We start from the raw sequence: 57671 nt of genomic DNA on the forward strand, positions 1-57671 counted from the left end.
GAGGTCGACCAGCAGCGGTCTCCCGGCGAAATGGTGACTCCTTCCTCTCCGCACCCACCGGTCGAAGAGAGCCTCATCGGCGAGGCAGGCGGCGCGCTTCTCCTCGGTCTCCTGGAACCCGAGGGCGTTGCCGTGATCGAACGAGGGCGAGAGGGTCCGATGACCGCGTCCGGCGATGACGGCCCAGTTCTCGTCGTGTCGATCCCGTCCAGCTACCCAGGCATCGAACAGCAGGTAGCCCGCCCACACGTCGAAACCGCTCAGAACGGCGACGGCGTCGAAGCCTGCAGGAGCGTCGACGCCGTCGAGAGCACGTCTCACCGCATCGACGGTGTAGCGGTCGTTGGGCCGCCTCCGAGCGTGGTCGTAGTGGCGATCGGAGTGGCGCAGCAGGCTGTTCCCGATCTCGAGGCTCTGGATCTGCTCGCGCTCGATGACGTTCCTCGACATGATTCCGCGCCGACCGCCCACCGTCGCAGGTCGGACCTCCGCGCACGGGACGTCGAGCATCCGCGCGAGATGGAACGACACCCACTCCGCCCAGTCCTCACCGCGGGTCTCGTCTCCTCGCTGGCGGGCGAACTTGAAGAGCCACAGATCGCCGTCGGCGACGAGCCAGAACTTCTCCTTCGTCCCCATCGGCTCGTCCGACCACCCCTCGTCGAAGGCGCGCTCGATGGTCGTCGACTCCCACTTCGGCTGCATCCGGTCACGGTAGCCCGCGTGCTGCCGGCCGCGGCGGTCCTGTCGCGTCTCGCGGCCGCGACCCCCTCCGCCCCGCGCACTGTTACGCCCGGCGACGAAGGGTTACGCCGGGCGACGCGGGCCGGGACGGGCGGGCCCGCGGTGCTCCATCATCGTGTCCGGGACGACGCGGAAAGGCCGCGGCCGCCCGACCCGTCCGAAGGAACGCGATGATCCGGCTCGAGCAGCTCAGCAAGTCGTACGGTCCGGCGACCGTGCTCGACCGCCTCGACTTCTCGGTCGCGACCGGCGAGATCTTCGCCGTCGTCGGCCCGAGCGGCGCGGGCAAGAGCACGCTCGCCGCCTGCGTGAACCTCCTCGAGCGGCCCACCTCGGGCACGGTCGTCGTCAACGGGGAGGCGCTCTCGCAGCTCTCGGAGGAGCGGCTGCGCGTCGCCCGCCGTCGCATCGGCACGGTCTTCCAGTCCGACGGACTCTTCAGCCGCCGCACGGCCGAGCAGAACGTGGCCCTGCCGTTGGAGTACCTCGGCGTCACCGCCGCCGAGACGAAGCGCCGCGTTGCGGAGCTCCTCGAGCGCGTCGGCCTCTCGGACCGCGCGCGCTACTACCCGCACCAGCTCTCCGGTGGTCAGCGCCAGCGCGTCGGCATCGCCCGCGCGCTCGCCCTCCGCCCCTCGGTGCTGCTCTCGGACGAGGCGACCTCGGGCCTCGACCCCGCCTCGACCACCGCGATCACCACGCTCCTGAAGGAGCTGCGCGACGACCTGGGCCTCTCGATCCTCTTCATCACCCACGAGATGGAGACGGTGCGCCAGGTGGCCGACTCCGTCGCCCGCCTCGACCACGGCCGCATCGTGGAGTCGGGGCGCCTCGTCGACCTGCTGCGCGACCCCGCGTCCCCGCTCGGCCTCGCCCTCAACCCGGTGCGCCCCGCCGTCGCGCCCGGCCCGGGTCTGGGCGAATGGGTGGTGGGCTACTCCCGCTCCGGAGTGCCGACCGACTGGGTCACCCGGCTCGCGGAGGCGGTCGGCCCCGTCTCGCTGCTCGGCGCGGCGATCGAGACGGTGGACGGGCAGGCGGTCGGCCACGCGACGATCGGGCTCGGCCCGGTCGACGAGGCGCGGCTCACCCGTGCGGCGGCCGAGCTCGGCCTGTCGGTCCGGCCCGCCGGCGTGCGCGTCCTCGCCGAGGAGGTGGCGGCATGATCCTCCACCTCGACAACAAGGTCCCGCTCGAGCAGATCCCCGCGCTGGTGCTGCCGGCGCTCGGCGAGACGCTGATCATGGTCGGCATCGTCATGGCGATCGTGGTGCTGGTCGGCGTGCCGCTGGGCGCTCTCGTGCACAACCTCGCTCCGGGCGGGCTGGCCGAGAACCGGGCCGCCCACCAGGTGCTCAGCGCCGTCATCAGCGTCGGCCGCTCGCTGCCGTTCCTCATCCTGATGGCGTCGATCATGCCGTTCACGCGCCTGATCACCGGCACCAACATCGGGATCGCGGCGGCCGTCGTGCCGATGTCGATCGCGGGGATCGCCTTCTTCACCCGCATCGTCGAGAACGCGCTGCGCAGCGTGCCGCTCTCGCTCACCCGCGTCGCCCGCGCCTCCGGAGCGTCGCGGCTGCAGGTGGTGCGGACCGCCCAGCTGAGCGAGGCGGTTCCGCAGATCATCGGCGGCCTGACGATCAACACGATCGCGATGATCGAGTACTCGGCGATCGCCGGCACGATCGGCGCCGGGGGCATCGGCTACGTCGCGGTGACCTACGGCTACCAGCGCTTCGACACCACCGTCATGCTCGCCACCATCGTGATCCTGGTCGCCACCGTCGCGACCGTGCAGCTCACCGGCGACGCCCTCGTCCGCGCGACCACGCCTGGCGCCTCCCGCTCGCGGCGAGCGCCCCGGGTCGCGGCCGCCGTCTAGAACCACCACTCCTCCTCCTGCGCCCTCGGGCGTCCCTCCCGCGCGCCCGCGCGCCCCCTCTTCGAAAGGCACCGCCATGTCCACTCCCGACGACCTCGGATTCGATCTCAAGAAGAAGCGCCGCTGGCCCTGGATCGCCGGAGCGGCCGTCGTCGTCGTCGGCGTCGCCTCCGCGATCGCCGTCCCGCTCCTCTCCCCCGCCGTCTCGGCCAACGAGCAGGAGGGCGCGACGCTCTACGTCGCGACCGCCGAGGGCAATGCCTCCGAGCAGGCCCTGGTCGACTTCGTCGCGAAGGAGGTGGCGCCGCGCTACGGCATCACCGTCGCCTTCAAGGGGCTCTCGGACAGCAACACCATCAACCGCGCGGTGAGCGAGGGCGAGGTCGCGGCCACGGTCTACCAGCACAAGCTCTGGCTGGGACAGGTGCTCGAGGCCAACCCCGACTTCGAGGAGGAGGCGGCCACCCCCGTCTTCCGCTGGGGCTTCGGGCTCTGGAGCGACAAGTACTCCGACGTCTCCCAGATCCCCGACGGCGGCACGGTCTCGCTCTACTCCGATCCCGCCAACGAGGCGCAGGGCCTCTGGCTGCTGCAGAACGCCGGCCTGATCACGCTGAAGCCGGGCACGGAGCCGGGCACCGCGACCCAGGACGACATCGCCGAGAACCCGAAGAACCTGCAGTTCACCCTGCTCGACTTCGCCGCCCAGTCGCGCGCGCTGCCGGACCTCGACGCGGCCGTCGGCTACACCGAGTACTACCTCGCCGCCGGCATCCCGATCGAGCAGCAGATCTTCGCCCCGCAGGCCCCCGACGACTTCGCCGGGCAGCTCACCATCGGCTCGAAGTACCGCGACACCGAGAACGTGAAGAAGCTCGTCCAGGCCTTTCAGGACCCGGCCGTGCAGGAGTTCCTCGCCACGGACGAGACGGTGAAGGGGATCCTGCTGCCGATCGACGGCTGAACAGGGCCGAAGCGACGGGGTCGCCTGAGGAGTCGCGCGCGGCTTCTCGGGCGACTCGGCGTCTGCGGACGTAGCGTGGGCTCATGAACACGTTCACTCTCCACAACGGTGTCGAGATCCCCGCCCTCGGACTCGGCGTCTTCCAGACTCCGCCCGACGAGACCCGCGCCGCCGTCGCCGCCGCGCTCGACGCGGGGTACCGGCACATCGACACGGCGGCGGCCTACGGCAACGAGCGCGAGGTGGGCGAGGCGATCGCCGGCCGCGACGACGTCTTCCTCGAGACGAAGGTGTGGATCAGCGACTACGGCTACGACGAGACGCTGCACGCCTTCGACAAGAGCGCGGGCAAGCTCGGCGTCGAGCGGATCGACCTGCTGATCCTGCACCAGGCCCTGCCCGAGGCCTTCGACCGCACCCTCGACGCCTACCGGGCGCTCGAGCGGCTGCTCGCCGACGGGAGGGTGCGGGCGATCGGCGTGAGCAACTTCATGGTCGAGCACCTCACCCGCCTGCTCGCCGAGACCGACGTCGTCCCCGCGGTGAACCAGCTCGAGGTGCACCCGTACTTCCAGCAGCGGCGGGTCGAGCGCTTCGGCTGCGAGAACGACATCCTCACCCAGGCCTGGTCGCCGATCGGCGGCATCACCGCCTACCGCGACTCCCCGCGCCGCAGCTTCGACGACCCGGTGCTCCTCGAGCTCGGCGCCAAGTACGGGAAGACGGCCGCGCAGGTGATGCTCCGCTGGCACCTGCAGGAGGGCCGCCAGGTCATCCCGAAGTCGACCCGCCCCGAGCGCATCGCCGAGAACATCGACGTGTTCGACTTCGCGCTCTCCGGCTCGGAGCTCGCCCGGATCGACGCCCTCGAGGCCGGCGTGCGCGGCGGACCGGAGCCCGAGGCCGTGACGCTGGAGGCGTACGGCCGCGACATCCCCGAGGCGTGAGGAAGGCGCCCGCGACGGGAACACCGGAGCCGTCGCGGGCGTTGCCCTCACCATGAGCGTTCCCCTCTCCATCCTCGACCTCGCCCCCATCGCCCCCGGTGAGACCGCTCGCGACAGCTTCGCCGCCTCCGTCGCCCTGGCCCAGGAGGCCGAGCGCAACGGCTACCGCCGCGTCTGGTACGCCGAGCACCACAACATGGCGAGCATCGCCTCCAGCGCGACCTCGGTGCTCATCGCGCACGTCGCCTCGCAGACCTCCACGATCCGCCTCGGCTCCGGCGGCGTCATGCTGCCGAACCACTCCCCGCTCACCATCGCCGAGCAGTTCGGCACCCTCGAGACGCTGCACCCGGGCCGGATCGACCTCGGACTCGGCCGCGCCCCCGGCAGCGACCAGGCGACCTTCCGCGCGCTCCGCCGCGACCCCGACTCCTCCGAGCGCTTCCCGCAGGACGTGCTGGAGCTGCAGGCGTTCCTCGCCGGCGAGTCCCGCATCCCCGGAGTGAGCGCGACGCCCGGTGCCGGCACCCGCGTCCCCCTCTACATCCTCGGCTCCTCGCTCTTCGGCGCGCAGCTGGCCGCCGCGCTGGGCCTGCCGTACGCGTTCGCCTCGCACTTCGCTCCGGACGCGCTGCACCAGGCCGTCGCGGAGTACCGCCGCGGCTTTCGCCCCTCCGAGCAGCTCGACGCGCCCTACGTGATCGCCGGGATGAACGCCATCGCCGCCGACACCGAGGAGGACGCGCAGGAGCAGTTCGCGCAGATGAAGCGCGCCCGCCTGATGATGCTGCTGCGCCAGAGCGGGCAGATCCCCGTCGGCCAGACCTTCGACGACGAGGAACTCGACGCCCTGCTCAGCGCGCCGATCGGCGCCCACGTCGCGAGCATGACCACCTACACCGGTGTCGGCACCGGCCACCAGGTGGCCGACTACACCGCCGACTTCGCCCGCTCCGCCGACGCCGACGAGGTCATCGTCGCCCACGCGTCGCTGCAGACGGAGGCGCGCCTGCGCTCGGTCGCGCTCCTCGCGCAGTCGAACGCGCGCGTCGCCGCCTGACGGGCGGCCCAGTCCGTCGACGCCGCCGCACGGGCCCCGTGCGCGACCGGGGCCGCGCATCGGCGGGCGTGCGGCGCGCATCGGCGGACTCCTGTGAAAGTGAGCCTCTAACGGGGGCCACCTCTCAGGGCACGACCCCGGGAGGAGCGCGTCCGCGGTGCCAGGCTGAGCCCTGTGTCGACGATGACGGGCAAGCGGCGTGAGCCCGGGGACAGCCCTGCGCGGTCAGCGGCCCTGCTGCTGCGGGTCTGCGCGGGCGACCGGACCGCCTTCCGGCAGCTCTACTCGCTCACCGCGGGCCGGGTCGTCTCCGTCGCGGACGCCGTGCTCGACGACCGCGCCGCAGCCGAGGAGGTCGCGCAGGAGGTCTACCTCGAGCTCTGGCGCACCGCGCGCTCGCTCGACCCGGGCCGTCCCGTGCTCGCCTTTCTGGCCCAGGTCGCGCACCGCCGTGCCGTGGACCGCGCCCGGGCGGACCGGTCGGCGCGGCGCCGGGAGCTGCAGTACACGGTCCTCGACCGGCCGCGCGATCACGAGTGGGAGCGCTCGGACGTCCGGCTGGCCCTGGCGCCCGCGGCCGGCGCGATCCGGCAGCTCGCCGCCATCCACCACGACGTCCTCTACCTCGCCTACGTCCGCGGGTACAGCCACTCCGAGATCGCGGAGGAGCTGTCGATCCCGCTCGGCACCGTCAAGACCCGGCTGCGCGACACCCTCATCCGCCTGCACACCCACCTGCAGTCCGCCGGCCCGGCGGACCCGGACGGCGGACCGGGACGGCGCATCCGGCACTGACGGGTGGCGCGGACGCCTCTGCGCCACCGGGGTCGCACGCCTCAGGACCGAGTCCGGCCCGCTCAGCCCGCCTGCGTCGCGCCCGAGACCGCGAGCCCGACGATCACCGTCAGCACCGTCGTCCACAGCGCGATCGCGACGCCCTGCCAGAGCAGGATCCGCCCTCGGCCGACTCCGGCGCCCGCCAGCATCACCGCGGTGAAGTGCGTCGGGAGCAGCAGCGGCCCCAGCAGGCTCACGCCCGGGACGCCGTAGCGGGTGAAGGCCCGCTGGAACTTCTCGCGCCGCGGAGTCGTCCGCTTCGCCTCCGAGCGGCCCGTGATCGCCGAGCGGACGCCGGTGCCCAGCAGCACGAGCAGCGCCACGCAGACGAAGTTGCCGATCGCCCCGGCGAGCCCGGCGACGACCGGGTGGATGCCGCCGATGATCCCGATGCTCGCCGCTCCCTCGCCCTCGATGAAGGGGACGGCCCCGGCCGCGGCGACGACGAGGGGCTGCACGAGCTCGGGAACGCGGCCGATCAGGTCCTGGAATCCGAGGATCGCGTCGCTGATGATCGTCATGGTCGTGCCTTCCGGTTCGTGGCCCCGGCTCTCGGGACTCCTCCATCCGACCGTGTCCGCGCCCGCTGCGGCAGTGCCGCCGGGTCACCGCGTCCCGGGAGGATCGACGGCCCGAGGGGTGACAAGTGTCATGGTCGTAGCCTGGGCCGCATGGTGAACTCGACCGAGGCGGATCCGCCCGTGCGCGCGGGCCGCGGCGTCGCCGTGACCTGGTGGTACACCCTCGCGTCAGCCGCCTCCTTCGTGGTGATCGTCCTGGCCGTCTGGTCCGTGGCGGTGCTGAGCGCCGAGGCCGAGGAGTGGCGGAAGGGGGCCTACTTCCTGGGTGCGGCCGCCTGGGTCGCGGTGTTCTCGCCGACCGCGCTCGCGTACCGGCGCGCCGACCGCGAGGGCCCGGTGCGCCTCCGGGCTGTGCCGACCCTGGTCTTCTGCCTCGGAGTGGCGGCCGCGGCGCTCACCGGCACGGCCGCCGGGAGCCTCGCGCTCGGGCTCTCGCTCGCCGCGACCCTGGTCGCCGTGCTGCCCTGGCAGAGCGGGGTGCGGCTCCGGGTGATGGTGCTCTGCACGATCGTCCTCGCGGTCGCGGCGGTGCTCGAGCAGACGCGCGCGGCGCCGGACGCGTCGGCCGCGCTCTCGACCCTCCTGCTGTTCGCGACGCTGCTGCCCCTGACGGTCGTCAGCGCGCTGTGGTGGTGGGACATCGTCCGCGAGCTCGACCGGGCGCGCGCCGCCGAGGGCCGACTCGCCGCCGCGCAGGAGCGCCTGCTGCTCGCCGGCGACGTGCACGACCTCCAGGGCCACCACCTCCAGGTGATCGCGCTGCAGCTCGAGCTCGCCGAGCGCCTCCTCGGCAGCGACCCGGAGGCCGCTCTCGAGCAGCTGCGCGCCGCCCAGCGCTCGGTCGACGGCGCCCGCACCGGCACCCGCGAGCTCGCCACGCGCTTCCGCAGCGTCCCGCTCGCCGACGAGCTGGCCAACGCCGCCGACCTGCTCCGCTCGGCCGGGCTCCGCGTCGAGCTCGAGGTCGACCCGGCGGCGGCTCACGCGCCGGCCGAGACGCTCGGGCCGGTGGTCCGCGAGACGACGACGAACATCCTCAAGCACGGCGGCGGCTCCAGCGCGCGGCTGCGGCTCGCGCGGGAGCAGGACGAGTGGCGGTTCGAGGCGGTGAACGACCTGGCACCGGACGCGGAAGAGGCGGACGGGACCGGCTCGGGCGTCCTCGGCATGGCGGAGCGGGTCGAGCGCGCGGGCGGGACGCTGCGCGCCGGGGCGGTCCGCCGCTCCTTCGAGCTGGACGCGCGCCTGCCGGTGGGGAGCGACTCGTGATCCGGGTGCTGATCGCCGACGACGAGGACATGATCCGCACGGCGCTGGCCGCGCTCCTCCGCCTCGAGGAGGACCTCGAGATCGTGGGCGAGTGCCGCGACGGCGAGCAGGCGGTCGCGGAGGCGCTGCGCCTGCAGCCCGACGTGTGCCTGTTCGACGTCGAGATGCCCGGGCTCGACGGGATCGAGGCGGCGGAGCGGCTGCGCCGGGTCTCCGCGACGCGGGTCGTGGTCGTCACCCGGCACGCGCGGCCGGGGGTCCTGCGGCGAGCGCTCGGAGCGGGTGTCAGCGGCTTCCTGCCGAAGTCGCGCCGGGTCGAGGACGTCGCCGAGGTGATCCGTCAGGTCGCGAGCGGACGCCGCTACGTCGATCCGGAGATCGCCGCCGACGCCCTGGCGAGCACGCGCAGCCCGCTGACCGACCGCGAGCTCGACGTGCTCAGCGCCGGCTCCCGCGGCGAGACGATCGGCGAGATCGGCGCGGCGCTGCACCTCTCCTCCGGCACCGTCCGCAACCACGTCTCGTCGATCCTGCGCAAGCTCGACGTCGACACCCGCCAGCGCGCGGTCATCGAGGCCCGCGAGCGCGGCTGGATCTGAGCGCACGGCGCCGCAACGGCAGCCACTCCGCAGGCGTCGTCGCACTCGCGCTCGAGTGCGACGACTTCCGCGTTCTCGCGAGCGGTGCCAGTCAGGCCGTCGGCGTCCAGATCCGCATCGTCGACGGCCCGCGGTTCGCCCAGCGGTGGTACGGCCGGAACTCCGCCTCGAAGCGGCGCCCCTCCTCCACCGGCACGGAACCGTAGGGCCAGCCGGGAGCCGCCTCCCGCGCCACGAGGGACACGCGCGCTCCCTCCGCCGTCACGACGGGCGGCACCGAGGCGTCGACCGCGATGTGCTCGGTGTCCAGGCCCTCGGGCAGGTCGAGCGACTCGATCGCCAGCACGAACGGCCCGCGCTCGAGGGCGACCTGGCCGCGCACCGCGTCGATCCGGGGATGCGGGGCGACGAAGCGGGCCGTCATCGGCAGCGAGAGCCGCACGGTGTCGCCAGCGGAGAACGCCCGGCGGACGGTGACGGTCGGCGTCGAGACCGGCTCGCCGTCGAGCAGCGCCGAGCCCCGCGCGAACGGAGGGACCCGCAGCGTCAGCGCGAACTCCGCGTCCTCGAGGATCCGCACGACGATCTCGCCGTCGGCCGGGTACTCCGTCTCGACGCGCAGCGCGACGCCTCCGGTGCGCACCTCGTACGCGCCGTACTGGTGGAGCTGCACCCCGTCGTCGGTGGCGGTCGCGAAGCCGAGCTCCACGCTCGCCAGGGTGCGGGCGGTGTTGGTCGGGCAGCACGAGACCCAGAACCAGGGCGCGCGGAGGCTGGACTGCGCGCGGTCGGTCTCGCGCGACTCGTCCGGTGCCACTCCGTCGACGCGCTGCTGCAGCGTGTTCGTGTAGAAGAAGGCGCGGCCGTCGTCGCGGGTCGCGGGGAGCACCGCGTTCAGCAGCGTCCGCTCCATCAGGTCCGCGTAGCGGTGCTCGTTCGAGCCGAGCAGGAGCCGCCAGCTGAGCATCGTGGAGCCGATCGCCGCGCAGGTCTCGGCGTAGGCGCGGTCCGGCGGCAGCTCGTAGTCGGCGCCGAACGCCTCGTCCTGGTGGTGCGAGCCCATCCCGCCCGTGACGTAGGTCCGCCGCTCGACGGTCGCCTCCCACTGGCGCCTGACCGCCTCCTCCAGCTCGGCGTCGCCGGTCTCGACCGCGACATCGAGAGCCCCGGAGGCGAGGTAGAGGGCCCGCACCGCGTGGCCGCGCAGCACCTCCGCGTCGCGCACGGGCACGTCGTCCTGGAAGTACTCGGCGCCGAAGGCGATCGGCTTCAGCGTCCCCGTCCCGCGGCGCTCCACGAAGAGGCGGGCCAGCTCGAGGTAGCGCTCCTCCCCCGTCGCCCGCGCCAGCTCGGCGAGCGCCGGCTCGATCTCGGGGTGGCCGCACACGGCGACCCTCCCCTCGGGCCCGAACTCGCGGTGCACGTGGTCGGCGAGGCGCCGGGCGACCTGCGGCAGGAGGTCGTCGTGCCCGGTGCGGAGCCGCGCCACGGCGGCCTGGATCAGGTGCCCGAAGCTGTACAGCTCGTGGCCCCACTCCAGGTCGGAGTAGCGCGCACGCTGGCCGGGCCGGCCGAAGCTCGTGTGCAGGTAGCCGTCCGGGTCCTGGGCGGAGGCGACCCGCGCGACGAGGTCGTCGTACCGCTCCTGCAGCCCGGCGTCGTCGCTCCGGCCGAGCTCCCAGGCCATGGCCTCGAGGAGCTTGTAGACCTCGGAGTCCACGAACTCGATGCCCGCGTGCGCGTCGCCGCCCTCGGCGGACGAGATCGAGCCGTCGGCCGCGCGGTCGAAGTTGCCGGCCCAGCCGACGCGCTCGATCCACGAGCGGCAGTGCTCGATGACGGCGGAGGAGTTGAGGTCCTGGTAGTGCTTCCAGAAGCCGCCGGTGAGACGGATCTCGTCCTGGCGCAGCGGCCGGAGCACGCTCCGCGAGGGGGCGACCGGGCCGCCGAGGGCGGTGGCGGTGGGGGCGGTGAGGGTCACGGTGTCTCCTTGGAGGGACGGGTCAGTCCTTGACGGCGCCGGCGGTGACTCCCGCCGAGACGTACCGCTGGGCGACGACGAGGAGGACGGCGGCCGGGAGCGAGGCGACCACGGCGGTCGCCATGATCGAGTTCCACTCCTGGTTGTTGTTGCCGATGTACTTGTAGATGCCGAGGGTGATCGGCTGGAGCTTCCCGCCGCTGTCGAGCGTCGAGGCGAAGATGAAGTCCGACCAGGCCCAGAGGAACGCGAACAGCGAGACGGTGACCACGGAGTTGCGGCTGATCGGCATGATCACCGAGGTGAAGGTGCGCCAGGCGCTCGCTCCGTCCATCCGCGCCGCCTGGGTGAGCTCGTCGGGGATCCCCGACATGAAGGCCGTGAAGATCAGCACGCCGAACGGCACCGCGATGGTGGAGTCGGCCACGATCAGGCCCGGGATCGAGTTGAGCAGTCCCAGGTTGAGGTAGATGGCGTAGAAGCCCATCGCCATGATGATCGCCGGGATCATCTGCGCGATCAGCAGCACGAACGAGAGCGCCTGCCCGCCGCGGGGCCGCAGCTTCGCCAGCGAGTAGGCGGCGGGAGCGGCGATCGCCACGGTCAGCAGCACCGTGCCGAGGCCGACGACGAGGCTGGTGCCCAGGTAGGGCAGCTGCTCGCTCAGCACCGCCTGGTAGCCGGTGAACGTGGGCGCGAACGGGAACCAGTCCGGCGGATCCTTCCGCATCGAGCCGGTCGGAGTGAGGGAGACGTTGATCATCCAGTAGACGGGGAACAGCATGACCGCCGTGAGGGCGATCCCGACCACCGTCAGGTACCAGGGGCGGCGCGCGGTCACGAGTCGGCCTGCTTCCGCTGGACCCGGATGTACACGAGGCCGAAGACGAGGGCCAGGATGATCAGCAGGTTGCCGACGGCCGCGGCCGGTCCGAAATCGGGCAGCATCGAGCCGAAGCCGAGCTGGTACGTCCAGGTGGCGAGCGTGGTCGAGGAGTCGGCGGGGCCGCCCTTCGTCATGATCCAGATGATGTCGAACACCTTCAGCGTGTAGACGAGGCCGAGCAGGATCGTGATCGCCGACACCGGCCGCAGCAGCGGCAGCGTGATCCGCCAGAACTGCTGGGCGCCGGTCGCGCCGTCGAGCGAGGCCGCCTCGTAGAGGTCCTGCGAGATGTTCTGCAGGCCGGAGTAGAGGATCACCAGGTTGAACGGGATGCCGATCCAGATGTTCGCGATCAGGACCGCGATCAGCGAGGTGGTCGGCGAGGTGAGCCAGTTGATCTGGCCGATCCCGAACGACTCCAGGAACGCGTTCACGATGCCGGAGTCGCTGTTGAGCATCCACGACCAGGTCGAGGCCGAGACGATCAGCGGCAGGAGCCACGGCACCAGGAACAGCGCCCGGAGCGTGCTCGCGAGCGGGAAGCGGCGGTAGAAGAACACGGCGAGCGCCAGCCCCAGCGTGAACTGGAAGAGGAGCGAGACGCCGGTGAAGACCGCCGTGTGCAGCAGCGCCGGGCCGAAGGTCGCGTCCTGGAACACCTGGACGTAGTTGTCGAACCAGACGAAGGGCGCGTTCCCCTGCACGAACGAGCGGACCGTGTAGTCCTTCAGGCTCAGCTCGAGGTTGCGGTAGAGCGGGAACGCGTAGAAGACGAGCAGGTAGGCGACGAGCGGGGCGAGGAACGCCCACGCGACCAGACGGCCGCCCTCGGGGCGCCGGCGGCGCCGACGGCTCTCGGCGGCCGGGGCGGGCGGGGCCGGCGGCTCGGTGCCGCGCCGCAGGAGGCGGGCGGTCTCGGTGGCAGTGGTCATGGTCTCTCCCGTCCCCCCGGCCGGTGCGCGGAGCACCGGCCGGGGGGACCTCGTTCGGGGAGCGGGAGCCCCCGGTCGTCCTACTTCGTGGCGGATTCGGCGGCCGACTGGGCGGCCTTCAGGGCGTCCTCGGGAGACTGCGAGCCGCTGAGCACGGTCTGCACCGCGCCCCACAGCTGCTCCGAGATCTTCGGGTACTTCGTGCCGAGGTCGTCCGAGGTGCGGCCCTTCGCGGCCTGCACGGCGGTGACCCACGGCTCGAGGTCGGCGTTGCCGGCGACCTGCTCCTGCTGCGCCTCGGCCGTCGGCGCGATGTACGAGAGCGTGTTGTCGGTCGTGACCAGGCTCTCCGTCGAGGTCAGGCACTCGGCGATCTTCTTCGAGGTCTCGTAGCGCGCCGTGTCCGACTGCACCGGGAGGGTGAGGAACTCGCCTCCCGTCGGTGCGGGGGCCGCTCCGCCGTCCTTCGACGGGATGGTCAGGACGCCGTAGTCGATGCCCGAGGCCTTCGCGTTGGCCAGCTGCCAGGTGCCGTTCTCGCCGAACGCGTACTCGCCGGTCTCGAACTCCTGCCAGCTCGTGGTCTGCGTGTTGCCGATCACAGAGTTGGGCGCGTAGCCCTTCTCGAGCCAGTCGCTCCAGAGCGAGACGGCGTCGACCGCGGCGGGCGAGTCGAGGTCGGTCAGCTCGGCGCCGGAGCCCCAGAACCAGGGCAGGAACTGGAAGGTCCCCTCCTCCGTGCCGATGCCGGAGAACGTGATGCCCTTGCCGCCGGAGGCGGTGACCTTCTCGAGCGCGTCGGTCAGCCCGGCCCAGTCGGTGATGGAGGCGGCGTCCACGCCGGCCTTCTCGAGCACGGCCTTGTTGTAGTACAGCGCGAGCGTGTTGGCGCCGATCGGCACGCCGAAGGTGTCGCTGCCGGTCTGGCCGGCCGCGAGGATGTTCGCGTCGATCCCGTCGGTGGAGAGCCCGGACTCGGCGGTCGTGGTCAGGATGCCCGACTCCGCGAGCGTCGAGACCACGGGGTTGTCGACGAGCAGGAGGTCGGGCGAGTTGCCCTGCTGACCGGCGAGCAGCGCCTTGTTGGTCAGGTCGGTGGTGTCGTAGCCGGTGCGCTCGATGGTGACGCCGGCCTCGGTCCCGCAGGAGTCGATGAGCTTCGCCCAGTCGGACGACTCGTCGAACTGGGGGTACGGGTCCCAGAACGTGTAGCTGCCTCCCGCGGCGGAGCCGGAGTCGCCCCCGGTGCCGCTCGCGCAGCCGGTCAGTGCGGCCGCAGCCGTTCCCAGCAGGACGGCGGCGGCGAGGCCCCGAGCGTGCTTCCTCGTCTTCACGGATGATCCCTTCGTCGTTGACGGATTCCTCGGCAGTCGTCCCGATCGTCTGCGCCGGGCCGAAACTACTTTCTGTCGGGTAAACCTAGGCAGAGCAAGTCAGTCCGTCAAGAGATGCGCCCTTTTCGGTCTTTTCGGTTTTTACGCCGAGTCGTGCGAGGATCGACGCGGCGGCCCGCCGGGCCCGGAACGGAGACGCGGTGCCACCACGCAAGCCCACCGGCACCATCACGCTCACCGACGTGGCGGCCGCCGCCGGCGTCTCGATCGCCACCGCCTCCAAGGCGCTCAACGGCCGCGACCAGGTGCGCGCCGAGACCCGCCAGCGCGTGCTGGACGCCGCCGAGGCCCTCTCCTTCACCCCGAACCCGTTCGCGCAGGCCCTCAACTCCCGGCGCACGGGCACCATCGGGATGCTCACCAACGATCTCGACAACCGCTTCGTGCTCCCCGTGCTGCTCGGCGCCGAGGACGCGTTCGGCGCCGGATCGACGTCGGTGCTCCTCTGCGACGCCCGCGGCGACTCGATCCGCGAGCAGCACCACATCAAGAACCTGCTCGCCAAGCGCGTCGACGGGATCGTGGTGCTCGGTCGGACGACGAACCCGCGCCCCTCGATCACCCGCACCATCCCGGTGCCGGTCGTCTACGCCTACGCGCCCTCGGAGGATCCGCGCGACTCCTCCTTCACGCCCGACAACGTGCAGGCCGGCGTCCTCGCCGCCCGCCACCTGATCGAGCGCGGACGGACCAGGATCGCCCTCGTCAACGGCGAGCCGAGCTACACCGCCGCGCACGACCGCGCCCGGGGCGTCGAGCAGGCGCTGACGGAGGCGGGGCTCCCGCTGGTCGGCGGCGGCGTCCTCTTCGGGCAGTGGTCCGAGAGCTGGGGCCGCCAGTGCGCAGAGACGCTGCTGCGCGCGCATCCGGACCTCGACGCGATCATCTGCGCGAGCGACCAGATCGCCCGCGGCACCCTCGACCACCTGCGCGAGACCGGCCGGCGGGTGCCGCAGGACGTGGCCGTCGTCGGCTTCGACAACTGGGACCTCCTCGTCGAGGCCGCCCGCCCGCCGCTCTCGAGCATCGACATGATGCTCGACACGCTCGGCCGTGCCGCCGCGGAGGAGCTCTCGAACGCGATCCACGGACGTCCGACCGCAGGCGTGCAGGCCATGCCCGTCCGCTTCGTGCCGCGGGAGTCCTCCGGCTGACGCCCCCGCCCTCCGCGAGAACGCGGACGTCGTCGCACTCGAGCTCCGGAACGACGACTCCTGCGTTCTCGCGACCTGCCGACCGGGGCTCGCGGAATCGGATGTTGACGCCGCGCTCTCGGATGTGTACTTTCCAGTTATACGAATAACCGAGGCCACGAGGAGGTGGGTCATGGCCGGACGGACGGCGACGATGAGGCAGGTCGCGGAGCGCGCCGGCGTCTCCCAGGCCACCGTGTCCCTCGTGCTCAACAACGCTCCCGGCAACCGCGTCACCGAGGCCACCCGAGCCCGTGTGATGGAGGCGGTCGAGGATCTCGGCTACCGCACCAACGCCTTCGCGAAGTCGCTCCGCAGCGGGCAGTCGGGGATGATCGGCTTCGTCTCGGACGAGGTCGCCAGCTCCCCCTTCGCCGGCCGCCTGCTGAAGGGCGCGCAGATGCGGGCCTGGGAGAGCGGCCACATCATCCTCAGCGTCGACACCTTCGGCGAGCGCGCCCTCGAGGAGTCGGCGATCGACATGATGCTGTCGTACCGCGTGCTCGGCGTCATCTACGCCTCGATGTACCACCGCGTCGTCGAGGTGCCGGAGGCGCTGGGCGACGTGCCCACCGTGGTCGTGAACGCCCAGTCCGCCGGCGGGCGCTTCTCCAGCGTCTTCCCGGACGAGGAGGAGGGCGGGTACACCGCCACCCGCCAGCTGACGGGCGCCGGCCACCGCCGCATCGCCTACATCGACATCCAGCCCGCCGACAGCGACCTCCCCGCGGGTGTCGGACGGCGGGCGGGCTACCGCCGCGCCCTCGAGGAGGGGGGCCTCACCGTGGACCCCCGCCTCGTCCGGCACGGCTCCGGCGGCACCGTCGAGGACGGCCTCGCCCTCACCGCGGAGCTCCTCGACGAGGCCGATCCCCCCACCGCGATCTTCTGCGGCAACGACCGCACCGCCTGGGGCGCCTACCGGGCTCTCGAGGCGCGCGGCCTCCGCGTGCCCGAGGACTGCTCCATCGTCGGCTTCGACGACCAGGAGACCCTCGCCTCCTACCTCGACCCCGGCCTCACGACCGTCGCGCTCCCCCACGAGCGCATGGCCCGCGACGCCGTCTCCCTCCTCCTCGCGGAACCGCGCGAGGAGCCCCGACCCCATCCCATCCATTGCTCACCGGTCCTCCGCGGATCGGTGACGAGTGCAGAGGTGCGCGCATGACGACGATGAAGTCCGCCCCCGGGATCCCCCGGCCACGGCGCCTCCTGAGCCCGAGGCAGCGCCTCGGCTCCGCTGCGAGGCGCGCCCTGCGCTCCTGGCAGTTATACGTACTACTGACCCCGGCGCTCGTCTTCGTGGCGCTGTTCAAGTACTGGCCGATGTACGGCGCCCAGATCGCCTTCCGCGACTACAACCCGTCGCTCGGCTTCTCGGGCAGCCCGTGGGTGGGCCTGGACAACTTCACCCGCTTCGTCTCGTCGTTCCAGTTCGGGCGCCTGATCGAGAACACCCTGACGGTGAACGCCCTGGGGCTGCTCGTCGCCTTCCCGGTGCCGATCGTGCTCGCGCTGATCGTCAACCAGCTGCAGAGCGAGCGGTTCAAGAAGTTCACGCAGACGGTGCTCTACTCGCCGTCCTTCATCTCGGTCGTCGTGGTCGTGGGCATGATCCACCTGCTCTTCTCGCCGCGGTCCGGGATCGTGAACAGCGCGATCGTCGCCCTCGGGGGAGAGCCGGTGTTCTTCATGGGCTCGCCGGACTGGTTCCGGCCCCTCTACATCGGCTCCGACATCTGGCAGAACGCCGGATTCTCGATGATCGTCTACCTCGCCGCCCTCACCGCGATCGACCCGGCTCTGCACGAGGCCGCCCGCGTCGACGGAGCGAGCAAGTGGCAGCGAATCCGCCACATCGACATCCCGGGCATCCTGCCGGTGATCACGATCCTGTTCATCCTGGCGATCGGCAATCTCTTCAACCTCGGATTCGAGAAGGTCCTGCTCATGCAGACCGACCTCAACCTCCCGACCTCCGAGGTGATCCAGACCTACGTCTACAAGGCGGGGCTGCAGCAGGCGCAGTTCAGCTACTCGGCCGCCATCGGCCTCTTCAACTCCCTGATCAACCTCGTCCTGCTGGCGACCTTCAACCAGGTCGCCCGCCGTGCGGGCCAATCGAGCCTCTGGTGACGACGCCATGACACAGACCATCCACCCCGACCGCGCCGTCCGCGAGCCGTCGGCACCGACTCCCCCTCGCCGCACCGCGCCGGCGAAGCGCACCGGACGGTACGCGGACCCCGTGTTCAACACGATCGCGATCGCCGTCCTGCTCCTGGCGATCGTCGCGATCGTCTACCCGATGTACTTCATCGTGATCGCCTCGTTCAGCGAGCCGTCGCAGATCCTCAACGGGAACGTCTGGCTGTGGCCGGCCGGCTTCACTCTCGAGGGCTACGGGCGGATCTTCTCGGACGGCGCGATCTGGCAGGGCTTCGGCAACTCGGTCCTGTACACGGTCGTCGGCACCGCGATCAGCGTCAGCACGATCCTCTGCGCGGCCTACGCCCTGTCGAGGAAGGACCTCTACGGGCGGACCGTCTTCCTCCTGATCTTCATCCTCACGATGTTCATCGACGGAGGCCTGATCGCCCGCTACCTGGTGGTGCGCGACCTCGGGATGCTGGACACGATCTGGGCCGTGGTCCTGCCCGGCGCGGTCGGGGTCTGGAACCTGATCATCGCCCGCGCCTTCTTCGAGAACAACGTGCCGGGCGAGCTGCGCGACGCCGCTCAGATGGACGGCGCGAGCGACTTCCGCTTCTTCTTCAGCATCGTCCTGCCGCTGTCGAAGCCGCTGATCTTCCTCATGATCATGATCCACCTCGTGGCCAACTGGAACGCCTTCTTCGACGCCCTGATCTACCTCGACGACGAGAGCAAGTACCCGCTCCAGCTGGTGCTGCGCAACGTCCTGATCCAGTCCGAGGTCACCTCCGCAGGCGGCTCCGGAGCGATGGACTCCTACGCCGCCGCCCAGCGCCTGGGCGAGCTGATCAAGTACGGAATGATCGTCGTCTCGACGATCCCCCTCTTGATCGTCCTGCCCTTCATGCAGAAGCACTTCACCAAGGGCGCCCTTCTCGGCGCCGTGAAGAGCTGACCCTCCACCCCTCCCGCACCACCCTTTCGACAAGAGGAACACGAACGATGAGACACCGCAGTTTCTTCACCACCACCGCACTCGCCCTCTCCGGCGGACTGCTCCTGGCCGGCTGCACGACAGGCGGCGGGAACGACCCCGTCCAGGACCGCTCGAGCGAGGTCGGCTTCAACGAGACCGGTCTGCCGATCGTCGACGACACGCTGTCGCTGACCTTCGGCGGCACCAAGTCCGCCCTGTCCCCCGACTACTCCTCGATGCAGCTCGTGCAGCAGTGGGAGGAGGACACCAACATCTCGATCGACTGGAAGAACCTCCCGGAGCAGGTCTACGCCGAGAAGAAGAACCTCCTCCTCGCCAGCGACGACGTGCCGAACGTGCTGTTCAACTCGGGCCTCACCGACGCCGAGATCGTGCAGTACGGCGAGAACGGCACGCTCCTCCCGCTCGAGGACCTGATCGAGGAGCACGCGCCGACCCTCTCCGCGATCCTCGAGGACCGGCCCGACATCCGCGCCGCGCTCACCGCCTCGGACGGCCACATCTACACGCTGCCCTCGGTCGAGGAGCTCGGGATCCTCCAGTACCCGAACTTCCTCTTCATCAACACCGCCTGGCTCGACGCGCTCGGCCTCCCGATGCCGACGACGATCGAGGAGTACCGGGCCGCGCTCGAGGCCTTCAGAACCGGCGACCCCAACGGCAACGGCAAGGCCGACGAGATCCCGCTGTCCTTCCGCACCGACTCGTTCTGCGGCAACCCGCACGACCTGATCGCGGCGCTCGGCGGGCAGCCGGAGAACAACGACCACCGCATCGTCGTCGACGGGAAGGTGCAGTTCACGGCCGACACCGACGGCTACAAGCAGGGCGTCGAGGCGCTCTCCGACTGGTACGCCGACGGGCTCATCGACCCCGAGTCGTTCTCGCAGGACGACGTCGCCTTCCTCTCCAAGGGCAAGGCCGACACCCCGGTCCTCGGCTCCTTCTTCTGGTGGGAGGCGAAGGAGATGGTCGGCGAGGACCGCCTCGGCGACTACGCGATCCTCGGCGTGCTCGAGGGCGTCGACGGCGAGAAGCGCGCCAGCGTCACCAGCAACCAGGAGATCAACCGCGGCGCGATGGCGATCACCCGCTCCAACGAGTACCCCGCCGCCACGATGCGCTGGGCCGACCGCCTCTTCGACCCCGAGATGAGCGCCCAAAGCAGCTGGGGACCCCTCGGCGTGACCCTCCAGAAGGACGAGGCCACCGGCCTCCTCGTGCAGATCCCCGCCGCCGCCAGCGAGGCCGAGGGCGAGCGCCGCCAGAAGGTCGCCCCGGGCGGCCCGAAGATCACCACCGAGAAGGACTTCGAGACCGTCGTGGCCCCCGAGCCGCGCGCGAAGGAGCGCCAGGACCTGGTGAACGAGTACTACCTCCCCTACAAGGCGAACGACGCCTACCCGCCGGTGATGCTCTCGAACGACGAGCTCGACCGTGTCTCGTACGCGCTGACCGACATCAACACCCTGGTGAAGGAGAAGTTCGCCGCCTGGATCGTCAACGGGACCGTCGACAGCGAGTGGGACTCCTACGTCTCGCAGCTGGAGTCGATGGGCGCCTCCGACGTGACCGCGACGTACCAGCAGGCCTACGACCGCTTCCAGAACGGCGGCGAGTAGTCCCCGGGGGCGCGGGCGGCAGCCGCCCGCGCCCCTCGTCCGGCCGCACCGAACCCCTCTCCTCAGGAGCCCTTGTGACCATCACCACGACGACCGACGCCTGGCGTCCGTCCGCCCACTTCACCGCCCGATCCACCTGGCTGAACGACCCGAACGGGCTCCTCTTCCACAACGGCACCTACCACCTGTTCTTCCAGAACAACCCGACCGGCAGCACCTGGGGCAACATGTCCTGGGGCCACGCGACCTCGACCGATCTGGTGTCGTGGAGCGAGCAGCCCGTCGCGATCCCCGTCCTCGACGGCGAGATGGCCTTCTCCGGCAGCGCCGTCGCCGACGTCCGCAACACGGCGGGCTTCGCCGGCCCCGGCGAGACGGCCCTCGTCGCGGTCTACACGGCCGCCCGCGACGCCCTCCCGGACGGCACCGGGGCCTCGCAGGCCCAGGCACTGGCCTACAGCGTCGACGACGGCGCCACCTGGACCCGGTACGCGGGCAACCCCGTCCTCGACATCGGCTCCGCGGAGTTCCGCGATCCGAAGGTCTTCTGGTTCGGCGGGGACGACGGCCACTGGGTGATGGTCGCCGTCGAGGCGGTCGACCGCCGCGTCGCGGTCTACACCTCGCCCGACCTGATCGCGTGGACCCGGCGCTCCCACTTCGGCCCCGCCCATGCCACGGGCGGCGTCTGGGAGTGCCCGGACCTCTTCCCGTTGCGCGTGCGCGGCACCGACGAGGTCCGCTGGATGATGATCGTGAGCCTCAACCCGGGCGGCATCGCCGGCGGCTCCGGCAGCCAGTACTTCCTCGGCGACTTCGACGGAGCCGAGTTCACCGCCGACCGGATCAGCGCGTCCGAGGACCCCGCCGACTACGACTGGCTCGACTACGGCCGGGACTACTACGCGGCCGTCTCCTTCAACGACGCTCCCGAGGGCCGCCGCCTCACCATCGCGTGGGCCAGCAACTGGGACTACGCGAACGAGACGCCCACCGGCCCGTGGCGCTCGTCGATGTCGCTCGTGCGCGAGCTCGACCTCGTCCGCGGGGCCGACGGCCGTCTCCGCCTCGCGCAGCGGGCGGTCCTCCCGACCGGGCCGGCCTCCCGCGACGTCCGCGTCTTCGACGTCGACGTGTCCCGCCTCCCCGGCGACCGCACCGAGCTGCGCCTGCTCACCGGCACGACCGACGACGAAGTGGTGCTCACGGTCGACGGCGACGAGGGAGTGCTGACCTGCGACCGCACGCGCAGCGGCGCGGTGGACTTCGCGGCGTCCTTCCCCTCGGTCGACTGGGCTCCGCTGCCCGGGCCGGACGAGTCGGGGCGGATCCCGGTCCGCATCGTCGTCGACGCCTCGGTGGTCGAGGTGTTCCTCGGCGGGGGTCTCAGCACCCTCACCCAGCTCGTCTTCCCGTCGGCGCCGTTCACGACGCTGCAGGTCCGCGCGGCGGCGGAGTGAGCGGGCCCGGCGCGGGCTCCGGCAGCGGCCCCGGCTCGGACTCCGGCTCTCGCGTCCTCGTCGTCGGCGAGACCGTCGTCGACGTCGTCGAGCGGGACGGGAGCCGGTCAGAGCACGTCGGCGGCTCGCCCGCGACCGTCGCCGTCGCCCTCTCCCGGCTCGGCCGCTCCGTCCGCTTCGCCACCGCCCTGGGCGACGACGAGCGCGGACGCCGGGCCCGGGCGCACCTGGAGGAGTCCGGAGTCGCGGTGTCGGCCTCCGCGCGCGGCACCACGTCGACCGCGGCGGCGGTCATCGGCGCCGACGGGTCGGCCCGCTACGACTTCGACCTCAGCTGGGACCCGGACCGCATCGATCCCGACGGAGCCGCGCACCTCCACACCGGGTCGATCGCCGCCTTCCTGCACCCCGGCGCGGACGCGGTCGCGGACCTGCTCGACCGTCTGCCGCCCGGGACCTCCGTCAGCCTCGACCCCAACATCCGGCCCGAGGTGCTCCCTCCGCGCGCCGAGGTGCACCGCGTCCTCGAGCGGCTCCTCCGGCGCTGCGATCTGGTGAAGCTGAGCGACGAGGACGCCGAGTGGCTCCACCCCGGCGACTCCGTCGACGCCGTCCTCGACCGCCTCCTGGCCGCCGGCCCTTCGCTGGCGGTCGTCACGCGCGGCGGCGAGGGGATGGTCCTCGCGTCCCGCCGGGCCCGGGTCGTCGTCCCCGCCTCCCGCATCGCCGTCGCGGACACCATCGGCGCGGGCGACACGGCGATGGCCGGGCTGATCGACGCCCTCCTCGACAGCGGGACCACCGCTCTCGACGAGGACGCCCTCCTCGCGGCGGGCCGGTGGGCGGCCCGGGCGGCGGGAGTCACCGCCTCCCGCATCGGCGCGGACCCGCCCCTCCGAGCCGAGCTGGCCGGGGTCTGACGGCCGGGCGGAGCGGACCCCGGCACCGAGCGGACGCGCGCGTTCCGAGCAGAGCGGTCGCGCACTCCTCGCATGCCGCCTTCCGCCCCGAGGCACTGCCCCTACCGCGATGTCCCGGCGATCGGAGCGGCGTCTCGACGCACGAGCGGGCCCGACGGCACCGGGGTACTCCCGTGTCAGGAGCAGTGCGTGCTCACCCGGACGCGCACCCGCCTCCTGCCCCGACACCGCCCCGCATCCGGGACACCGCCTGCTCAGCGGTGCCCCGACGTTCGGAGCGGCGACCCACGAGCGGGCCTGCACGCATCGGCGAGGACACCGGAGAGACGGGCGGAGCGCGATCGTGGGCGCAGACGTGCGCCGGACCCCTCGGGAGTCCGGCGCACGGCCTGACGGTGATCAGCTTCCGGTGATCAGCCGGGATCAGCTCCCGGTGCGTTCACCGCGGCGTCGGAGGGTGAGGAGCATCAGACCGCCGCCGAGCAGGGCGAGCAGGCCCAGCACTCCGGCGGTCGCCGTCGCTGCGGCGTCCACTCCGGTCGAGGCGAGAGCCGGACCGCGGGGACCGTTCGACCCGGACACGGGAACGACCGCGGCGTGGGAGGGCGCCGGTCGCGGCACTGTGGTCGCGGTCGGAGTGGGCGAGGCCGTGGGCGTCGCGGTCGGCGTGGTGGTGGGAGTCGCCGTCGGAGCCACGGTGGGCGTGATCGTGGGAGTCGCCGTCGGAGCCACGGTGGGCGTGATCGTGGGAGTCGCCGTCGGAGCCACGGTGGGCGCGATCGTGGGAGTCACCGTCGGAGTGACGGTGGGCGTGACAGTCGGAGTCACCGTCGGAGTGACGGTGGGAGTCACCGTCGGCGTCACAGTCGGCATGACGGTGGGAGTCACCGTCGGGGTGACGGTGGGAGTCACGGTCGGCGTGACGGTCGGGGTGATAGTGGGCGTGACCGTCGGCGTCACGGTCGGCGTGACCGTCGGAGTCACTGTCGGCGTCACGGTCGGAGTCACGGTCGGCGTGACGGTGGGGGTCACCGTCGGAGTCACGGTCGGCGTGATGGTCGGGGTCACCGTCGGAGTGACCGTGGGCGTCACCGTCGGAGTGATCGTGGGCGTCACGGTCGGAGTGACCGTCGGCGTCACGGTGGGCGTGACCGTCGGGGTCACGGTCGGCGTGACCGTCGGAGTCACGGTCGGCGTCACGGTCGGCGTGACCGTCGGAGTCACGGTCGGCGTCACGGTCGGCGTGATGGTCGGAGTCGCCGTCGGCGACGATCCGCCGTCGGAGGGCTCGCAGCCCGGCTCGGTGAAGTCGTTGGAATCGAGCGTGACCGCTCCCGTGCGGGCCAGTGCGCGGCCCTCGACGGAGACGCCCGTCGTCACCGTGATCGAGACCGAGGCGAGCACGGAGCCCACGAAGTCCGAGTCGGTGCCGAGCGTCGCGGAGCTGCCGATCTGCCAGTAGACGTTGCAGGCCTGCGCTCCGTTGATCAGGGCCACCGTGCTCGACGACGCCGTCGTCAGCGTCGACGCGGCGCGGATCACGAAGACCGCCTCGTTGACGCCCTCGGCGTCGAGCGTGAGCGTCCCCGTCACTCCGACCGGTCCGGCCGCGGTGTAGACCCCGGGCTTCAGCGTGCTGCCGCCGATCTCGGCGTCGATCTGCGCGGTCGTCGCCTGCGAGGCGAGCTGTCCGTAGGCGGTGCCCACGTCGGCCTGGGCCTGAGCCGCCTCCGCGTCTCCGCGGTGGATCACTCCGTCCGTCCGTCCGGGCGGGAACCCGGTGACGGCGGTCAGCGGGCTGACCCCGACGCTCTGGTCCAGGACGCTCGACCCCGTGTTCGTCACGGTCGACGCGGCCAGGACCGAGTAGTCCTCCGCCGTGCCGAGGTCGGGAGCAGTGGCCGCCTGCGCCGAGACGCCGGCGAAGAGCGCGGCGCCGACGACGGCGAGGACGACACCCGTCCCGATCGCCCCTCTTCTGCGGTTCTGCCGATGACGGCGGAGCGAGGTACGAGAGGACACGTGCGGCATGAGGCCAGCGATCTGCCCACGTCAGCGTGAGCTCAACAACCCGAGGTGGGAGGCTCGAACCGTGGGTCGCGCTCCTCGCCCGCGTCTACGCCGCGACCCTGACGGGGGGCAGGATCCGCCGACGGCGTCCCCCGACCCGGGACATGGCCGCCACTGGAGTCCTCGCGCCGGTGACGGCGGACCCGGCCGGCGGAGCGGATCAGCGGTGACGCCCGCGGCACCCGAACCGGTCGGAGTGCCGTGCGTCCCGGAGCCCTCAGCCGAGAGCCGCCACCCGCTCGATCACGCCCTCGCCCAGCCGGGCGACGTACCCCTCCGGATCCGGCCCGGCCGGCGCCAGCTGCACGTGGTCGATCCCGAGCGCCGCGTACTCCTCCATCGCGCGGACGAAGCCGTCGGGGTCGCCGATCGGATCGCCGCCCCCGGTGATGGTCTTCGTGATCGTCGCGTAGTCGCGCCCGAGGTCGTCGCAGTGCCGCTTCAGCACGTCGAGCTTGTGCGCCACGTCGTCCGCGCCGGTGCCGAACAGGTTGCAGGCGTCGCCGTACTGCGCGACCAGCCGCAGCGTCTTCCTCTCGCCGCCGCCGCCGATGAGGATGGGCGGGCCGGGCTGCTGGATCGGCGCCGGGTGGTTCAGCGTCTCGGCGAGCCGGTAGTGCATCCCCTCGAACGGCCCGTCGTCGTCGCTCCACATCTGACGGCAGATCCGCAGCGTCTCCTCCAGCCGCTCGAACCGCTCCTTCAGCGGCGGGTACGGCACGCCGAGCCCGAGGTGCTCGCGCTCGTACCAGGCGGCGCCGATGCCGAGCATCGCGCGCCCGCCGGAGAGCACGTCGAGGGTGGTGACGATCTTCGCGAGCAGTCCCGGATGGCGGTACGTCACGCCGGTGACGAGGAGCCCCAGCCGCATCCGCTCCGTCCGGCCGGCGACGAAGCCGAGCGAGGTGTAGCCCTCGAGCATCGGATCCTCGCTCGTCGCGAAGTGCTCCATCTGGAAGTAGTGGTCCATCAGCGTGAACCAGGCGCAGCCGACGTCCTCGGCCGTCCGCGCGGTCGCTCCGAGGATCGGCGCGATCCCCGCGCTTCCGCCCGGAAGGGTGAAGTCCATGAAGTGAATGCCGAGCTGCACGCGCGTCTCCTGTCGTCCCGGGATGTCCAGGAGCCAGTGTGCGCCGAGCCACCGCTCAACACGCCGACGCGCCCGCCTCTGAGCGGCGTCTCATCCGTTCCGCGGCGTCTCGGCCGATCGCACCCGCCGAGGCGCGGCCGCGCTCACTCGCAGACGCGGAAGCGGTTCCGGTCGAACCCGACGACGTCGCCGACGACGAGCTGGCGCCCGCGGCGCAGATCCACTTCGCCGTTGACGGTCACCATCCCCTCGGCGACCGCCTCCTTGGCCTCGCCGCCCGAGAGGATCCCAGCGAACTTGAGGAACTGGCCCAGGCGGATCGACCCGCCGCCCAGCGGGACGTCGACGGGCTCGGGGACGGCAGCGGCACCTGTCACGTCAGACCGCCGGGATGTCGGCGAAGCGCGAGAAGTGGCCGTGGAAGCCCACGGTCACCGTGCGGGTCGGGCCGTTGCGGTGCTTGGCGACGATGAGGTCGGCCTCGCCCGCGCGCGGGTTGTCCTTCTCGTAGGCGCTCTCGCGGTGCAGGAGGATCACCATGTCGGCGTCCTGCTCGATCGAGCCGGACTCGCGGAGGTCCGAGATCGCGGGGAGCTTGTCGGCGCGCTGCTCGGGGCCTCGGTTCAGCTGCGAGAGCGCGATGACCGGCACCTGCAGCTCCTTCGCGAGGAGCTTGAGGGCACGCGAGAACTCCGAGACCTCCTGCTGGCGGCTCTCGACCTTCTTGCCGGAGGTCATCAGCTGCAGGTAGTCGATGACGACCATCTTGAGCCCGACCCGCTGCTTGAGCCGGCGGCACTTCGCCCGGATCTCGACGAGGGTCATGTTGGGCGAGTCGTCGATGTAGAGCGGCGCGTCGTTGATCCGGCCGCGGGTCGAGGCGATGGTCGTCCAGTCGCGCTGGTCGACCGTGCCCTTGCGCATGTGCTGCAGCGGCACGGACGCCTCGGCCGAGAGGAGGCGCATCGCGATCTCGCTGCGCCCCATCTCGAGGGAGAAGAAGATCGTGGCCATGTTGTGCTTGATCGCGGCGGCGCGGGCGAAGTCGAGCGCCAGCGTCGACTTTCCGAGCGCGGGGCGCGCGGCGACGATGATCATCTGCCCGGCGTGGAAGCCGTTGGTCAGGTCGTCGAGGTCGGCGAAGCCGGTGGGGACGCCGGTGAAGCTGCCGTCCTTGTGAGCGGCCGCCTCGATCTCGTCGATCGCGACGGTCACCGCGTCGGTCAGCGGGACGTAGTCCTCCGCCGTCTCGGAGCCGGTGACGTTGTAGATCTCGGCCTGCGCCGTGTTGACCAGGTCGAGCACCTCGCCCTCGCCCTGGTAGCCCATCTGCGCGATGCGGGTGCCCGCCTCGACGAGGCGGCGCAGCAGAGCGCGCTCGGCGACGATGGAGGCGTAGTAGCCAGCGTTGGCCGCGGTGGGGACCATCGAGGTGAGCGTGTGCAGGTAGTCGGCGCCGCCGGCCCGCTGCAGCTCGCCCTGCTTCGTGAGCTCGTCGGTGACCGCGATGACGTCGGTCGGCTCGCCGTGCGAGTAGAGGGCGAGGATCGCGTCGAAGACGATCTCGTGCTTGGGGATGTAGAAGTCGGTGCCCTTAACGCTCTCGACGACGTCGGCGACCGCGTCCTTCGAGAGCAGCATGCCGCCCAGCGCCGACTGCTCGGCGAGGAGGTCGTGCGGAGGGGTCCGCTCGTTCCCGCGCGACTCGCCGCGGTCTCCGCGACCGTCCCGTCCGTCCGAGCCGGGTACCGCCAGGTGCGCGATCGTCATGCCTTCGCCTCCTCCTGTCGGGTGCTGCGCGTCCGGTCGAGCCGGTGCCGGGATCCGGTCTACCAGCGACCTCCGACAGCGGCGCACGGGCGCCTGCCCGCACCCCTCGCGGGGCGCTGCGCCACCCTACGGACCGCCGCCCGCGGCACGCAAACCGCCCTGTGGAGAGAGCTGTGCAGAACCGAGGGGAAACGCCGGGCCCACTGTGGGCAACGTGTGGACAACCCTGTGGGATCAGCGGCCCTCAGCAAGTTTTTTCCTGCTCTTGACCAGGCATTTCCTGCTTTCCACAGGTGTGTGGGGAAAAGAGTCTCAAGACCACAGTGAAGGTTGGTCCCGCCGGAGGGTGTATGTGGATGGAGCTGTGGAGAACGGGAACGACGAAGGGCGGTGCGAGGGGACTCGGAAGTCCCGTCGCACCGCCCTCCGCGGCGTTCTAGCGGCCTTACTTGGCCGCGACCACCTGCAGCTTCACAGTGGCCTGGATGTCGTCGCGCAGACGCACCACGGCCTCGTGCTCGCCGACGTGCTTGATCGCGTTCGAGATGACGATCTTGCGCTTGTCGAGCTCGCCGAATCCGGCCGCCGCCACCGCGTTCGCGATATCGGAGGTCTTCACCGAGCCGAACAGGCGGCCGTCCTTGCCGGCCTTGACCGTCAGCTTCACGCGGTTGGCCTCGAGGACCTGCTTGGTGTGCTGGGCCTCTTCGATGGTCTTGTGCTCACGAGCGGCTCGCGCCGACTTGATCTGCTCGACCTGCTTCTCGCCACCGCGGGTCCACGCGACGCCGAAGCCCTGCGGGATGAGGTAGTTGCGGGCGAACCCGTTCTTCACGTCGACGACGTCGCCGGCCGAGCCGAGTCCGTCGACCTCGTGGGTCAGGATGACCTTGGACATACCGTTACCTACCTTCCGCTGCCGGCGTAGGGCAGGAGCGCCATCTCGCGGGCGTTCTTGACGGCACGGGCGATGAGGCGCTGCTCCTGAACGGAGACGCCGGTGATACGACGGGCGCGGATCTTCCCGCGCTCCGAGATGAACTTGCGGAGGGTCGCGACGTCCTTGTAGTCGATGACACCCACGCGGACCGACTTCGCGGGGGCCGCGTTCTTCGCGCCCTTGCCGCGGATCGGCTTGCGGCGGTCGCCGCTGCTCTTTCCAGCCATAGTGGTTTCCTTAGATTCTGGTTCGCCCCTGCCCCGCCGCGAGCGATCGCGGTGCGGGGGAGGCGTGATTCAGGTGAGGAGAGCGTCCGAGCCGAGGCTCAGAACGGCGTCTCGTCGTTGTAGCTGCCCGGCGTGCTCCACACGTCGCCACCGGCGGGAGCGCTCGGCGCCCACGGCTCCTCGGCCTGACCGCCACGGTTGCCGCCGACGTTGCCGGAGCCCCCCTGACCGCCGCCGCCGAAGCCGCCCTGGCCGCCGCCGATCTGACCGCCGTTGCCCTGGCCGCCACCGGCCTGGCCGCGTCCGCCTCCGCCGGAGGCGCGCGTGACCTGCGCGGTCGCGTAGCGCAGCGAGGGCCCGATCTCGTCGATCTCGAGCTCGATGCTGGTGCGCTTCTCGCCTTCCTTCGTCTCGTAGGAGCGCTGCTTCAGGCGGCCGGTCGCGATGACGCGGCTGCCCTTGGTCAGCGTTCCTGCGACGTTCTCGGCGAACTCGCGCCAGACGGAGGCGCGGAGGAACAGCGCTTCGCCGTCCTTCCAGTCGTTCGCCTGACGGTCGAAGGTGCGCGGCGTGGAGGCGATGGTGAAGTTCGCGACCGCGAGCCCGCCCTGCGTGTAGCGCAGCTCGGGGTCGGCGGTGAGGTTCCCCACCACGGTGATGATCGTCTCGCCGGCCATGAGCGCTACGCCTTGGGAGCGGCCGAGGCCTTGGCAGCCTTGCGGGCGGCCTTCTCGTCGGCGAGCTTCGCGGCGGCCGCGACCTGGGCGATGCCCTCTTCGGCCCGCAGCACCTTGGTGCGCATGACGGCCTCGGACAGCTTCAGCTGACGGTCGAGCTCGTTCGCTGCGGCGGAGGTCGACGTGAAGTCGACGACGGCGTAGATGCCCTCGGACTTCTTGTTGATCTCGTACGCCAGACGACGGCGGCCCCAGACGTCGACCTTGTCGATGGATCCACCATCGGTGCGGATGACGTTGAGGAACTTGTCGAGACTCGGAGCGACGGTGCGCTCATCGATCTCGGGGTCCAGGATGACCATGATCTCGTACTGATGCGTCACTAACCCACCTCCTTCGGACTGAACGGCCACGGTATTTCCGTGACAGGAGGGTATGTAGCATCTGCCCACTCCCGCGGACGCGAGTGCGTCTGGTCGTGGACAACCTGTACAGACTACAACAGGACCGCCGCGACGCGCCGGACGGATCCGTTCGAGGCGCACCACCCCGGGTGCAGGGCGGGGCGGGCACGCGGCCCGGCTCAGCGCCTCAGCGCGACGCCCACCATTCGCGGAGCCGCTGCGTCGCGACCTCCTCGCCGAGCGGACCCTCCTCGAGCCGCAGCTCCAGCAGGAACCGGTACGCCTGCCCGACCTCGGGGCCCGGGGCGAGGCCGAGGATCTCCATGATCCGCGTGCCGTCGAGGTCGGGGCGCTTGGAGGCGAGCTCCTCCTTCTCGGCGAGCTCCGCGATGCGCGCCTCGAGGTCGTCGTAGGCGTGCGCGAGCCGGTCGGCTTTGCGACGGTTGCGCGTGGTCACGTCGGCCCGGGTGAGGATGTGCAGCCGCTCGAGCAGGGGCCCGGCGTCGGTCACGTAGCGGCGCACCGCGGAGTCGGTCCACGCGCCGTCCGTGTACCCGAAGAAGCGCAGGTGCAGCTCGATGAGGCGGGCCACGTCCTTCGTCGTCTGGTTGTCGAACTTCAGGGCGCGCATCCGCTTGATCGCGAGCTTGGAGCCGACCAGGTCGTGGTGGTGGAAGCTCACCGCTCCGGCCGGCTCGAGCCGCCGCGTGGCCGGCTTGCCGATGTCGTGCAGGAGGGCGGCGAGCCGCAGCACGACGTCGGGCGCGGCTCCGGGGTGCCGCGACTCCTCCAGCGCGATCGCCTGCTCCAGCACGGTGAGGCTGTGGGTGTAGACGTCCTTGTGGTGGTGGTGCTCGTCCTGCTCCAGGCGCAGCGCGGGCAGCTCCGGGAGGAAGCGACCGGCCAGACCGGTGTCGACGAGCAGCTCCAGGCCGGCTCGGGGCGAGGCGGTCGCGAGGAGCTTCCGCAGCTCCTCCTGCACGCGCTCCGCCGAGACGTCGTCGATCCGGCCGGCGAGCTCGGCCATCGCCCACTCGACCTCGTCGGTGGTGCGGAAGCCGAGCTGCGAGGTGAAGCGCGCGCCGCGGAGCATCCGGAGCGGATCGTCGCCGAAGGAGAGGTCGGCGGGGGAGGGGGTGCGCAGCCGGCCGGCGAGCAGGTCCTCCACTCCTCCCGAGGGATCGACGAGGACGACCTCCGGGAGCCGCAGCGCCATCGCGTTGACCGTGAAGTCGCGCCGCACCAGGTCGCCCTCGAGCGAGTCGCCGAACTCGACCTCGGGCTTGCGGCTCACCCCGTCGTAGCTGTCGCTGCGGTAGGTCGTGATCTCGACCGTCTCGCCGGCCACGCGAGCGCCGATCGTGCCGAAGGCCCGGCCGATGTCCCAGTGCGCCTCGGCGATCGGAGCGACGATCCGCACGATGTCGTCGGGGCGTGCGGAGGTGGTGAAGTCGAGGTCGTGCACGCCGTGGCCGAGGAAGGCGTCGCGGACCGGGCCGCCGACCAGCGCGAGCTCGTGGCCCTGGGCTGCGAACGCCTCCGCCAGCCGCGCCACCGTGGGCGTCCCCGCGAGCGCGCGGAGGGTCTCGAGAGCGGTCTGGACGCTGTGCATTCGCACGATCCTAGTGGCGGGGGGTGTCCCGGCAGCGGGTGACCGTGCCAGGGGGTTACGCGGGGGAACCGCCTGCACAGCGGACGCACCGCCTGCCCCGAGGAGGGCTGCCCGTAGAATCACCCGCATGGAGGCCGAGTGAGTCCGATGCATCGGCGCGACCCCTCCCTCCGCTCCCGCCGCTCGCGGGCGGCCCTCCTCCTGCTCCGCTCGGCAGGTGCTGCCGCCCTCGCGCTCGGCCTGACCGGCGTGGCCTCCCCCGCCCTCGCGGCCCCGGTCACCGCCGCGACGGCGACCTCGACGCCCGCTCCCGGCACCGTCACCACGACCGCCGGGGCCGGCAGTGACGGCGTCCTGCGGCCCGGCCAGGACCTCGAGCTCTCGATCGCCGTGCGCAACGGCACCACCGAGGCGATCGACAGCGCCGACGTGACGGTCGCCCTCTCCTACGCCACCCTCGACACCCGCGCGGAGCTGCACGACTGGCTCGACGCCGAGGCCGACAACGACACCGACCCGGTCCGTGCGACCGCCCAGCTGCGCCTGCTGCCCTCCAGCACCGCCGAGGCCGGCCTCACCGTGCCGGTCGACCAGATCCCCTTCTCCAACGACCGGACCGCACTCGGCACCCACGCCGTCCTCGTCACGGTCACCGGTCCGGGTGGTGTCGTCTCGACCGCCCGCACGGCCGTCGAGCTGACCGACGACGCGGCGGTCCCGGAGAGAGAGACCGGGGTCAGCGTCCTCGTCCCGCTCACCGTCCCGGACACGGCCGACGGCCTGCTCTCGGCCGAGGCCCTCGCCGACTACACCGACGGCACGGGGACCCTCACCCAACAGCTCGACGCGGTCGCGGGGAAGGGCGTCACGATCGGGGTCGACCCGCGCATCCTCGCCTCGATCCGCATTCTCGGCAGCGCCGCTCCGGAGTCCGCCCTCGACTGGCTCGACCGGCTGCAGTCCGTGCCGAACGAGCGCTTCGCCCTGCCGTACGCCGACGCCGATGTCTCGGCCCAGGCGCAGGCCGGGCTCTCCGCGCTCCTCTCTCCCACCTCCTTCGAGTACGCGATCGACGACACCCGCTTCGCCGCGGTCCCCGGCACCGCCAGCCCGGCGCCCACGGTCGCCGTCGACTCCGACCAGCCGGCCGAGGACCTGCCGGCGCGTCCGAGCACCGAGTCGCTGCTCGCCTCCGACTGGAGCACCTCCCTCGGCAGCGTCGCCTGGCCCGACGAGGGCACCCTCCGCGGGTCGGACCTCGACGTCTACGCGGCCAGCGGCATGAACCGCACGGTCGTCCCCTCCTCCGGTCTCCTGCTGCCTGAGGAGGTGACCACGACCTCGCGCGCCACCGTCGGCGACTCGGACCTGGTCGTGGCCGACTCGCGCCTCACCGAGGCGTTCGACGCGGCCGCCACCGCCACCGACGACACCGAGTGGCGCGCCCGCATGTCCGAGATCGCCACCGATCTCGCCGAGGTGCAGGAGGAGGGGACCGCGCCGGACGTCGTGCTCACCCTCGGCCGCGGCTCGGCGATCGGCGCCGCGCGCCTCTCCGAGACCCTCGACGCGATCGAGTCGCTGCCCTGGGCCCGCGGAGTCGCCCTCTCCACCGCCCTCGCCGTCCCCGCGACCGAGGGCGCGAGCGTCGTCGACTCGCCGGAGTCGGAGTCGCGGCTCGACCGGGTGCGCGACCTGCTCGACGCCGGCTCCGAGGTCGAGGCGTTCTCCTCCGTGCTGCAGGAGCCGGAGCTGCTCTCGGGCAAGAGCCGCAACGACGTGCTGGCGCTGCTCTCGGTGACCTGGCGCGGAGACGGCAGCGGCTGGGGCGACGCCGTCGGCGCGGCCATGACCGAGGCCGACCGGACGCTCTCGCTGGTGTCGATCGACGCGACCGGCAGCATCCTGCAGGTCTCCCGCGACTCGAGCATCCCCGTGTACGTCCGCAACGAGCTCCCCTGGCCGATCGCCGTCCGCATCCAGGCCTCGACCTCGAACGCCGTCCTCGACATCGACGAGGAGGCGATCGAGACCACCGAGATCGACGCCCGCTCGCAGGGCCGCGTCCTCATCCCCGTGAAGGCCCGGGTCGGCAACGGCGAGACGAGCCTCGGCCTGCAGCTGACCTCGGCGCAGGGCGTCCCCATCGGCACCCCCACGGGCATGACGACCAGCGTCCGCGCCGACTGGGAGACCGTCGGCACCCTGGTCATCGGGATCGCGCTCGTCGTCGTCTTCGGAGCCGGCATCCTCCGCAACATCCGCCGTCGCCGTCGAGGCGACACCCCTGAGGACGAGGAGGACCCGAACGCCGTGCTCGAGGTCCAGCCCGATCTCGACGACCAGCGATCGGACCCGCGTGGCTAGCTTCTCCCTCGGACGCGCGAGCGCCGTCCTCGCCTCCGGCACGATGGTCTCGCGGATCCTCGGCTTCATCATGTCGATCGTCATGGCGAACACGATCGGAGCCGCGGTCGCGCCGGGCGCGGACGCCTTCACGACGGCGAACCTGCTCCCCAACACGATCTACTCGATCATCGCGGGCGGCGCTCTGAACGCCGTCCTCGTCCCGCAGATCGTGCGGGCGGGCCTCGACGCCGACGGCGGCCGCGGCTACATCAACCGCCTGCTGACCCTGGCGCTCGGCCTGCTCCTCGTGACCACGATCGCCGCCACGGTCCTCGCTCCCCTGCTCGTGCGCCTCTACGCGCCCGGCTACGGACCGGAGCAGTACCAGCTGGCCGTCGCCTTCGCGTTCTGGTGCCTGCCGCAGGTCTTCTTCTACGGCCTGTTCACGATCTTCGGCGAGGTGCTCAACGCCCGCGGCTCGTTCGGCCCCTTCACCTGGGCGCCCGTGCTGAACAACGTCGTGGTGATCGCCGGGCTCGTCGCCTTCATGGTGCTGTTCGGCGCCGATCCGGAGGGGAACCGGCCGGTCGACTCGTGGTCCCCGGCGATGGTCACCCTCCTCGGCGGGAGCGCGACGCTGGGCATCGTCGTCCAGTCGCTGTTCCTGATGCTCTTCTGGCGGAGGGTCGGCCTCAGCTACCGCCCCGACTTCCGCTTCCGGGGCGTCGGCCTCGGCACGGCCGGGCGGATGTCGCTGTGGTCGTTCGCCACGGTGCTGCTGACCATCGTCGCCGGCATCGTCGAGAGCCAGGTCTCCTCCACCGCGTCCGGCGAGGGGCCCTCGGCCGCGGCGCTGCAGAAGGCGTGGCTGATCTTCATGCTGCCCCACTCGGTCATCGCGATCTCGATCGCCATGGCGTACTTCACCAAGATGAGCGGCCACACCGCACGGGGGGAGATGAAGGAGTTCCGCTCGGACGTCTCCACCTCGCTCCGCCTGGTGCTGATGATGCTCGTCTTCGCCGCCGCCGCGATCGTCGTGGTCGCAGTGCCGTTCGGCTCCGTCTTCACCGACTCGTTCGCGGACGCGCAGGCCATCGGAGCGATCGCCGTGGCGTACGTGATCGCCCTGCCGCTGTTCTCCTCGATCGCCATCATGCAGCGCGCGTTCTACGCCCTGAGCGACGGAGCGCGGCCGTTCCTGTTCACCCTGGTGCAGGTCGTCGTGGCGGTCGCCGGGTACCTGATCGTGCTCCGGCTCCCCGCTGACCGCACCGCTGTCGGCATCGCCGCTGCGACCTCGCTCGGCATCTGCGTGCAGGCCCTCGTGGCGGCCCTCCTCCTGCGCCGCCGGCTCGGCGGCCGCGGAGGCAGGCGGATCCTCGTCAGGCTCGCGCAGTTCGTCCTCGCCGCGGTGCCCTCCGCCGCCGCCGGCTACGGCGTCCTGGTCGCCCTCGGCGGCACGCGCGCGGGCGGTTTCGCCGTCTCGAACTACGTGGAGCCGCTGCTCTCGATGGCCGCGATCGGCACCGTGATGGCGCTCGTCTACTTCGCGGTCCTCTGGTTCCTCCGGGTACCGGAGCTGCGCGCCGTCCTCGCTCCGGTGCTCCGCCGACTGGGCCGCTGATGCTGCTCCGGTAAAAGCCCGGTCAGAGGCTTTTTCTGGTTCTGCTGAGTCGACCGGACCGTAGCGCTGCCCACGCTCCCGGGCCCGCGGAATAGTGCCCGCCTAGGATGTGTTGTAGCCCACGGAGCCGCGGAACGATTCGAGCGACCGGCTCCGGGTGCTCGGCTCCCGCCCCACCCGTCACCGCTCGTACAGACCCCGAGGAGTTGCCGTGCGCGACATCGTCATCATCGGATCCGGCCCCGCCGGCTGGACCGCCGCCATCTACGCGGCGCGCGCCGAACTGCACCCGGTGGTCGTGGCCTCGTCGGTCGAGATCGGCGGCGACCTGATGAACACGACGGACGTCGAGAACTTCCCCGGCTTCCCCGACGGCGTCCTCGGCCCCGAGCTGATGACCTCGATGCAGGCGCAGGCCGAGAAGTTCGGCGCCGAGACCTTCTACGACGACGTCACCTCCCTCGATCTCGAGGGCGAGGTCAAGACCGTCCACCTCGGCTCCGGCGAGAGCATCGAGGCGAAGACCGTCATCGTCGCGACCGGATCCGCTTACCGCAAGCTGGGCCTCCACGATGAGGACCGCCTGTCGGGACATGGTGTCTCGTGGTGCGCCACCTGCGACGGCTTCTTCTTCAAGGGCAAGACCATCGCCGTCGTCGGCGGGGGCGACTCCGCCATGGAGGAGGCGACCTTCCTCACGAAGCACGCCGCGAAGGTCTATGTGATCCACCGCAAGGACTCGCTCCGCGCCTCGAAGGTCATGCAGAAGCGCGCCTTCGACAACGACAGGATCGAGTTCATCTGGAACGCCGAGGTCACCGGCATCACCGGCGAGAACCACGTCGACGGCGTGAAGCTGCGCGACACGGTCGACGGCACCGAGTCCCACCTCGACCTCGACGGCCTGTTCATCGCGATCGGCAACGACCCGCGCACGCACGTCGTGCACGGCAAGCTCGACCTCACCACCGAGGGCACCATCTCGGTGGTCGGCCGCTCCTCCCAGACCTCCGTTCCCGGCGTCTTCGCCGCCGGCGACGTGATCGACCCGACCTACCGTCAGGCCGTCACCGCCGCGGCATCCGGAACGGTCGCCGCCCTCGACGCGGAGCACTACCTCGCTTCGCTCGCCGATGGCACCGCCCACACCGAAGGCTCACCCCGGGCCGAGCTCATCACCCGCTGACCGTCCGGTCATCGCACATCGGAGCCGGCAGCCCGCCGACTCGTAAAGGAGAGAACACCATGTCCACCGCGAAGAGCGTCACCGACGCATCGTTCCAGTCCGACGTCCTCGACTCCGAGAAGACCGTCCTGGTCGACTTCTGGGCCGAGTGGTGCGGCCCCTGCCGCATGGTCGCGCCGATCCTCGACCAGATCTCGGCCGAGCACGGCGACAAGATCGAGATCGTCAAGCTGAACGTCGACGAGAACCCGCAGACCGCCGCGAAGTACCAGATCACGTCGATCCCGGCGATGAAGGTGTACCAGAAGGGTGAGGTCGTGAAGACCGTCATCGGCGCCAAGCCGAAGCCGGCCCTCGAGGCCGACCTGGCCGCGTTCCTCTGAGTTCGCACTCCTGACCGCCCTGCGGTCTCCGAGAGCCCCTGTCACGTCGTGACGGGTGCTCTCCTCGTGCAGGGCTGTTTCACGTGAAACAGCCCTGCTTTGGCGCAGGCCACGATCCCTGCAGTGGCGCCCGACCGCCCCGCCGCAGCACAGGACCGGCCGGTACTGTGGATCCACCCGGCTCCGGCCGGAGAGACCCTGTCCACCGAGCGAAGCGGAACCATCGTGACCAACCGCGGCACCAACCTCGACCCCTGGTACAACTCCTACGCGGAGCGCACGGCCGGTCTGGCCGCCAGCGAGGTCCGAGCCCTGTTCGCCGTCGCGTCACGCCCCGAAGTGGTCTCGCTCGCCGGCGGCATGCCGTTCGTGTCCGCGCTCCCCCAGGACCTGGTCACCGGCGCCATCGACACCGTGATGCGGGAGCAGGGACCCGTCGCGCTGCAGTACGGGTCGGGGCAGGGCGTCCCCGTCCTGCGCGAGCAGATCCTCGACGTCATGGCTCTTGAGGGCATCTCCGCCAGCGCGGACGACATCGTGGTCACCACGGGCTCTCAGCACGCCCTGGAGCTCGTCTCGAAGCTGTTCCTGGACCCGGGGGATGTCGTCCTCTCCGAGGGCCCCAGCTACGTCACGGCGATGGTCATCTTCCGGTCGTACCAGGCCGAAGTCGAGCACGTCCCCATGGACGAGCACGGGCTCATCCCCGCGGCCCTCCGCGAGCACATCGCCCGCGTGCGCGCCGCCGGGAAGACGATCAAGTTCCTGTACACGATCCCCACCTTCCACAACCCCGCAGGCGTGACCCTCAGCTGGGAGCGCCGCGTCGAGATCCTCGAGATCTGCAAGTCCGAGGGAATCCTCGTGCTCGAGGACAACCCCTACGGCCTCCTCTACTTCGAGGATGTCCCGCCGAAGGCGATGCGCTCGCTGGAGGAGGACGGGGTGATCTACCTCGGGACGTTCTCGAAGACGCTCGCTCCCGGCTTCCGGGTGGGCTGGGCTCTCGCTCCGCACGCGATCCGCGAGCGGCTGATCCTCGCCAACGAGGCGGCCGTCCTCAGTCCGTCGTCCTTCAGCCAGCTGGTCATCTCGAAGTACCTCGAGACGGCCGACTGGCGCGGACAGATCGACACCTTCCGCGGCGTCTACCGCGAGCGGAAGGAAGCGATGCTGAAGGGCCTGCAGACCCATCTGCCCGGCCTCAGCTGGACGAACCCGAACGGCGGCTTCTACGTCTGGGTCACGCTGCCCGAGGAGCTCGACTCCAAGGCGATGCTGCCGCGCGCAGTGAAGGAGCTCGTCGCGTACACGCCGGGCACTGCGTTCTACGGTAACGGAGACGGACGTCAGAACATCCGCCTCTCGTTCTGCTACCCGACGCCGGAGCGCATCGGTGACGGCATCCGCCGCCTCGCCACGGTCATCAACGGGGAGCTCGATCTGCTGTCGACCTTCGCGGGCACGGGCCGGCTGAGCAGCGCCGACGCGAGCAAGCGTGACGCCGTCCTGCCGCCGAACGTCTCCTGACACCGCTCCTTCGATAAGAAAGCCCTGGTCATGACCGATTTCTCTGTGCTCGACCGTACACTCGACATCGTCGTCATCAGCGGTGGCATCAGCCACGAGCGCGACGTCTCCTTGCGGTCGGGCCGTCGCGTGGCGGATCGTCTCTCCGCGATGGGCCACCGCGTCTCCCTGCACGAACCGGACGCCGGCCTCCTCTCGACGCTCCTGCAGAAGCGTCCGGACGTCGTCTGGCCCGCGGTGCACGGGGCGAGCGGTGAGGACGGTGCGCTCCTCGGGCTCCTCGAGGCGGCTGGCTTCGCCTACGTCGGCTCGCAGACGGACGCGGCGCGCCTGGCCTGGTTCAAGCCGACCGCGAAGACGCTCGTCGCTCGCGCGGGCTTCTCGACCCCGAGCTCCGTCACCCTCCCCCGCGAGACCTTCCGCGAGCTCGGAGCCGCCGGGATTCTGGAGCAGGTCGAGGCGCACCTGCCGGGCTCCCTCGTGGTGAAGCCCGCTCAGGGCGGTTCGGCCCAGGGCGTCAGCATCGTGACGGAGTCGTCGCAGCTCCCGCGAGCGATGGTCGAGGCGTACACCTATGGCGACGTCGTGCTCATCGAACAGCAGATCCAGGGGACCGAGGTCTCCGTCGGTGTTCTCGACCTCGGTGACGGTCCTTTCGCCCTGCCGCCTGTCGAGATCGCACCCGTCGCGGGCCAGTACACATTCGAGGCGCGCTACAACGCGGGGGAGACGCACTTCTACACGCCGGCACGGATCTCGCCGGAGATCACGGAGGAGGTGTCCCGCGTGGCCGTCGCGATCCACGAACTGCTGGGACTCCGCCACCTGTCGCGGCTCGACTTCATCATCGACGACGCCGGACTCCCCTGGTTCTTCGACGCGAACGTCCTTCCCGGAATGACCGAGACCTCACTCGTTCCCCAGGCCATTGAGGCATCCGGCCGCTACCTCGGCGACGTCTACTCCACCCTCGCGAAGCTCGCCGCCTCCTGACCTCCACCGTTTCACGTGAAACGGTCCGCTACGCGTACGCTCCTGATCACGTGGCTGCTGAGTTCTGAACACTGCTCGAATCAATGCCAGACGAGTAATTGCGTCGCGGCCGATCAGGACCCTCTATCGCCGCCTTCTCCCTACAATGCGGGTCGAGTAGCCACTCAATAACGGTTCCACGTCTTCATCTGCAGACCAGTAGTGCCAACTCGGGGAAGAACCCGAGGCCGCGCATCGACTCCCACCAACGTTAGACATCTGTCGCCGCGCCGGTCGATTATCCGCAGATCAGCGTGCTACATCCCGCCCCCGCCGCCACCTTTTCACCAGGCTCGCGGGTATCCATCGCCACCTGGTCCTCGTCATCATGCTGGTCGAGTAGACGCATTGCCGCGTATCGAGAACCGGCCACCCCCAGTGGGTCCCTGGCGGGCGTTGCCTGGAGCGATGTATCCACGCCCACTGTCTGGCCATATCCGCAGACATACCGGTGAAGAGCAGTAGTGCGTCGAATCGAGGCTCACCACGATTGCCACCCGCGCCATCTCTGGGGAGACACAACATGGTCGATCGACGCTGATCGACACCAGGCACCCGTCGCCATGCTGGTCGAGTAGCCACTACGCGACGTACCGAGACCCACGGCCCGAAGGGACCCCTTTAGCTTGGTTCTCCGACCTCAACTTCGCCTCGGGGGGGTGGTGTCTCTATTCCGCTGGTCAGGCGAGAAATCTCTTTCGAGCATTGCGGTCGAGTCGGTCCCACGATGATCCGCATGGGCGTCCAATGTTCTCGGCAGGGGCGTTTCACGTGAAACGCTTCCGCAGCCGTTGAGCAACTTCGATCCGAAATGTTGCGCCCGGTGGAGCGAGTCGAGCCAATGAGGGCCTCCTCTCCTACATGACAAATTCGTAGCTCTTCAATGGCTAGGCCGCCCTAGAGCGGACCGTCTCACGTGAAACGGCCCTTCCATCATCTCTTTCAGTGCTCTCTGGGGGCGACCGCCGACGGGGTCCTCCTTCAAATCTCGGCGAACCCACTCATCACATCTGCATCGATCCGCGAGGACGAAGCGATACTGCATTTCGTCTAAATGTGCCCCCCGGCCGGCCAATTTCTGGAGGCTCAGGAAGCACTCCTCACCGGCTACTTGCGATGCACGGACAGCCGAGGTGATCCTCATCTCGGCGGCCAACGTAGGAATGTTTCACGTGAAACATTGCGCACGCGAATATCGGCGACCATGACGTCGCCCTGGGCAGCGGAGAGCGCCACCGAGTACGACCCGCCCAGGCACCCGTCCTGCGCCCGCCAGCGAGTCACCGAAAGCGACATGAACTCCGGAGGTCAACGAGGTCTGAACTCAGCTAACCCTAGATCCGGCGCTCCACGCCTACTCAACCGCCATATAGGCGCATCGTGAGCTGCTCTATCCAGAGATCAATGCCCCAGATACCCGGCGATCGTCACCGATCGGCAATACCAGCCGTATTCTCGACCAGGACCGGAGTAAGCAGCGCCCCGCAGAACCCGGAACCACTTCATCGGACGGTACCGGTCAGAAGGGCCTATCAATCAGAGAGAGGACGACAACCGAGAATCCTCAGCTCACAAGGCATCTCGAAGATCGCCCCAAGCGTGCTGATCTGCGATCGCGGTGCCGACGAGGGGAGCGGATACCGCCACATCGGCGATTGCGGCCAAGAACACAGCGCGAGCACGCGCACGCCAGCCGCACGGCGAATCAGTGGCGGCCGCTAGGCCGGCCCTCTACGGAGCGAGCGACACCTCGGTCGGCTCCCCGATCTCGGCGAGGATGCGGTTCAAGTCCTGGATGGTCGCGAAGTCGATGACCATCTGACCCTTACGAGCGCCCAGGGTGACCTTGACGCGCGTGTTCAACCGGTCGCCGAGGTGATCCGCGATCGACGAGAGGTGTCCGGAGTGCCCGCCCTGCTCCTCCACCACGGGACGCACGGTCGTCCGCGGCGCCTTCATCAGCGCGGCGGCAGACTCGGCGGCACGGACGGACAGGTCCTCGTTGACGATCTTGTCGGCCAGGCGGCGCATCATCCCGACGTCGTCGAGCGACAGAACCGCACGCGCGTGTCCCGCGGTCAGGACGCCGGCAGCGACACGGGCCTGCACGTCAGCCGGGAGGCGCAGAAGACGGAGTGTGTTCGAGATCTGCGGCCGCGAACGTCCGAGCCGCGTCGCCAGGGCCTCCTGGGTGATCCCGAAGTCGCTGAGGAGCTGCTGGTACGCGGACGCCTCCTCGAGAGGGTTGAGGTCGGCGCGGTGCAGGTTCTCCAGCAGCGCGTCGCGGAGCATGTTCTCATCGGCCGTGTCCTTGACGACCGCGGGGATGGTGGTCAGTCCCGCTGCCTTCGAGGCGCGGAACCGGCGCTCACCCATGACGAGCTCGTACTTCGCTCCGCCGCGAGCCGTCACGGGCCGGACGACGATCGGCTGCAGCACCCCGAACTCGCGGATGCTGTGGACGAGCTCCGCGAGGTCGTCCTCGTCGAACACCGACCGCGGCTGCGCCGTGTTGGGGGTGATGTCGGCGAGGGGGAGTCGCGCCAAGCGCGCTCCGGGGACCTCGAGGAGCTCCTCGGCACGGGCCGAATCGCCGACCTGATCAGGGAAGAAGACGTCGACGGGCCGGGAGCGCGACTCGTCGCTGGTCGGGATGAGCGAGCCGATCCCCCGGCCGAGTCCCGTGCGCTTGGTCGCCATCAGCGTGCCTCTCCTTCGTGTGCCGTCTCGGGTGTCTTCCGGGCTCCGCGTCGTGCGATCTCCGCGGCCGCCTCCAGATACGCCAGCGAACCGGACGACTGCGGGTCGTAGCTGATCACGCTCTGTCCGTAGCTCGGCGCCTCCGAGATCCTCACGTTGCGCGGGATCACCGCGCGCAGCACCTCCTTCGGGAAGTGCTCTCGGACATCCGCTGCCACCTGCTGGGAGAGGTTCGTGCGGCCGTCGTACATCGTCAGGAGGATCGTCGAGACACCGAGGTTCGGATTGAGGTGCCGCTCGATCAAGTCGATGTTCTTGAGCAGCTGGCTGAGCCCTTCGAGCGCGTAGTACTCGCACTGGATCGGGATGAGCACCTCGCGAGCGGCGACGAACGCGTTGATGGTCAGCAGACCGAGCGACGGCGGGCAGTCGATGAAGACGTAGTCGAACGGCTCGTCCATGGTGTCGAGCATGCGGTCGAGCGCACGCCGAAGACGCTGCTCGCGTGCGACGAGCGAGACCAGCTCGATCTCGGCGCCGGCCAGGTGGATGGTCGCCGGCACACCGTAGAGCGAGGCGAACTCCGGGCTCTTCTGCACGACGTCCGCGAGGGGAGTGTCGTTGACGATCACGTCGTACACGCTGGCCGTCTCGGCGCGGTGCTCGATGCCCAGGGCCGTCGACGCGTTACCCTGCGGATCGAGGTCGATGACGAGCACCTTCGCCTCACCGCGGGCGAGCCCGGCGGCGAGGTTGACGGTCGTCGTCGTCTTGCCGACGCCGCCCTTCTGGTTCGAGATCGTGATGACGCGCGTCGACTCGGGCTTGGGCAGCGGCTGGGCGTTCAGCAGTGCGCGCCGACGGGTCATGTCCGCGATCTCCCGGGCCAGGGGAGTCGAGGAGTCGAAGCCTCCGGTCAGACCGGCGGAATCGGTTTGTTTCACGTGAAACCTTCGCTCAGCGAGTGGGACGGACAGCAGCACCGAGGAGTCGACGGACGAGGAGTCGGGGGCTCACTGCGGCGTCGTGGCGATCAACCCACTGTAGCCCGGACGACCCTCGTCACCTCGGAGAGCACGCCGTCGCCGAGCACGACGACCTCGGGCGGGGAGAGCCGGAAACGACGGATCTGCTTGGCCGCCGCCTCGATCTCCTTCTCGGCGTTGATGCCCTTCAGCAGGACCAGCTCGCCTCCGGGCCGCAGCAGCGGCGCGGTCAGCGGGATCAGCTTCGAGAGGGCGCTGACCGCCCGAGCGGTCACCTGGTCGAGAGGCTCCGCGAGCTCCGCCTCTTCAGCACGCGCTCGAAGAACTGAGACATTCTCGAGTCCGAGTCCGTCCACCTGCTCCTGAAGCCAGACGACGCGACGCTCCATCGGCTCGATGAGCACGAAGCGGACATCCGGCCGCACGATGGCCAGGACGAGCCCGGGAAGGCCCGCGCCACTGCCGACATCACCGACCAGTCCCGGACGCAGGAGAGGCGCCACCAGGGCGCTGTTGAGCACGTGCCGCGTCCAGAGCCGGGGGAGCTCCAGCGGCCCGATCAGGCCGCGCTCCTCGCCCTGGTCGGCGAGAGCCTCCGTGAAGCGCCGCAGAAGGGGCAGGCGGTCGCCGGCGATCGCCGCAGCGGCTGAGGGCTCGGCCTCGAGGGTCGACTCCACGCCGCTCAGCCGCGGGTGATGACGGTGTGGCGCTCGCGCGCCTCGCCGCGCGACTCCGACACGAAGCCGCGCTCGCCCACCATGTCGTGGACCAGCTTGCGCTCGTACGACGACATGGGCGGGAGCGAGGCCGACGTCGCGCCGTCCTCGATCCGCTCGATCGCGCGGTCGACCAGCTGGGCCAGCTCCGCCTCGCGGGCGTCGCGGGAGCCGCCGATGTCGAGGATGAGGCGGGAGAACGCGCCGGTCTTCGTCTGGACCGCGAGTCGCGTCAGCTCCTGCAGTGCCTGGACGGCGTCGGGGCGGGAGAGCACCCGGAGGTTCGTGTCGCCGGAGGCGGTGACCGAGAGGTAGGCGCGGCCGTTGCGGACCTCGATGTCGATGTCGCCGTCGAGATCGCAGATGTCGAGGAACTCCTCGATGTAATCGGCGGCGACGTCGCCCTCGTCCTCGAGCTGAGAGAGCGTGGACTCGGGCGCCTCGTCGACGGCGGACGCGTCCACGTCCACGGGTGCGGACGCGTCGTCGGTGATGGTCTGCATCGGATCGGTCATGGCGGCTCTACTTCTTTCCAGCTTGCTTCTTGGAGCGGTTCTTGCTCACGGGCTGCGTGCGCTGCACGGCCTTCTTCTCGACGAGGGTGACGTCGCCGGCGGCCGTGGTCTCCTCGACCAGCTTGCCCTTGCGGCGCAGGCGCTCCTCGCGGGCCTTGGCGGCCTCGCTGCCCGGGGTCGGCATGTTCCGGATGACGATGAACTGCTGGATCATCGTCCAGATGTTCGAGGTCAGCCAGTAGAACATCACGCCGAGGGGGAAGGCGAAGCCCGAGAAGGCGAAGACGAGGGGGAGGATGTAGAGCAGGATCCGCTGCTGCTTGAACGTCGGCGAAGCCTTCGCCTCGGGCGACATGTTCTTCGACACGATCTGCAGCTGCGTGATGAACTGCGATGCGGTCATCAGGACGACCATGATCACCGCGATGATGATGACCGGCTCCTGGCCGCCCTCGGCGAGTGCGCCCTGGATCGACTGGTGCAACGGCGCGACGCCGAAGAGGTTCGCCTCGCCGAACTGGCGGGCGAGCGTCTCGTCGAGCGGGCCCACGCCCTTCTGGCTGTGCTGCGCCGCGTTCAGCACCGAGAACAGGCTGAAGAAGATCGGCATCTGGATCAGCAGGGGCAGGCAGGAGGCGAGCGGGTTGGTGCCCGTCTTCTTGTAGAGCTCCATGGTCTCGCGGGACATCGCCTCGCGGGACAGCTGGTCGCGCTTGCCCTTGTACTTGTCCTGGATCTTCTTGAGCTGGGGTGCGACCTCGAGCATCCGGCGCTGGCTCTTGATCTGCTTGACGAAGATCGGGATGAGCGCGGCGCGGATGACGATGACCAGGCCGACGATCGAGAGGACCCAGGTGATTCCCGCGGCCGCCTCCATGCCGGTGAAGGTCAGCAGCTGGTGGAAGGCGACGAGGAGCAGCTCGACCACCCACTTGAGGGGCCAGAGGATCGTGCCGAGGAGGTCCATGGAGTGGGGTCAGTCCTTTCGAGGGCCCACGACGAACCCGGCTCGCGTCACGGCGAAGCGGGTCCGGCCGGAAGCCGGTCGGTGCAGGGGGATCGAGGTCGGGACGTCGTCGATGCCGCCGGCCGCCCACGGGTGGCAGCGGAGCAGACGGCGGGCCGCGAGGACGGAGCCGAGGACGAGCCCGTGGAGCTGGACCGCCTGGAGCGCGTACGCGGAGCACGAGGGGTAGTAACGGCAGACGTCCCCGTAGAGAGGGGACACGACCGCCCGGTAGACGATCAGGAGCAGGACGCCGATGTTCCGCGGCAGCAGGAGGATCGCCCACCCGAGCCGGGCGAGCGGCGCCTCGCGGCGGGGGAGCACGGCGGTCACGAGGACGCCCCGCTCTTCCGCGCGGCTCGCGCCATCGCGGACCACACCTCGGAGCGCAGCTCCGACCAGGGGGCGTCGGCGCTGCCGGGCAGCGCGCGGACGACGACCTGGGTGCCGGGGTCGATCTCGGGGACGAGCTCGAACGCCACGGCCTTGAGCCGGCGGCGGACGGTGTTGCGCGTCACCGCGGTGCCGACCGTCTTGGCGACGATGAACCCGAACCGCGCCGGATCGCCCGCGGAGGACCGGCGGACATACGTGACGGTGTGCGGTCCTGTGGACCGCACACCGCGACGGACGACTGTCCGGTACTCGCCTCCGTGGACGATGCGATTGGCTCTGGCCAGCACCGCTGGTCGGTACCGCTCGCTGCTAGGCGGAGAGCTCGGTGCGCCCCTTGGCGCGGCGCGCGCTGAGGATGCCGCGGCCGGCACGGGTGCGCATGCGCAGACGGAAGCCGTGCACCTTGGCGCGACGACGGTTGTTCGGCTGGAAGGTTCGCTTGCTCATAATCAGATCTCCACGTACGTGTTCCGCGGCGCGAACCGGCACCACCCACTCGGGCGGAGACTCGGATCCTCCGGGAAGAAGGGGTGCCCGGCTGCGGAATCCGCTCGGCCTGCGAGGGCCGCACGGACGACACCGGGCAGGCGTCAACTGATTTAAACTACGGCCTGTTCCGCCACCGGTCAAATGTGGACGGCGCGAAACCTCGATCATGCACACGGGACACGGGGTTCCGCGCATTGACACGCGGGTGTCGCTGTGGTGGATTTGTCTCCCGTCGGCTCCGTTCGTTACGGTGTTGAGCCGCAGTTATCCACAGGTGGGATCCGCGTCCTCCCGCGCCCGCACAGGCATCGCTCGAGGCCGGTGGACAACCCTGTGGAGAGAGCGGCACTCGAGACCCGGCTCCGCGCCCGGTCCGCGACGCCCCTGCAGCGGGCGGCGACGGGTCCGGCGGAGACGGCGATCCCGCAGCGACTTCACAGCGACAGCACCCAGGACCGGAGACAGATGGCAGACGACACGTCGATGGTCGACGCGTGGAACGTGATCCTCGGCGCACTGTCCCAGGACGAGCGGATCACCGCTCCCCTCTACGGGTTCGTCTCGCTCGTGGAGCCCAAGGGCATCATGGCGGGCACCTTCTACCTGGAGGTCCCGAACGAGTTCACCCGCGGGATGCTCGAGCAGCGCGTGCGCGTGCCCCTGCTCAGCGCGATCGGGACGCTCGACGACTCCTTCGGCGTCACGACGTTCGCCTTCGTGGTGAACCCCGACATCGAGCACGAACCCCTCAGCTCCCCGTCGTCGCAGGAGTCGATGAACCCGTTCGAGCCGATCACCGCCTCCTCGGCGACGGTCGCGCCCACCCGCGGGGTCGAGGAGCTGCGGACCGTGCCGGCGACCGACACCCGGCTGAACCCGAAGTACAGCTTCGACAACTTCGTCATCGGAGGCTCCAACCGGTTCGCGCACGCCGCGGCCGTCGCCGTCGCCGAGGCTCCCGCCAAGGCCTACAACCCGCTCTTCGTCTACGGCGACTCCGGGCTCGGCAAGACGCACCTCCTCCACGCCATCGGCCACTACGCGATGAGCCTCTACCCGGGGATCCGCGTGCGGTACGTCTCGAGCGAGGAGTTCACGAACGACTTCATCAACTCGATCGCGAACAACCGGGGCAACGCCTTCCACGGCCGCTACCGCAACGTCGACATCCTCCTGATCGACGACATCCAGTTCCTGCAGGGGAAGGCGGAGACGCAGGAGGCGTTCTTCCACACCTTCAACCAGCTGCACGACCACAACAAGCAGGTCGTGATCACGTCCGATCTGCCGCCGAAGGCCCTGACGGGCTTCGAGGACCGGATGCGCTCGCGCTTCGAGTGGGGCCTCATCACCGATGTGCAGGCTCCCGACCTCGAGACCCGCATCGCGATCCTCCGCAAGAAGGCGGTCAGCGAGAAGCTGCTCGTGCCCGACGACATCCTCGAGTTCATGGCGTCGAAGGTGTCGAGCAACATCCGCGAGCTCGAGGGGACGCTCATCCGCGTCACCGCGTTCGCGAGCCTGAACCGCACGCCGGTCGACATGTCGCTCGTGCAGACCGTGCTCAAGGACCTGATCACGCTCGACGAGGACAACGTCATCTCGCCGGTCGACATCATCAACCACACCGCGGACTACTTCAAGCTCACGGTCGACGACCTCTACGGCTCGTCGCGCTCGCAGGCCGTCGCCACCGCGCGCCAGATCGCCATGTACCTGTGCCGCGAGCTGACGAACCTCTCGCTGCCCAAGATCGGCCAGCTGTTCGGCAACCGCGACCACACCACGGTCATGTACGCGAACAAGAAGATCTCGGAGCTCATGAAGGAGCGCCGCAGCATCTACAACCAGGTCACCGAGCTGACCACCCGCATCAAGACGAACCGCTAGCCGGCAGTCGTACGGTCCCCGGGACCGCCTGTCCCGGGTGGCGTGCCCCGGGGTCCATCGGCGTCCGTGCGCGGTGGTCGGGTAGTCGCTCCCCTCTCTTCGTGTGAGGGGAGGCGACGGGGATCGCGGCGCGAGCAGCAGGGCGTCGGTGTCGGCGCGCGTCGAGATCAGGCGAAGGCGCTGGCGGGGGTCTCGATACGGCTCGCTGGGGCTACTCGACCAGCATGAACCGCACGTGCTCAAGGGGTCCGGGTGAGCGGCTGAGCGGCCGGCGTGCGATCGGACGGTGTCGATCCGCCGTGCGACGGCCAGGAGAGCAGCGCAGGGGAGAGGGAGCGCGCATCGTCTTCCGCGCCGCTCGGACGGCGCGAGCCGCGTTCGACGGTCTCCGTCGTGACCCGGAGACGTCGTCGACGGACTCCTCGACCCACCAGGCGGGCCTCGGACACGCCGCCTCGCGCGCCTCGGAGGGCCGATTTCCACAGTGTGAGGAACCTGTGGATAACTGTGGACAACCGCCTCGGGACTGTGCGCCGGGAGAGCCCGCCTGTGGAGGGCGACAGGTCGGCCCGGATCGCTCCACAGGGCGTCCACGGGCCCGCTCACACTCCCTCCACAGGGGCGGGTCCCTCCGATCCCACCCAGGAGTAGGGGTCCGAAGCGTTTTCCACAGTTTCCACACGTGTTAACACTGTTAACGCAGTTCTCTCTTTAATGAAGCCTCGTCCGGCAACCTCTCCACAGCGGCTCGGGAGTGCTCGGCGGTCCACCCCCTTCCGAGCTCGTCGAGCCCGGCGGGTACGATGGGCGACGGTCTTCGTCCGCGACTCGTCAGGGGTGTACTCGTGAGGTTCCAAGCCAACCGCGATGTCTTCAGCGAGGCGGTGTCCTTCGCGGTCAAGCTGCTTCCGCAGCGCACGACCCTGCCGATCCTCTCCGGAGTCCTCATCGAGGCGACCTCCGAGGGTCTGACGCTGTCCTCCTTCGACTACGAGGTGTCCGCGCAGACGCAGATCGCGGCCGACGTGGAGGAGACGGGGACCGTGCTCGTCTCGGGCCGTCTGCTCGCCGACATCGCGAACCGCCTCCCCAACGCTCCCGTGCGCATCGCCACGGAGGAGTCGCGCGTCTCGGTCTCGGCCGGCTCGGCGCACTTCACGCTCCTGCAGATGCCCGTGGAGGAGTACCCGAGCATCCCCGAGATCGACGCCTCCACCGGCCTCGTCCCGGCCGACGCCTTCGCGGCCGCCGTCTCGCAGGTGGCGGTCGCCGCCTCCCGCGACGACGTGACCCCCGTCATCACCGGCGTGCAGCTCGAGATCACCGAGAACACGATCGGCCTCGTCGCGACGGACCGCTACCGCGTCGCCGTCCGCGAGATCGACTGGGACAACGGGGACAACCCCGCGCCCACCCAGCCGCTCACCGCACTCGTGCCCGCGCGCACGCTGCAGGAGGTCGGCAAGACCTTCGGCCACTCCGGCACCGTCTCCGTCGCGATCACCAACCGCGACGAGCGCGAGCTGATCGCCTTCACAGCGGACCGCAAGACCGTCACGTCGCTGCTGATCAAGGGCAACTTCCCGCCCGTGAAGCGCCTCTTCCCCGCCTCCGTCGAGAACTACGCGGTCATGTCGACCAGCGACCTCATCGAGGCCACCCGCCGCGTCTCGCTCGTGCTCGAGCGCGAGGCGGCCCTCCGCTTCAGCTTCAGCAGCGACGGCCTCACCCTCGAGGCCATCGGCTCGGAGCAGGCGCAGGCGTCCGAGAGCATCGACGCGATCGTGACCGGCGACAACGTGGTCGTCTCGCTCAAGCCGCAGTTCCTGCTCGACGGCCTCGCCGCCGTCCACTCGGAGTTCGTGCGCATCGCGTTCACGAAGACCGAGAACCCCAACAAGCCCGGCCCCGTCCTGATCACCGCGCAGACCTCGCGGGAGCAGCCCGGCAGCGACAGCTACCGCTACCTGCTCCAGCCCAACCTGCTGCTGCGCTGACCACTCCCCGGATCGCAGAGCCGCGACCGCCCCGCTCCCGACGAGCGCCCGCCCGCCGGACAACGAATCCAGGAAGGTTCACCATGCACATCGGACTCGTCGGCCTCGGCAAGATGGGCGACAACATGCGCTCCCGCCTCCGCTCCAAGGGGCTCGAGGTCACCGGCTACGACCGCAATCCCGACGTCTCGGACGCGGCCTCTCTCGACGAGATGATCGCCGCACTCCCCTCGCCCCGCATCGTCTGGGTGATGGTGCCGGCCGGCGAGATCACCGACGCGGTCGTCAAGGACCTGTCGGAGAAGCTCAGCGAGGGCGACCTCGTCATCGACGGCGGCAACTCCCGCTTCACCGAGGACTTCAAGCACAACGCGCTGCTGAAGCCCAAGGGCATCCACTACATCGACGCGGGCGTCTCCGGCGGCGTCTGGGGACTCCAGAACGGCTACGGCCTGATGGTCGGCGGCCCGAAGGAGCTCGTCGAGTACGCCATGCCCGTCTTCGACGCGTTGCGCCCGGAGGGCCCCCGCGAGGAGGGCTTCGTCCACGTCGGCGAGGTCGGCGCCGGCCACTACGCGAAGATGGTCCACAACGGCATCGAGTACGCCCTGATGCAGGCGTTCGCCGAGGGCTACGAGCTGCTCGAGACCCGCAGCGACATCATCAAGGACGTCACCGGCACCTTCAAGGCGTGGCAGCGCGGCACGGTCGTGCGCTCCTGGCTGCTCGAGCTCCTCGTCCGCGCCCTCGAGCAGGACCCGGACTTCAAGAACATCGAGGGCTACGTGCAGGACTCGGGCGAGGGCCGCTGGACCATCGAGGAGGCCATCAACAACGCCGTCCCGGTGCCCACGATCAGCGCCTCGATCTTCGCCCGCTTCGTCTCCCGCCAGGAGGACTCCCCCGCGATGAAGGCCGTCGCAGCGCTCCGCAACCAGTTCGGCGGGCACTCCGTCAAGGCCGTCGACTGAGTGGGCTGGTGAGGACTGCCTCCGGCAGTCCTCACGGCGGTCGGCTTCCGGAGGGGGGCGCGTTCCGCAGGGCCGGTGACGGACGGCGGACTGCGGCCCGCCGCCCCCGTGAGGCAGGGATGCTCTCACGGGGGCGGCGGGCCTCCGGCCGCCTCCACCTTGCTACCGACGTCGGGCGGCGAGCCTTCGGCCGCCTTCACGGGCGGGGACGGGGCGCCGCCGATCATGGTGAGCGAGTAGTGGCCCCGGAGGGGCGTATCGGGATCCGCGTCCCGGACGGTTCCGCCGCCGTGCCGGTCGAGTAGCCCGCAGGGGTGTGTCGAGACCGGGGGCGCAGGCCTGGCCGGCAGGGGGAGAGCGGACCGCAGGCGCCGGGGCGGGTGGACCGGCCGAGCGAGACGGGCGAGGAGCCCGCAGGGGTGCAGGGAAGGCCCGCGACGACGGGTGGAGGAGAGGAGCGCGACGTGCAGGTGACGCAGCTGGCGCTCAGCGACTTCCGGAACTACGAGTCGGTCGACGTCGAGCTCGTGCCCGGACCGAACCTCTTCGTCGGCCGCAACGGCCAGGGCAAGACGAACCTCGTCGAATCGCTCGGCTACCTCTCCACCCTGGGCTCGCACCGCGTGTCGAGCGACCAGGCGCTCATCCGCGCCGGCCGGGACAGCGCCGTGGTGCGCGCCCGCCTCCGCAACGGCGAGCGCGACCTGCTGGCCGAGGTGCAGATCAACCGCTCCTCCCCCAACCGCGCGCAGATCAACCGCGGCGGGATCAAACCGCGCGAGCTCCCCCGCTTCTTCTCCAGCGTCCTCTTCGCGCCGGAGGACCTCCTCCTCATCCGCGGCGACCCGTCGGCCCGCCGCCGCTTCCTCGACCAGCTGGTGATCCTCCGCTCCCCGCGGATGAGCGCCGTCCAGGCCGACTACGAGCGGGTGCTGCGCCAGCGCAACTCGCTGCTCAAGTCCGCACGGGCGAGCGGCGTCCGCGACCCCTCGAAGCTCGGGACCCTCGACATCTGGGACGAGCGCCTGATCGCGCTCGGGACCGAGATCATGCAGTCGCGCCTCACCCTGGTGGAGGAGCTGAGCGGACCGGTGCGCGCCGCGTACGAGGCGGTCGCCGGTGCCGACCAGCGTCCGGTGCTCCGCTCCCGCCTGAGCATCGAGGGCGCGGTCGACGACGACGGCGAGCCCGTGGAGCAGCCGGGCGCCGTGTCACCGGCGGCGGGCGAGGAACTGGCGGAGGCGTTCGCGTCCGCCCTGGCCGGGGTGCGCCGCCGCGAGCTCGACCGGGGCGTCTCCCTCGTCGGCCCGCACCGCGACGACGTGCAGTTCGAGCTGAACGCGCTGCCGGCCAAGGGCTACGCCAGCCACGGCGAGAGCTGGTCGTTCGCGCTGGCGCTGAAGCTGGGCGCCGCGGAGCTGCTCCGGCGCGACTCCCCCATGGGCGATCCGGTGCTGATGCTCGACGACGTCTTCGCCGAGCTGGACGCGCGCCGGCGCGAGCGTCTCGCCTCGGTGGTCGCCGACTACGAGCAGGTCCTGATCACCGCGGCCGTCTTCGACGACGTCCCGGAGGCGCTGGCCGCGCACACCGTGCGGATCGAGGCCGGCCGGATCGTCGGCACGGGCGCCGCCGCCGCGCCGATCGCCGTGCCGGAGCCGATCGCTCCCGACTCCGCCTCGTCCGATCCGGTGTCCTCCGACTCCCCTCCTCCCGGTCCCGAGTCCTCCCACTCCTCTTCTCCCGATCCGGTCTCGTCCGACTCCCCTTCTCCTGGTGTCGTCTCCTCCGCCGCGGCCTCCTCCTCGGAGACCGCGTCCCCAGCGCCGGCGTCCACGGATCCCGCGTCCCCGGAGCCGCCCGCCCCGTCGGAGCCGTCCGATGGCTGACTCCCCCCGCCGCGGAGCCCCCGCACCCGACTCCGAGGCCGCCCGCGTCTACCGCCACCTCAAGGAGGTGTTCGGCGCCGACGGCCCGCGCCGCATCCGGAAGACCGTCGAGCGTGCCGAGTCCAAGGGCGACGCGATCCCGTTCGGCAAGGGCCGCGACCCGCACGACCTCGGCGACGTCCTCGACTCCCTCACCGTGAAGCTCGGCTGGACGGCGCCGCTGGCGCAGGGCGACCTGATGTCGTCGTGGACGGCGATCGCCGGCGAGGAGACCGCGAAGCACTCGACTCCGGTGGGCGTCGTCGACGGCGTGCTGACGGTCGCGTGCGAGTCCACGGCGTGGTCGACGCAGCTCCGGCTGATGCGGATCGAGATCATGAACCACATCGCCGTGAACTTCCCCGACGCGGGCATCGCGTCGATCCGTTTCCAGGGCCCGGACGTCCCGAACTGGAAAAAGGGTCCCAGGTCGATTCCAGGGCGTGGTCCGCGCGACACCTACGGCTGAGGACGCATTTTCGGTCGACCGCCGATCTTTCGCGCTTCAGATCGCCGTCCAGCGCTTCGGATCGACCCGGCACGCGGTAGAATGGAGGGCCGCCGAACCGCAGTGACGCCGCCGCGCGGGCGATCTCCAGATCACCGTGCGCGTCGCGACGGACCGTCAGAGGAGAACTCCACAGCTATGACTCACGAGCCGAACGACTCCACGTCACCCGCAGCGAACGACCTGGACGCGAACGGCTCAGCAGCCCCCTCCGCTCCGCACGAGAGCATGTCGACCAAGTCGTCCGGCGACTACGGCGCGAACCAGATCCAGGTCCTCGAGGGCCTCGAGGCGGTCCGCAAGCGCCCCGGCATGTACATCGGATCCACGGGTCCGCGCGGTCTGCACCACCTGGTCTACGAGATCGTCGACAACGCCGTCGACGAGGCGCTCGCGGGCTACTGCGACAACATCGAGATCCTGATGCGCGCCGACGGAGGCGTCACCGTCTCCGACAACGGCCGCGGCATCCCGGTCGACATGCACCCGACCGAGGGCATCTCCACGGTCGAGCTGGTCCTCACCGTGCTCCACGCCGGCGGCAAGTTCGGCGGAGGCGGCTACGCGGTCTCCGGCGGCCTGCACGGCGTCGGCTCCTCCGTGGTCAACGCGCTCTCGACGCGCCTCGACGTCGAGGTCAAGCGCCAGGGTGCCGTGTACCGGATGAGCTTCACCGACGGAGTGCCGGACGCCCCGCTCGAGAAGGGCGAGGCCAGCGACGAGACCGGCACGACGATCACCTTCTGGCCCAACGCCGGCATCTTCGAGACGGTCGAGTTCGACTACGAGACCCTGCGCGCGCGCTTCCAGCAGATGGCGTTCCTCAACAAGGGCCTGCGCATCGCGCTGACCGACCAGAACGAGGTCGAGTTCGAGGGGGAGGGCGAGAACGAGACCGAGGGCGACCGGACCGACGTCTTCCACTACGAGAAGGGCCTCGTCGACTACGTCGAGTACATCAACTCGCTGAAGAAGTCGGACCTCGTGCACTCCGAGATCATCGACTTCGAGTCCGAGGACACCGAGCGCCGCATCTCGCTCGAGGTCGCGATGCAGTGGACCACGGCCTACACCGAGAGCGTCCACACCTACGCGAACACCATCAACACCCACGAGGGCGGCACCCACGAGGAGGGCTTCCGCGCCGCGCTGACCACTCTGGTCAACCGCTACGCGCGCGCGAACAACCTGCTCAAGGAGAAGGACGAGAACCTCTCGGGCGACGACATCCGCGAGGGCCTCACCGCCGTCGTGTCGATCAAGCTCGGCGAGCCGCAGTTCGAGGGCCAGACCAAGACGAAGCTCGGCAACACCGAGGCGAAGGCGTTCGTGCAGCGCGTGGCCGGCGAGCAGCTGGCCGACTGGTTCGACCGCAACCCGAGCCAGGCCAAGGACATCATCCGCAAGGCGATCCAGGCGGCCTCGGCCCGCATGGCGGCGCGCAAGGCGCGCGAGACCGCCCGCCGCAAGGGCCTGCTCGAGGGCGGCGGCATGCCGGGCAAGCTCAAGGACTGCCAGTCCAAGGACCCGTCGATCTCCGAGATCTTCATCGTCGAGGGCGACTCGGCGGGCGGATCCGCGGTGCAGGGCCGCAATCCCGAGACGCAGGCGATCCTCCCCCTCCGCGGGAAGATCCTCAACGTCGAGAAGGCGCGGCTCGACCGCGCTCTCGGCAACAACGAGGTCCAGGCGATGATCACGGCGTTCGGCGCCGGCATCGGCGAGGACTTCAACCCTGACAAGGCGCGGTACCACAAGATCATCCTGATGGCCGACGCCGACGTCGACGGCCAGCACATCACGACGCTGCTGCTGACGCTCCTCTTCCGCTACATGCGCCCGCTGATCGACCTCGGCTACGTGTACCTCGCGCAGCCGCCGCTGTACCGCCTCAAGTGGTCGAACTCCCCGCACGAGTACGTCTACAGCGACCGCGAGCGCGACGCCCTGATCGCGCACGGCTCGGCGACCAACAAGCGCATGCCCAAGGAGAACGGCATCCAGCGCTACAAGGGCCTCGGCGAGATGGACTACAAGGAGCTGTGGGAGACCACGATGGACCCCGCCACGCGGACCCTCCTCCAGGTCACGCTCGACGACGCGGCCGCGGCCGACGAGATCTTCTCCACCCTCATGGGCGAGGACGTCGAGTCCCGCCGCTCCTTCATCCAGAAGAATGCGAAGGACGTGCGCTTCCTCGACATCTAGCTGTCGAGGAAACGGACGTCCTTCGAGAGGCGGCGGCCGGGCGGTCCAGTGGACCGCCCTCGCGAGCATCTCGAACACGTGACGGCGGCCCTCGATGGGCCGCATCCTCGACCAGAACGCGACAGAGGCCCTCACCGGCCCGCACACCGACGACACACCTGACACCCAGCGCGACCGCCGCCCCCGCTCCTCCGGGGCACGGACCCACCTGAGAGACCAGAGACCATGGCAGAAGAACCCACCACCCCCACCGGCCCGGACGAGAGCGACGACATCGTCACCGAGACCGGTGTGGTGATCCACGGTCACGACAAGATCGAGCCGGTCGACCTGCAGCTCGAGATGCAGCGCTCCTACCTCGACTACGCGATGAGCGTCATCGTCGGGCGCGCCCTGCCGGAGGTGCGCGACGGCCTGAAGCCCGTGCACCGCCGCGTGATCTACGCCATGTACGACGGCGGCTACCGCCCCGACAAGGCGTTCTCGAAGTGCTCGCGCGTCGTCGGCGACGTGATGGGCCAGTTCCACCCGCACGGCGACTCCGCGATCTACGACGCGCTGGTCCGCCTGGTGCAGCCGTGGAGCCTCCGCTACCCGCTCGCGCTCGGGCAGGGCAACTTCGGCTCCCCCGGCAACGACGGCGCGGCCGCTCCCCGGTACACCGAGACCAAGATGGCGCCGCTCGCGCTCGAGATGGTCCGCGACATCGACAAGAACACCGTCGACTTCCAGGACAACTACGACGGTCGGACGCGCGAGCCGGCGATCCTGCCGGCCCGGTTCCCGAACCTGCTCGTCAACGGCTCCGTCGGCATCGCGGTCGGCATGGCGACCAACATCCCGCCGCACAACCTGCGCGAGGTCGCCGCTGGCGCGAAGTGGGCGCTCGAGAACCCGGACGCGACGCGCGAGGAGCTCCTCGAGGCGCTGCTGCAGCGGATCAAGGGACCCGACTTCCCCACCGGTGCGCAGATCCTCGGCGTCCGCGGCATCCAGGACGCGTACCGCACCGGCCGCGGCTCGATCACGATGCGCGCCGTTGTCTCCATCGAGGAGATCCAGGGCCGCACCTGCCTCGTCGTCACCGAGCTGCCGTACCAGGTGAACCCGGACAACCTGGCGATCAAGATCGCCGAGCTGGTCAAGGACGGGCGCGTCTCGGGCATCGCCGACATCCGCGACGAGACCTCCGGTCGCACCGGCCAGCGCCTCGTCGTCGTCCTCAAGCGCGACGCCGTGGCGAAGGTGGTGCTGAACAACCTCTACAAGCACACGCCGCTTCAGGAGAACTTCGGCGCGAACATGCTCGCGATCGTCGACGGCATCCCGCGCACGCTCTCGCTCGACGGCTTCATCCGCGCCTGGGTCGACCACCAGGTCGAGGTCATCGTGCGCCGCACCCAGTACCTCCTCGACGAGGCGGAGGCGCGGATCCACATCCTGCGCGGCTACCTCAAGGCGCTCGACGCGCTCGACGAGGTCATCGCCCTCATCCGCCGCTCCCCCACCGTGGAGGAGGCGCGCGACGGCCTGATGGAGCTGCTCGACATCGACGAGGTGCAGTCCCGCGCCATCCTCGACATGCAGCTGCGCCGCCTCGCGGCCCTCGAGCGCCAGAAGATCATCGACGAGCACGACCGGATCCAGGCCGAGATCGAGGACTACAAGTCGATCCTCGCGAGCCCCGAGCGCCAGCGCACGATCATCTCGGACGAGCTCGACGAGATCGTCGACCGCTTCGGCGACGACCGCCGCACCGAGATCCTCTTCGGGTTCGACGGCGACATGAGCGTCGAGGACCTGATCCCCGAGGAGGAGATGGTCGTCACCGTCACCCGAGGCGGTTACCTCAAGCGCACCCGGAGCGACTCCTACCGGGCCCAGCACCGCGGCGGCCGCGGCGTGCGCGGCGCGCAGCTGAAGGCCGACGACATCGTCGAGCACTTCTTCGTCACCACCACGCACCACTGGCTGCTGTTCTTCACGAACACCGGCCGCGTGTACCGCGCCAAGACCTACGAGCTGCAGGAGGCCGGCCG

At 70.3% G+C, this 57671-nt stretch carries 50 protein-coding genes and 1 pseudogene (2 of these 51 only partly in view); 28 read left to right on the forward strand and 23 right to left on the reverse strand.

The features are described from left to right. Positions 1-705, reverse strand: the 5' portion of a protein-coding gene (locus C5C95_RS03550; RefSeq protein ID WP_104323829.1) for a hypothetical protein. Its footprint begins 117 nt before the window's first position; the window shows 705 of its 822 coding nt (coding positions 1-705); it begins with the start codon at positions 703-705; its stop codon lies off the left edge, out of view. A gap of 209 nt (positions 706-914) precedes the next feature. Between C5C95_RS03550 and C5C95_RS03555 the strand changes: the two genes are divergently transcribed. From C5C95_RS03555 to C5C95_RS03580, 6 genes are all read left to right on the forward strand, one after another. Next, positions 915-1910, forward strand: coding sequence for a methionine ABC transporter ATP-binding protein (locus C5C95_RS03555; protein WP_104257782.1), 996 nt, complete (start codon positions 915-917; stop codon positions 1908-1910). Continuing rightward, the gene (locus C5C95_RS03560) at positions 1907-2629 is read left to right on the forward strand and encodes a methionine ABC transporter permease (RefSeq protein ID WP_104222708.1); all 723 of its coding nucleotides are present in this window, start codon (positions 1907-1909) and stop codon (positions 2627-2629) included. The genes C5C95_RS03555 and C5C95_RS03560 overlap by 4 nt, the downstream gene beginning before the upstream one ends. 76 nt (positions 2630-2705) lie before the next feature. Next, positions 2706-3593, forward strand: a complete 888-nt coding sequence (locus tag C5C95_RS03565; RefSeq protein WP_104257783.1) for a MetQ/NlpA family ABC transporter substrate-binding protein — start codon at positions 2706-2708, stop codon at positions 3591-3593. An 83-nt stretch (positions 3594-3676) separates the two neighbouring features. Next, positions 3677-4540 carry an aldo/keto reductase gene (locus tag C5C95_RS03570; protein WP_104222706.1) on the forward strand — a complete coding sequence of 288 codons (864 nt, stop codon included), beginning with the start codon at positions 3677-3679 and terminating at the stop codon, positions 4538-4540. 52 nt (positions 4541-4592) lie between these two features. Next, a complete protein-coding gene (locus C5C95_RS03575) occupies positions 4593-5600 on the forward strand; it encodes an LLM class flavin-dependent oxidoreductase (RefSeq protein ID WP_104323830.1) in 1008 nt (335 codons plus the stop codon). A 183-nt stretch (positions 5601-5783) separates the two neighbouring features. After that, a complete protein-coding gene (locus C5C95_RS03580) occupies positions 5784-6395 on the forward strand; it encodes a sigma-70 family RNA polymerase sigma factor (RefSeq protein WP_244229683.1) in 612 nt (203 codons plus the stop codon). 62 nt (positions 6396-6457) lie between these two features. Here the strand turns inward: C5C95_RS03580 and C5C95_RS03585 are convergent, their stop codons facing one another. Further along, positions 6458-6958: a small multidrug efflux protein gene (locus C5C95_RS03585; protein WP_104225805.1), complete on the reverse strand. Its 501-nt coding sequence runs from the start codon at positions 6956-6958 to the stop codon at positions 6458-6460. Positions 6959-7108: 150 nt separating this feature from the next. Between C5C95_RS03585 and C5C95_RS03590 the strand changes: the two genes are divergently transcribed. Together C5C95_RS03590 and C5C95_RS03595 are read left to right on the forward strand one after the other, a co-directional pair. Then, on the forward strand, positions 7109-8287 hold the full coding sequence (locus C5C95_RS03590; protein ID WP_104323831.1) for a sensor histidine kinase: 1179 nt from the start codon (positions 7109-7111) through the stop codon (positions 8285-8287). Further along, positions 8284-8886 carry a response regulator transcription factor gene (locus tag C5C95_RS03595; protein WP_104222701.1) on the forward strand — a complete coding sequence of 201 codons (603 nt, stop codon included), beginning with the start codon at positions 8284-8286 and terminating at the stop codon, positions 8884-8886. The genes C5C95_RS03590 and C5C95_RS03595 overlap by 4 nt, the downstream gene beginning before the upstream one ends. Before the next feature lie 91 nt (positions 8887-8977). Here the strand turns inward: C5C95_RS03595 and C5C95_RS03600 are convergent, their stop codons facing one another. From C5C95_RS03600 to C5C95_RS03615, 4 genes are all read right to left on the reverse strand, one after another. After that, positions 8978-10867 carry a glycoside hydrolase family 127 protein gene (locus C5C95_RS03600; protein WP_104323832.1) on the reverse strand — a complete coding sequence of 630 codons (1890 nt, stop codon included), beginning with the start codon at positions 10865-10867 and terminating at the stop codon, positions 8978-8980. 22 nt (positions 10868-10889) lie between these two features. Then, positions 10890-11708, reverse strand: a complete 819-nt coding sequence (locus tag C5C95_RS03605; RefSeq protein WP_104274111.1) for a carbohydrate ABC transporter permease — start codon at positions 11706-11708, stop codon at positions 10890-10892. Beyond that, positions 11705-12685 carry a carbohydrate ABC transporter permease gene (locus C5C95_RS03610; RefSeq protein ID WP_104247032.1) on the reverse strand — a complete coding sequence of 327 codons (981 nt, stop codon included), beginning with the start codon at positions 12683-12685 and terminating at the stop codon, positions 11705-11707. The genes C5C95_RS03605 and C5C95_RS03610 overlap by 4 nt, the downstream gene beginning before the upstream one ends. Before the next feature lie 80 nt (positions 12686-12765). Continuing rightward, on the reverse strand, positions 12766-14019 hold the full coding sequence (locus C5C95_RS03615; protein ID WP_104323833.1) for an extracellular solute-binding protein: 1254 nt from the start codon (positions 14017-14019) through the stop codon (positions 12766-12768). Positions 14020-14219: 200 nt separating this feature from the next. On the opposite strand from C5C95_RS03615, the gene C5C95_RS03620 reads away from it, so the two are divergent. From C5C95_RS03620 to C5C95_RS03650, 7 genes are all read left to right on the forward strand, one after another. Next, the gene (locus tag C5C95_RS03620; protein WP_104237753.1) at positions 14220-15233 is read left to right on the forward strand and encodes a LacI family DNA-binding transcriptional regulator; all 1014 of its coding nucleotides are present in this window, start codon (positions 14220-14222) and stop codon (positions 15231-15233) included. A 172-nt stretch (positions 15234-15405) separates the two neighbouring features. After that, positions 15406-16440, forward strand: a complete 1035-nt coding sequence (locus C5C95_RS03625; RefSeq protein WP_104323834.1) for a LacI family DNA-binding transcriptional regulator — start codon at positions 15406-15408, stop codon at positions 16438-16440. Further along, positions 16437-17408, forward strand: a complete 972-nt coding sequence (locus C5C95_RS03630) for a sugar ABC transporter permease (RefSeq protein WP_258072612.1) — start codon at positions 16437-16439, stop codon at positions 17406-17408. The genes C5C95_RS03625 and C5C95_RS03630 overlap by 4 nt, the downstream gene beginning before the upstream one ends. A gap of 7 nt (positions 17409-17415) precedes the next feature. Further along, on the forward strand, positions 17416-18381 hold the full coding sequence (locus tag C5C95_RS03635) for a carbohydrate ABC transporter permease (protein WP_104268804.1): 966 nt from the start codon (positions 17416-17418) through the stop codon (positions 18379-18381). Positions 18382-18428: 47 nt separating this feature from the next. Continuing rightward, on the forward strand, positions 18429-20045 hold the full coding sequence (locus tag C5C95_RS03640; RefSeq protein WP_104323835.1) for an ABC transporter substrate-binding protein: 1617 nt from the start codon (positions 18429-18431) through the stop codon (positions 20043-20045). A gap of 74 nt (positions 20046-20119) precedes the next feature. After that, entirely contained in the window at positions 20120-21505 is a 1386-nt protein-coding gene (locus C5C95_RS03645) for a glycoside hydrolase family 32 protein (protein WP_104323836.1), read from the forward strand. Continuing rightward, on the forward strand, positions 21502-22425 hold the full coding sequence (locus C5C95_RS03650) for a carbohydrate kinase family protein (protein WP_104323837.1): 924 nt from the start codon (positions 21502-21504) through the stop codon (positions 22423-22425). Before C5C95_RS03645 ends, C5C95_RS03650 begins: the two co-directional genes overlap by 4 nt. A 423-nt stretch (positions 22426-22848) precedes the next feature. Here the strand turns inward: C5C95_RS03650 and C5C95_RS17785 are convergent, their stop codons facing one another. The 9 genes from C5C95_RS17785 to C5C95_RS03695 all read right to left on the reverse strand — a co-directional run bounded on the left by C5C95_RS17785 (position 22849) and on the right by C5C95_RS03695 (position 31215). Next, positions 22849-24447 carry an ice-binding family protein gene (locus C5C95_RS17785; RefSeq protein WP_258072613.1) on the reverse strand — a complete coding sequence of 533 codons (1599 nt, stop codon included), beginning with the start codon at positions 24445-24447 and terminating at the stop codon, positions 22849-22851. A gap of 265 nt (positions 24448-24712) precedes the next feature. Then, positions 24713-25585, reverse strand: a complete 873-nt coding sequence (locus C5C95_RS03660) for an LLM class F420-dependent oxidoreductase (RefSeq protein WP_181074515.1) — start codon at positions 25583-25585, stop codon at positions 24713-24715. A gap of 143 nt (positions 25586-25728) precedes the next feature. Continuing rightward, the gene (locus C5C95_RS03665) at positions 25729-25962 is read right to left on the reverse strand and encodes an RNA-binding S4 domain-containing protein (RefSeq protein ID WP_104268809.1); all 234 of its coding nucleotides are present in this window, start codon (positions 25960-25962) and stop codon (positions 25729-25731) included. 1 nt (position 25963) lies between these two features. Continuing rightward, positions 25964-27355, reverse strand: coding sequence for a replicative DNA helicase (dnaB, locus tag C5C95_RS03670; RefSeq protein WP_104225797.1), 1392 nt, complete (start codon positions 27353-27355; stop codon positions 25964-25966). A 445-nt stretch (positions 27356-27800) separates the two neighbouring features. Continuing rightward, the gene (gene rplI / locus C5C95_RS03675) at positions 27801-28253 is read right to left on the reverse strand and encodes a 50S ribosomal protein L9 (RefSeq protein WP_104222692.1); all 453 of its coding nucleotides are present in this window, start codon (positions 28251-28253) and stop codon (positions 27801-27803) included. An 8-nt stretch (positions 28254-28261) separates the two neighbouring features. Further along, complete coding sequence (gene rpsR, locus C5C95_RS03680; RefSeq protein WP_055784551.1) at positions 28262-28522, reverse strand: 30S ribosomal protein S18; 261 nt, start codon at positions 28520-28522, stop codon at positions 28262-28264. 98 nt (positions 28523-28620) lie between these two features. After that, entirely contained in the window at positions 28621-29199 is a 579-nt protein-coding gene (locus C5C95_RS03685; protein WP_104323839.1) for a single-stranded DNA-binding protein, read from the reverse strand. A 5-nt stretch (positions 29200-29204) separates the two neighbouring features. Further along, the gene (gene rpsF, locus C5C95_RS03690) at positions 29205-29582 is read right to left on the reverse strand and encodes a 30S ribosomal protein S6 (RefSeq protein WP_068207796.1); all 378 of its coding nucleotides are present in this window, start codon (positions 29580-29582) and stop codon (positions 29205-29207) included. 208 nt (positions 29583-29790) lie between these two features. Then, a complete protein-coding gene (locus C5C95_RS03695; protein ID WP_104225796.1) occupies positions 29791-31215 on the reverse strand; it encodes a CCA tRNA nucleotidyltransferase in 1425 nt (474 codons plus the stop codon). A gap of 147 nt (positions 31216-31362) precedes the next feature. Here C5C95_RS03695 and C5C95_RS03700 point away from each other — a divergent pair, with 147 nt between their 5' ends. From C5C95_RS03700 to C5C95_RS03725, 6 genes are all read left to right on the forward strand, one after another. Then, entirely contained in the window at positions 31363-33582 is a 2220-nt protein-coding gene (locus C5C95_RS03700; protein WP_104323840.1) for a DUF6049 family protein, read from the forward strand. Further along, complete coding sequence (gene murJ / locus C5C95_RS03705) at positions 33575-35191, forward strand: murein biosynthesis integral membrane protein MurJ (protein ID WP_258072614.1); 1617 nt, start codon at positions 33575-33577, stop codon at positions 35189-35191. The genes C5C95_RS03700 and murJ overlap by 8 nt, the downstream gene beginning before the upstream one ends. A 211-nt stretch (positions 35192-35402) precedes the next feature. Then, positions 35403-36377 (forward strand): thioredoxin-disulfide reductase, encoded by a 975-nt coding sequence (trxB, locus tag C5C95_RS03710; protein WP_104323841.1) that lies wholly within the window; start codon positions 35403-35405, stop codon positions 36375-36377. A 59-nt stretch (positions 36378-36436) separates the two neighbouring features. Then, the gene (gene trxA / locus C5C95_RS03715; RefSeq protein WP_104222687.1) at positions 36437-36760 is read left to right on the forward strand and encodes a thioredoxin; all 324 of its coding nucleotides are present in this window, start codon (positions 36437-36439) and stop codon (positions 36758-36760) included. A gap of 198 nt (positions 36761-36958) precedes the next feature. After that, positions 36959-38290 (forward strand): PLP-dependent aminotransferase family protein, encoded by a 1332-nt coding sequence (locus tag C5C95_RS03720; protein WP_374952920.1) that lies wholly within the window; start codon positions 36959-36961, stop codon positions 38288-38290. Between the two features lie 30 nt (positions 38291-38320). Next, entirely contained in the window at positions 38321-39283 is a 963-nt protein-coding gene (locus C5C95_RS03725) for an ATP-grasp domain-containing protein (RefSeq protein ID WP_104225792.1), read from the forward strand. A 1770-nt stretch (positions 39284-41053) separates the two neighbouring features. Here the strand turns inward: C5C95_RS03725 and C5C95_RS03730 are convergent. The 8 genes from C5C95_RS03730 to rpmH form a co-directional block, all read right to left on the reverse strand. Next, positions 41054-42022 (reverse strand): ParB/RepB/Spo0J family partition protein, encoded by a 969-nt coding sequence (locus C5C95_RS03730; RefSeq protein WP_104225791.1) that lies wholly within the window; start codon positions 42020-42022, stop codon positions 41054-41056. Continuing rightward, positions 42022-42891, reverse strand: a complete 870-nt coding sequence (locus C5C95_RS03735; protein WP_104247021.1) for a ParA family protein — start codon at positions 42889-42891, stop codon at positions 42022-42024. The genes C5C95_RS03730 and C5C95_RS03735 overlap by 1 nt, the downstream gene beginning before the upstream one ends. 164 nt (positions 42892-43055) lie before the next feature. Further along, positions 43056-43685: a 16S rRNA (guanine(527)-N(7))-methyltransferase RsmG gene (rsmG, locus tag C5C95_RS03740; RefSeq protein WP_104323842.1), complete on the reverse strand. Its 630-nt coding sequence runs from the start codon at positions 43683-43685 to the stop codon at positions 43056-43058. Between the two features lie 5 nt (positions 43686-43690). Next, on the reverse strand, positions 43691-44239 hold the full coding sequence (locus C5C95_RS03745) for a R3H domain-containing nucleic acid-binding protein (protein WP_258062514.1): 549 nt from the start codon (positions 44237-44239) through the stop codon (positions 43691-43693). Positions 44240-44246: 7 nt separating this feature from the next. Then, on the reverse strand, positions 44247-45206 hold the full coding sequence (gene yidC / locus C5C95_RS03750) for a membrane protein insertase YidC (RefSeq protein ID WP_104222681.1): 960 nt from the start codon (positions 45204-45206) through the stop codon (positions 44247-44249). A 9-nt stretch (positions 45207-45215) separates the two neighbouring features. Next, entirely contained in the window at positions 45216-45569 is a 354-nt protein-coding gene (gene yidD / locus C5C95_RS03755; protein WP_244229684.1) for a membrane protein insertion efficiency factor YidD, read from the reverse strand. A 5-nt stretch (positions 45570-45574) separates the two neighbouring features. Continuing rightward, the gene (gene rnpA, locus C5C95_RS03760) at positions 45575-45928 is read right to left on the reverse strand and encodes a ribonuclease P protein component (protein WP_104222680.1); all 354 of its coding nucleotides are present in this window, start codon (positions 45926-45928) and stop codon (positions 45575-45577) included. Positions 45929-45950: 22 nt separating this feature from the next. Beyond that, positions 45951-46088, reverse strand: a complete 138-nt coding sequence (gene rpmH, locus C5C95_RS03765; RefSeq protein ID WP_055784512.1) for a 50S ribosomal protein L34 — start codon at positions 46086-46088, stop codon at positions 45951-45953. Between the two features lie 627 nt (positions 46089-46715). Between rpmH and dnaA the strand changes: the two genes are divergently transcribed. The 7 genes and pseudogenes from dnaA to gyrA all read left to right on the forward strand — a co-directional run. Beyond that, entirely contained in the window at positions 46716-48020 is a 1305-nt protein-coding gene (gene dnaA / locus C5C95_RS03770) for a chromosomal replication initiator protein DnaA (RefSeq protein WP_374952921.1), read from the forward strand. An 845-nt stretch (positions 48021-48865) separates the two neighbouring features. After that, positions 48866-50017: a DNA polymerase III subunit beta gene (dnaN, locus tag C5C95_RS03775; RefSeq protein WP_104323843.1), complete on the forward strand. Its 1152-nt coding sequence runs from the start codon at positions 48866-48868 to the stop codon at positions 50015-50017. Positions 50018-50100: 83 nt separating this feature from the next. Further along, positions 50101-50988: a phosphogluconate dehydrogenase (NAD(+)-dependent, decarboxylating) gene (gene gnd / locus C5C95_RS03780; RefSeq protein WP_104323844.1), complete on the forward strand. Its 888-nt coding sequence runs from the start codon at positions 50101-50103 to the stop codon at positions 50986-50988. 464 nt (positions 50989-51452) lie between these two features. Continuing rightward, positions 51453-52613: pseudogene (recF, locus tag C5C95_RS03785) on the forward strand (DNA replication/repair protein RecF); the annotation flags it as partial. A 256-nt stretch (positions 52614-52869) separates the two neighbouring features. Next, positions 52870-53385 (forward strand): DUF721 domain-containing protein, encoded by a 516-nt coding sequence (locus C5C95_RS03790; protein ID WP_104323846.1) that lies wholly within the window; start codon positions 52870-52872, stop codon positions 53383-53385. A gap of 267 nt (positions 53386-53652) precedes the next feature. Beyond that, positions 53653-55632: a DNA topoisomerase (ATP-hydrolyzing) subunit B gene (gene gyrB, locus C5C95_RS03795; protein ID WP_208543372.1), complete on the forward strand. Its 1980-nt coding sequence runs from the start codon at positions 53653-53655 to the stop codon at positions 55630-55632. A 225-nt stretch (positions 55633-55857) separates the two neighbouring features. Next, on the forward strand, positions 55858-57671 hold the 5' portion of the coding sequence (gene gyrA, locus C5C95_RS03800) for a DNA gyrase subunit A (RefSeq protein WP_104222674.1). The gene runs 787 nt beyond the window's last position; the window shows 1814 of its 2601 coding nt (coding positions 1-1814); it begins with the start codon at positions 55858-55860; its stop codon lies beyond the right edge, outside the window.

This window comes from Rathayibacter sp. AY1B7 (assembly GCF_002932735.1).
Lineage (GTDB): Bacteria > Actinomycetota > Actinomycetes > Actinomycetales > Microbacteriaceae > Rathayibacter.

Coding starts and splice junctions, on each gene's coding strand:
- C5C95_RS03555 (WP_104257782.1), top strand. CDS start 915: ATGATCCGGCTCGAGCAGCTCAGCAAGTCGTACGGTCCGGCGACCGTG.
- C5C95_RS03560 (WP_104222708.1), top strand. CDS start 1,907: ATGATCCTCCACCTCGACAACAAGGTCCCGCTCGAGCAGATCCCCGCG.
- C5C95_RS03565 (WP_104257783.1), top strand. CDS start 2,706: ATGTCCACTCCCGACGACCTCGGATTCGATCTCAAGAAGAAGCGCCGC.
- C5C95_RS03570 (WP_104222706.1), top strand. CDS start 3,677: ATGAACACGTTCACTCTCCACAACGGTGTCGAGATCCCCGCCCTCGGA.
- C5C95_RS03575 (WP_104323830.1), top strand. CDS start 4,593: ATGAGCGTTCCCCTCTCCATCCTCGACCTCGCCCCCATCGCCCCCGGT.
- C5C95_RS03580 (WP_244229683.1), top strand. CDS start 5,784: ATGACGGGCAAGCGGCGTGAGCCCGGGGACAGCCCTGCGCGGTCAGCG.
- C5C95_RS03585 (WP_104225805.1), bottom strand. CDS start 6,958: ATGACGATCATCAGCGACGCGATCCTCGGATTCCAGGACCTGATCGGC.
- C5C95_RS03590 (WP_104323831.1), top strand. CDS start 7,109: ATGGTGAACTCGACCGAGGCGGATCCGCCCGTGCGCGCGGGCCGCGGC.
- C5C95_RS03610 (WP_104247032.1), bottom strand. CDS start 12,685: ATGACCACTGCCACCGAGACCGCCCGCCTCCTGCGGCGCGGCACCGAG.
- C5C95_RS03625 (WP_104323834.1), top strand. CDS start 15,406: ATGGCCGGACGGACGGCGACGATGAGGCAGGTCGCGGAGCGCGCCGGC.
- C5C95_RS03630 (WP_258072612.1), top strand. CDS start 16,437: ATGACGACGATGAAGTCCGCCCCCGGGATCCCCCGGCCACGGCGCCTC.
- C5C95_RS03635 (WP_104268804.1), top strand. CDS start 17,416: ATGACACAGACCATCCACCCCGACCGCGCCGTCCGCGAGCCGTCGGCA.
- C5C95_RS03640 (WP_104323835.1), top strand. CDS start 18,429: ATGAGACACCGCAGTTTCTTCACCACCACCGCACTCGCCCTCTCCGGC.
- dnaB (WP_104225797.1), bottom strand. CDS start 27,355: ATGACGATCGCGCACCTGGCGGTACCCGGCTCGGACGGACGGGACGGT.
- rplI (WP_104222692.1), bottom strand. CDS start 28,253: ATGTCCAAGGTCATCCTGACCCACGAGGTCGACGGACTCGGCTCGGCC.
- rpsR (WP_055784551.1), bottom strand. CDS start 28,522: ATGGCTGGAAAGAGCAGCGGCGACCGCCGCAAGCCGATCCGCGGCAAG.
- C5C95_RS03685 (WP_104323839.1), bottom strand. CDS start 29,199: ATGGCCGGCGAGACGATCATCACCGTGGTGGGGAACCTCACCGCCGAC.
- C5C95_RS03695 (WP_104225796.1), bottom strand. CDS start 31,215: ATGCACAGCGTCCAGACCGCTCTCGAGACCCTCCGCGCGCTCGCGGGG.
- C5C95_RS03700 (WP_104323840.1), top strand. CDS start 31,363: ATGCATCGGCGCGACCCCTCCCTCCGCTCCCGCCGCTCGCGGGCGGCC.
- trxA (WP_104222687.1), top strand. CDS start 36,437: ATGTCCACCGCGAAGAGCGTCACCGACGCATCGTTCCAGTCCGACGTC.
- C5C95_RS03725 (WP_104225792.1), top strand. CDS start 38,321: ATGACCGATTTCTCTGTGCTCGACCGTACACTCGACATCGTCGTCATC.
- C5C95_RS03730 (WP_104225791.1), bottom strand. CDS start 42,022: ATGGCGACCAAGCGCACGGGACTCGGCCGGGGGATCGGCTCGCTCATC.
- C5C95_RS03735 (WP_104247021.1), bottom strand. CDS start 42,891: ATGACCCGTCGGCGCGCACTGCTGAACGCCCAGCCGCTGCCCAAGCCC.
- C5C95_RS03745 (WP_258062514.1), bottom strand. CDS start 44,239: ATGACCGATCCGATGCAGACCATCACCGACGACGCGTCCGCACCCGTG.
- yidC (WP_104222681.1), bottom strand. CDS start 45,206: ATGGACCTCCTCGGCACGATCCTCTGGCCCCTCAAGTGGGTGGTCGAG.
- rpmH (WP_055784512.1), bottom strand. CDS start 46,088: ATGAGCAAGCGAACCTTCCAGCCGAACAACCGTCGTCGCGCCAAGGTG.
- dnaA (WP_374952921.1), top strand. CDS start 46,716: ATGGCGGGCACCTTCTACCTGGAGGTCCCGAACGAGTTCACCCGCGGG.
- gnd (WP_104323844.1), top strand. CDS start 50,101: ATGCACATCGGACTCGTCGGCCTCGGCAAGATGGGCGACAACATGCGC.
- C5C95_RS03790 (WP_104323846.1), top strand. CDS start 52,870: ATGGCTGACTCCCCCCGCCGCGGAGCCCCCGCACCCGACTCCGAGGCC.
- gyrB (WP_208543372.1), top strand. CDS start 53,653: ATGTCGACCAAGTCGTCCGGCGACTACGGCGCGAACCAGATCCAGGTC.